Source organism: Pseudomonas sp. SJZ080 (assembly GCF_007828295.1).
GTDB classification, from domain to species: Bacteria; Pseudomonadota; Gammaproteobacteria; order Pseudomonadales; family Pseudomonadaceae; genus Aquipseudomonas; species Aquipseudomonas migulae_A.
The window spans coordinates 1-57,671 of the sequence record NZ_VIUK01000029.1; the positions used below are offsets into that span (position 1 = coordinate 1).

Here is a 57,671-nt window from a genome sequence, read left to right on the forward strand (position 1 = left end):
AACTGGATTAGACCGCACCAATTCAACAACGGACTGGCCCCAGCTCAGGCCGAGAAAAAACTTAACGTCGTGTCCGGGATTAGTTGACCACTACAGACGGATGTCCACAGAGCGCTTGTGAAGGCGAAGGTAAGCGGAAAACTTAGACATAGGCCGCAACTCGTAGTCAACGCGATGGCAGAAAATTACCGATCTGCTTCAGGTAAACCACATAGCGCCATGGCCTTAACTCTGTATCTGGCCGAGAATCTGAATGGCGGTAACGAAGTGAACTAGGTTTGTCTGAAGCCAACTCAAACGGGGAGGATGAATGCTTTGGCTAGAAGGAGTCGTGCCGCCGTTGAGCGAATAATCCTCCAAGCTCGGATATGGGGGTGGGATATGTCCTGGTCGTTCAGCATGGCCACGCCTACCGATACCAGGCCAATCGGTCACCATTATTCAGAGCATATTGCGCTCAAGCTTTACGGCTCCGTCCGATACCCTGAAGCATTCAAATACCTAACCTTAGAATGCTACCTACACGTTGACCCACTACTCCTAAGCGACAAGTCGGTTCCTCGCTGCATCGGCTCAATGCAGGCGACTGGCAAAAAACTCATCGCTTATGTCGCCGTTCACAACGACCGCTTTAACAGCTTAGTCATCGCTGCAAGTCGACTTGTTGCCCTGGAGATTAATGCGGAGCCCCTGAGGTACCGCAAGGCTAAGGTGATGGGTATCCACCTAAGCACCGAGCTGGAGTCTGACTGGTAATGGTTCTTTTGATCATAGGGCGCTAGTGTCCAGTGCTCGCTTACTAGACCTCCCCGGTGCCGAGCAACAAATGACGAGGCTCAAAACCCTAATTCCTCATCGAAGTAATCGCTGTCCAGTTTCGGTAGTTTTAGAAGCCGGGACGTTACCCCGACCTCGTGGTCCATCATCAGGTTGACTAGTCGGATGCCATCCACCAGCACCATGCCTTCCACTGAGCGGACAAAGTCGATGCCTTGGGCAGTGAAACCCGACGTAGTGATAAATACCCCTCGCTTGGCCTTTTGCCCAGCAAGTGCTCCATAGAACGCTTGCAACTCAGGACGGCCTACAGTGCTTTGCCAGCGTTTTGCTTGGACATAAACTTTTTCCAGTCCGAGCTTATCAAGCGAAATTACCCCATCAATTCCGCCATCTCCGCTTCCACCAACACGCTGCAAATCGTTTCGGCTAGCCCCGTAGCCAAGGCTGTGCAAGACGTCGAGCACAATGACTTCGAAGCGGTTGGGACTGACTTGTAGCAGGTTATCCAGCAGATCGGCAGCTGTTGCATCGCGTAGTTCACGCAGAGCCTGCTCCAACCGATCGTCTGGGCTCACAGTTGCTGATATAGGTGTAGCTGCGTCTTGCTCTCGCCCATCTAGCGGGACGGCATCTGTGGGGTTCCTAAGCTTCACGTCCATGAAGCCGATGGCGAGTTGCTCAACCTGACTCGCAGTTAGCGGTGACGGGTGCTCTGTGGAATAAGCAGTGCCAGCTTCGGTTAGCTTCCAGTAGCCTCGTTTGGCGCTGGAGGATAATCCTGCGCGCTTGAGACGGTCGTGAGCCCATCCAGAACGGTTCTTATAGGTCGCTTGCCCACTCGCAATCAGCTCTTGCCGCTGTGGTTCGGATAAATTCAAAGCCCGGGCCGCAGCTTCATGCGCGTCGCGTGCTGTCGCACCTTCCGGATTAGCGGCAAGGTAACGCAAGATCGGCTCAATGAATTTGTCGTATGTTGGAACGGACATTAGGATTCCTTTCGCAAGATTGCCAGCGTGGGCAAATGTTGTAAGCCGCATGTTATTCGGAGCAATCGGTTACCTCGAGGCCTAATGAGCTTGCTAGCTCTCGCGCTTCTGAATCGACCCGTAAGCGGCTGACCACTGCTTGCGCTCGCTCCTTCTCTTTGGCCAGATACTCCTCGGTAAAACACTCGACAATCTGCCCCTGACTCAAGCTTGGCGCCGATACCTGACGCTTGAGTCTGTTCAGAATTTTGCGGGCGCTGAGTTGGGCCGCCTCCCGCAGATATGCCCCCAATAGAAGATCGCGAAAAACCCATTCAGAGATCCATCCCTTCGCGAATGCCCAAAACAACAACCGATGGTAGGTATCCCAAGCCATGCGCGAATGGCCACTCAGATAACGGCGCAGGATTCGACCGTCGGCGTCCCTAAAACCATAAATCCCAAGCTCAGTAAGCAATCGCTCCAGCTTGACCTTGGACATGCCCGACTTCAGAGCAATACCAGAGAACAGGTACTCGACCATATCCACAGGCACGCGGACAACGAAATTTTTCCTACCAGTGCCCTCATGACGCTTGATCTCACGAAAGACGAACTGGAAAGCTTCTGTTGGGTCGATGTCCGGATGAGATAGCTGCATCTAGCTATTCTTTGGCTAATGGGTGCAGCTGTCAAAGGAGTACCCAACAGGTCAGCCAATACAAGTATCGGCATTGGAGACGCGAAGCCCGCGAAATTTGGAAGCTCACCAAAATGTTGTGTCGCACGTTTGATACTTTGAGCGCCGCCCAAAATGAGCCCGGTAAATCATTCGAGCACAGCATCCGAGGTGAATTGATGCACATCGCTCCACAACGATTCCGGTGCGGAAAAAACATAGTGGAATGAATCCAAAGGACAACTGCTGCCTACTACCGCCCATGCAGAGCCTGGGCAATAGCAGGCAGCCTGATCATTAACTGATTATGACCTCGAGCTACTCTATGAAACGTACGATCTCCGCGATGAAAACGGCGACCCGCATGCCCCTTTTCTCGCGAAAATCGTTCAACAAGTGAGGAGCTATTTGCCCCTCACGAACGCTGGCGGGGCAATGCGCTGTCGGCACTGGCTAGGATCGGCAGAGTCACGCAGAACGTCCTTGATGCGCTGAGCAGAAATCTCGAGTTCTTCGGGGGAGGCGTTCTGGATAGCACAAATCAACCGCTCACGATTGGAGCGCTTCAGATCCATAATCTCGGCGAAGCTACTTTCATCGTCACTGGATTGTTCCATAACAACCTCCAAGGCATCTTGAGAGCATCACCGGAGAACTACACGGCAGTGTCAAATAGCTCTCTCAGATTCGTCACTTTAGTCTTTGTGCTTCCGCATCACCACAACCGCCCAAAAATCGTCTCACGCCTATCAACGTCAAGTGTGCACGCGTGCTGCTTATCCCCCAGCTTTGTATCGGAATGCCACTCAAGGCTAGGGCAATTCGGTAAATCCTAGCTATCGCTCTACCGTCTTTCTCGCCGTCCAATCGTCGTATCCTCAAACGCTGATGGATGATGCATTTTTCGCTTATGTAAACGTATTGAATTCGTCTTTTTTTCGTACCCATGGCGTTCCCCTCAATGCCAACGCCTCTTACTTCCCGGATGTAACCAGGTAGTGCAAAACTCATCTAAATTCTGAGAGGAAAGACTAGGACAAGGTAGGGTTTGCTATACCGCCAGTACCTGGCGCATCACAACCGGCGCGCACCAGTCGTTCCACTCCCTCTGCTTTGCCTACCTTCCCTGCTCAGGGCAAGCCCCGAGACCCCAACACCTTGAAAAGGAAAGCTCATGAGCTGTAGCAACACAGGATGGCTACCGGCAATTCGTCAATTCGAGGAAGAAGAAGCACTGGTACGCGAGAAAGCCCACGACAGCGGAATGAACGTTGGTTAGTTCGTGCTGGCCGCCGCATTGAAGCGACTGACCAGAAGCAAAATTGACTCCTATGTAATCAATGAACTGCGGCGCCTAGGTGGCCTTCGGAAGCATCTTTTCACAGAGGGCAACGGCGAGCTTTCCAAGCAGTACGCAAATGTCTTGGTTGAGATAGCCGAGGCCATTAAGCGTATCGGGTGTTGAAAAAACGTTAACACCCTGCTGGTTTAAAGCTGCATGTCTACGTCATGTAACGCGAGTACTTCATGCTCTGCAAGGCCACGGCTACGCAGTTCCAACCCAACAGTTGAGCTCACCATCTGATGTTCGATGCCTTGCTGCTCCAACAGCCTTCCCAACAGAAGTATTTCGCCCTCCGCTTCCAGGCTACGAAGCCGCTCGGGACAGTTGAACGCCCAGCGGTCGAGTATCTGCCAGCCGCGGGCGTGATAAGACGGAGAGCGGAGAACAGATTCAATAGTCGCTCGCGTCAACACGTTGGCAGCGATCCATAGCGGCGGGTTGTCACTGAACATATCCGTCCCCCATCTGGCGAAGACGTGTAATCATTCTAGTGTTTTGCGCGATAGAGGAAGGCCGGAAGCCGCCTTTTTGCTTAAGCTCTCCGATGTGCTGATGGGAGAATCCGAGAGTAGAAAGGGTGGCAAAATCATCGCGGGCAAGGGCCAGATTAGCCCCGCGCATCATCGCATTCGCCTGTTCCAGTCGAATGATATCTGTAAGCGCAGGAATGCTTCTGATGGGATTGCTCATAGATTGCTCCTACTGAATGATGAGCTGACGCTCAAAAATGGTTGTACAACGCCGCCACTACTTACTAAGCAACGCAACGAGTCGAGCCTCAGTATTGAGTACCTCTGTCGACTTCAAAACGAGGCTGAACACGGGAACATCAAGATTGCTGGTCAATACCTCCAACCGATGATTGTGCTTCCCTACCGGGACGATCCGCCAAGCATTAATTTCATCGAACCTGAAAAAATGCTCAGCTCCTTTGACTGGGTACGCCAACAGCCTACGTGCAGATCCATCGATCCCCAGGTAGGCATCGTTAATCTTTGCGAATACTTCGAGCTGCGGTTGAAAACCTGCGTTCTGGAAACCTGCTACCAGTCGCTTCAGCTTCTCTGCGTAGCGTTGGTTAACAAGCCAAAACAACCAGCCCCCACCGACGAAGTAGAAAGCCAAAACCCAGAACAACCATCGAATGGCAGGATCAGCACCGCCAGCAAACCCCAAAAAGAACGGAAGGTTGAAGCCGCACAAAACCACCACAATCAGCAGCAACACTCCAACCGGCAGACTTCCAACAATCCATAGCACCCGGAATAGCTCCCAAATCTGCCTCATCACTTTTACTCACGCCAATGTTCAGCACAAAATATCTGATAATCAGATATCTTAAAAGCAGATATAGCTTGGTCAGCCGACCCTACAGATACGCGGCAATGACCAAAGCAATCTATCGACGTGAGCACGAGATTCTTCTTCAAGTGCTCAAACGCATGCGCGTCGAGTCCGGAATGACTCAAGCACAGTGCTCTGCTGCCCTATGTAGACCGCAGTCATTCATGAGTGATGTGGAGAGAGGAGTCAGAAGGCTCGATGTTGTTCAGCTTCGAGATCTTTGTCTGGTCCTCAAGACTGATCTCTCAAGCTTTTCCAAGACGTATGAGCAAGCCCTTATCGAGGGGTAATGCACGCATCCCAATCCTGCCTGCATCCGGCAGGGCATGACTGGCAGAGATCGGCCAAAAGCGGACGTCAGCTATGAACAAATCCGTCTACTTTTGCACGTCCCCGCGCAGCAACTACAGGTCCTTTTCCAGTTGACCCGTGGAGGCTCACAATAGTCATGTTTTACTATCAGGCATACGAAGACCGCAGAGCACCCTCAATGAGTGAGCAAAAAATCGAACAGGGCTTCATCGACAAGCTAGTTGAGCTGAAATACACCTACCGCTCCGACATCACTGACCGCACCTCGCTAGAGCAAAACTTTCGCGAGAAGTTCGAGGCCCTCAACCGCGTTCGCCTCACTGATGCCGAATTCGCCCGTCTTCTAGATGAGATCGTCACCCCTGATGTGTTTGCGGCGGCGCGCACCCTGCGCGAGCGCAATGCCTTCACCCGCGAAGACGGGACTCCGCTGAACTACACGCTGGTCAACATCAAAGACTGGTGTAAAAACAGCTTCGAGGTGGTTAACCAGCTGCGCATCAATACCGACAACAGTCACCATCGCTTCGATGTGCTCATCCTCATTAACGGTGTGCCGTGCGTCCAAATAGAGCTGAAAACGCTGGGCGTCAACCCTCGCCGCGCCATGGAGCAAATCGTCGAATACAAAAACGTCCCCGGTAACGGCTACACCAAAACCCTGCTGTGTTTCCTGCAGTTGTTCATCGTCAGCAATCGCGACAACACCTACTACTTTGCCAACAATAACGCCCGTCACTTCTCTTTCAACGCCGATGAGCGCTTCCTGCCCATCTATCAGTTTGCGGACGAGGCGAACAAAAAAATTACCTACCTGGACAGATTCGCCGAGACCTTCCTCGTCAAATGCACGCTTGGCCAAGCACTCAGCCGCTACATGGTGCTTATCGCTACTGAGCAGAAGATCATGATGATGCGCCCGTATCAGGTCTACGCCGTCAAAGCCATTGTCGACTGCATCGAACAAAACTGCGGCAACGGCTATATCTGGCACACCACTGGCAGCGGCAAAACACTTACGTCCTTCAAAACCTCCACCTTGCTCAAGGACAACCCAGAGATCGAAAAATGCCTCTTCGTGGTCGACCGCAAAGACCTCGACCGCCAGACCCGCGAAGAATTCAACAAGTTCCAGGAAGGGTGCGTCGAAGAAAACACCAACACCGCTGCGCTGGTGCGTCGTCTGCTGTCCGAGGACTACGCCGACAAAGTGATCGTCACCACCATCCAGAAGCTCGGCCTCGCCCTAGATGAAAGCAGCAAACGTAACAAGCAGCGCAAACGGAATGACCAGCTCACCTACAAAGAGCAGTTGGCCCCGCTGCGCGACAAACGCATTGTGTTCATCTTTGATGAATGCCACCGCTCCCAGTTTGGCGAGAACCACAAAGCCATCAAAGAGTTCTTCCCCAAAGCCCAGCTCTTTGGTTTTACCGGTACCCCCATCTTTGATGAGAACGCCTCACAGATAAAAGTGGAAGATCAGCAAGCTTCTAATCAAACCACAGATGAGCTATTTCAGAAGCAGTTACACGCTTACACCATTACCCACGCGATTGAAGACGCTAACGTGCTGCGGTTCCATATCGACTACTTCAAACCAGATGGCAAAAAAACACCCAAGCCTGGGGAGGGCTTGGCTAAACGAGCTGTGATCGAAGCCATCCTAGCCAAGCACGATACGGCCACCGCCCAGCGCCGTTTCAATGCCATTTTGGCGACGGCCAGCATTAACGACGCCATTGAATACCACAGCTTGTTTGCCGAGCTGCAACACGCCAAACAACTGTCAGACCCAGACTACCAGCCGCTGAATATCGCCTGCGTCTTCTCACCACCTGCTGAAAGCAATGCGGACGTAAAGCAGATTCAGGAAGACTTGCCGCAAGAAAAGCAGGACAACGAAGAAGACCCTGAAGGCAAAAAAGCGGCGCTCAAAGCCATCCTAGAGAAATACAACACACGCTACGGCAGCAACCACAGCATCAGCGAGTTCGACCTCTACTACCAGGACGTGCAAAAGCGCATTAAAGACCAACAGTGGCCCAATGCCGACCACCCACATACGCAGAAAATCGATATCACCATCGTGGTCGATATGCTGCTGACCGGCTTCGACTCTAAGTACCTGAACACCCTGTACGTGGATAAAAAACTTAAGTACCACGGTTTGATCCAGGCCTTCTCGCGCACCAACCGTATACTTAACAGCACCAAGCCCTACGGCAACATTCTTGACTTCCGCCAGCAGCAGGACGCGGTAGATATCGCCATTTCCCGCTTCTCCGGCGATCAGTCTGGCAAGCCGGCCCGCGAAATCTGGCTGGTGGACAAGGCCCCGGTGGTTATTGAAAAACTACAGGCTGCCGTACAAGAGCTGGATGACTTTATGCAATCTCAAGGCCTGGCCTGCGCACCGGAGGCCGTGAATAACCTGAAAGGCGACGATGCTCGGGTTACTTTTATCAGCCGCTTCAAGGAAGTGCAGCGCCTCAAAACCCAGCTTGACCAGTACACCGACCTCACTGAAGACAACGCCGCTGCCATCGAGCAAATCCTGCCCAAAGAAAACCTACTCGGTTTTCGCGGCGCTTACCTGGAAACGGCCCAGCGCCTCAAGGCCCAGCAAGATAAGAATGGTAAAGGTACAGATGGCAAAACCGAAGCAGTTGATCAGCTCGACTTCGAGTTCGTGCTCTTCGCCTCCGCCGTTATTGACTACGACTACATCGTGGGGCTGATGTCACGCTTCTCGCAGCAAGAGCCCAGCAAACAGAAGATGAGTCGCGATCAGCTTATTGGCCTCATCCAAGCCGATGCCAAGTTTATGAACGAGCGTGAGAACATTGCCGCCTACATATCCACCCTCAAAGCCGGCGAGGGGCTGAACGAAACGGCTATCCGCGAGGGCTATAGCCGCTTCAAACAACAAAAAGACGTCACAGAGCTGGCGGAGATTGCTAACAGACACCAGCTAGCCCCAGCAGCCTTACAAGACTTTGTGGATGGCATTCTGCAACGAATGATCTTCGACGGTGAACAGCTCAGCGACCTGATGGCCCCGCTTGACCTTGGCTGGAAAGCCCGTGCCCAAGCAGAGCTGGCGTTGATGAAAGAACTGCACGACCTACTTATAAAACGCGCCCAAGGCCGCGAAATATCAGGACTTAGCGCGTATGAACAGTAAGACCAACACGACCGGCGCGAAGGCAGACACCAAGCCCGCGCTGGTGCCGAAACTGCGGTTTCCCCAGTTTCGGGAGGCGGAGGGGTGGAGATCTACCCCTCTAAATCGTTTAGCGATTCGTGTTAAACAGAAAAACCGAGACGAAAAAATTGATCGTGTGCTGACCAACTCTGCTGAGTTTGGTGTAGTAAATCAGCGAGATTTTTTTGATAAGGACATCGCTACACAAGGAAAGCTTGAGGGCTATTTTATTGTTGAGCTGGGCAGCTACGTCTACAACCCACGCATATCGTCAACAGCCCCCGTAGGCCCCATATCAAAGAATAAAATTGGCACAGGAGTAATGTCTCCTCTGTATACAGTCTTTAAATTCAAAGACGACAGGAACGATTTTTACGAATATTTTTTCAAGACTACCGGCTGGCATACCTACATGCGGCAAGCATCTAGCACAGGTGCACGCCACGATAGGATGGCTATATCAAGCGACGACTTTATGGCGATGCCTTTGCCTGTGTCGTCACCAGATGAACAACAAAAAATCGCAGATTGCCTAATTTCATTAGACGAACTTATCGTCGCTCAAGGCTGCAAAGTGGATGCGCTCAAGACCCATAAAAAAGGACTGATGCAGCAGCTTTTCCCCCGCGAAGGCGAAACCCAACCCGATCTCCGCTTCCCCGAATTCCAAAACACAGGAGAGTGGGAGCGCGAAGAGTTATCTAACTGCCTTAAAAAAGTTATCGATTACAGAGGGAAAGCTCCGCCAAAATCTGAATCAGGTGTCCCGCTGATCACCGCGAAAAACGTGAGGTTCGGCTGGCTCGACATGACAAATGACGAATACATCGAAGAGAATAAATACGAAGAATGGATGACCAGAGGCATACCTCAGGCAGGAGATATTCTTTTTACTACCGAGGCACCACTAGGTAACGTGGCGTTGTTTCCTTGTGCTGGGAAATTTGCCTTGGGGCAGCGTCTTCTCACTCTCCGTTCCAAGTCTGAAAGATGTCTTCCTGAATTCCTCCTCCACTCCTTGCTTAGTCCAACGATGCAGGAAGATATCGATTTTCACAGCACCGGCTCAACGGCTAAGGGCATCAAGTCAGCGGTGTTTGTGAAACTCAACTTTTGCTATCCGAAGGACATAGACGAACAACAACGCATCGCCAACTGCCTCACCAGTCTCGACGATTTTATTGCCGCGCAAATCCATAAGCTCGAATCCCTCAAGGCTCACAAGAAAGCGCTAATGCAGCAGCTTTTCCCATTCCTAGAGGGGGCTGAGGTATGAACAACAAGCCAAAGATCAATAAATATGCCAACCTCAAAACACTCGCGAGGAAGCTGCGCGACGATCTAGGGGGGGCAGATCTCATTCTTCTCTATGCCTACAATCGCACCGGCAAGACGCGGCTCTCTATGGAGTTCAAGAACATTGGAAGGCGTAAGGCGAAAGAGAATCCGGATGGCATCGCAGATACCCTTTACTTCAACGCCTACACCGAAGATCTGTTTACTTGGGACAATGACATTGAAAACGACACTGCTCGCGGCCTGGAAATAAACCAGGCATCGCGATTCTTTGATGGATTCAAGAACGAGCCTCTGGAGCCGGCTATTGATGAATACTTAAAGCGCTATGCAGACTTTGACTTTGATTTCACGTTTCAAGAAGTGCAGCAGGGCATCGAATCCTTTTCCAGACCTGTGTTCGTTAGCTTCCGCAAAGGCGAAGAGTCGCACATCAAAATCTCCCGTGGTGAGCAGAACATATTCATCTGGTGCGTCTTCATGGCCATCTGTGAACAGCTTTTGAAATATCCCGACGCTTATCCGGCAGTGAAGCACGTATATATCGACGACCCTATTTCATCACTGGACGACAACAACGCCATCTCCGTCGCCTGCGACCTCGCCAAACTCCTGCGCCGGGCCGCCAGTCGGACAGGCCAGAACGGCACTCCCGCGCCTATCAAGGTGATTTTCTCCTCCCACCACGCCCTCTTTTTCAACGTAATGTGCAATGAGATTGGTAGGGCGAAGGAAGGGAAGCCGAAGGTGTCTCACAAACGCTACTTTCTGCAACGTCCGAATGGTGAGGGCGCCTTTGCCCTACGGGCCACCGATGACACGCCGTTTTTCCATCACGTAGCGGCCCTCGCCGAACTACAGACGGCCGCCGATCACAACAACGGCAAGCTCTACACCTTTCACTTCAACGCGCTGCGCAGCATCATGGAAAAAACGGCCTCGTTCTTTGGCCATGCCGACATTTCGTTCTGCCTTAAAGCGCTCGTGAATGAGGAGGACACAGCGCTTTACAACCGTGCCCTCCAGCTGCTGAGTCATGGCAAATACGCCATCCATGAGCCGACCGAAATGGGTGAGGACAATAAAGACCTGTTCCGCCGCATTCTGAAGGACTTCATCAGCACATTTAAATTTTCCGTGCCTGACTTATCGGGAGCTAAACCAGCCGCACCGGCTGCCGCACTCACTCCAGGCCCATAAGCGACCTACATACATGAATGACACCAATAGAAAAAAGCTTGGCCAAACCCTTTGGGCCATTGCCGATCAATTGCGCGGCGCTATGGATGCGGATGATTTCCGCGACTACATGCTGTCCTTTCTCTTCCTGCGCTACCTCTCAGATAACTATGAAACAGCGGCAAAGAAGGAACTTGGTAAAGACTATCCAGAGCTGCCCATTGACGTTTTGATAAAAACGGGGGCATCGACTCCTCTACAAGTCTGGTATGAGGAGAACAAAACGGACATTCCGGCCTTCGAGAGGCAGATGCGCCGCAAGGTGCATTACATCATTGAGCCAGTACACCTGTGGAACAGCATCGCCAATATGGCCCGCACCCAGGACGATGAACTGCTCACTACGCTACAAGCGGGCTTTAAATACATCGAAACCGAATCCTTTGAGAGCACCTTTCAAGGCCTTTTCTCGGAAATCGATCTGGGGTCCCCCAAGCTGGGCAGGAGCTATACGGAGCGCAATACTAAGCTCTGCACCATCATCCAGAAGATCGCCGAGGGTCTAGCAGACTTCTCCACAGATAGTGATGCACTGGGCGATGCCTACGAATACCTGATTGGCCAGTTTGCCGCTGGTTCAGGCAAGAAAGCGGGCGAGTTCTACACGCCCCAACAAATTTCCGACATCCTGTCCGCCATAGTTACCCTTGACAGCCAAGACCCCAAAACCGGCCCCAAAAAGCGCTTGGAAAGTGTGTTGGACTTCACCTGCGGGTCCGGATCGCTGCTGCTAAACGTGCGCAAGCGCATGGGGCCGCATGGCATTGGCAAGATTTATGGCCAGGAAAAGAACATCACCACCTACAACTTGGCCCGCATGAACATGCTGCTGCACGGGGTGAAGGACACCGAGTTCGAGATTTACCACGGTGACACTTTGAGCAACGACTGGGACATTCTGCGCGAGCTAAACCCTGCTAAAAAACCTACATTCGATGCCATAGTCGCTAATCCGCCCTTCAGCTACCGCTGGGACCCAACAGAAGCCATGGCCGATGACGTGCGCTTCAAAAACCACGGTTTGGCCCCTAAATCGGCTGCCGACCTTGCCTTTCTGTTGCACGGCTTTCACTTCCTGAAAGATGAGGGCGTGATGGCCATCATCCTGCCTCACGGCGTTCTGTTCCGTGGCGGCGCTGAGGAGCGCATCCGCACCAAACTGCTAAAAGATGGCCATATCGACACCGTGATCGGCTTGCCATCCAACCTGTTTTATTCCACGGGAATCCCGGTGTGCATTCTTGTGCTCAAGAAGTGCAAGCAGCCGGAAGACGTGCTGTTTATCAATGCGACTGAGCACTTTGCTAAAGGTAAACGCCAAAATCAGCTAACGGACGAGCATATCGCCCAGATCATCGATACCTACCAATTCCGCAAGGAAGAGCCCCGCTATGCCCGCCGGGTAGAAATGAAGGAGATCGAGAAGAACGGCTATAACCTGAATATTTCTCGCTACATCAGCACGGCAGGCGCAGAGGCAGAGATTGACTTACAAGCCGTGAATACCGAACTGGTCACACTGGAAAAAAACATTCAGGCGGCTAGGGACAAACACAATGCCTTCCTGAATGAGCTGGGACTGCCACCCTTAGTGTGAACCGCACAGCGATTTAATGAAGCCGTATAAAAAGGCACTGCACGGATAGCAATGCCTTGTTATGCGTCTATGCCGAGCGTAATTATGGCGATCTGTGAGGTTGTGAACCCCATGAAAAAGCCCCGCTATTCGCGAGGCTTTTTCGTTACGCCGCTGGATCTGGTTCAGGCGGCTCTACTATAGGTGGAAGTGGTGGCGGCGGCGGTGGCCGAGGCGCGGAAGGAACCGGCGGTGGTGGCTGAGGTCCGTTTGCCGATTGATGCCCTAAAGGGAAAGCATTAGATGGTCCGCTTGGCGTGGCTGGGGTCGGCCATGCTGGAGTTGCCAGAGGAATGCTTCCGGGATTTGATGGTGGCGGCGGTGTGAACGCACCTACCTTGCTCAGTAAGTCCTGAACAACTTTTCCTTCGATAGTCTGGTACGGGTCTAGATATTGAGTTCCAATATGTAGGGCATCCGTCTTGATAATGTCGACGGCCTGACCAGTCTTGTCTTTTTTATCGCCTCTAGACATAAAGAAAGCTGCGTATTTGCTAGGCGGTACGCCAGAAAACGTCTCGAATAATGTTTTATCTGGGGTCCAGGCATCGGTGGTGATGGCGTCTTCATGCAGGTCCAGTGCGAGACTTTTTTCATACGGCTCGATATAGACAACACGCTTGATGCCAGCGGCGATGATGTGCCGAGCGCAGTTATGGCAAGGGAATGTTGTCGTGTACAGGACACAAGAATCTGTCGAGTTCCCGTGAGATCGCGCCAGACCGAGAATTGCTTCCATCTCCGCATGGATGGCGCGGGAGAATTCGATGATTGACCCAGCTCTTGTCTCTTTCTGGATCAGCCGAGCAAGCTCGTCTTTGACCTCTTGCGTAACAGCCACTTTCTGACTGACGATATTCACAATATCTTCAATGAGATGAGATTTGTGTATGTCGTTGTAGCATTTGCCGCCGTGAAAAATGCACCGCTGATCATTCGTACTGTCCGATGTGTATAGTCCACCGCCAAATTTCGGCACATCGTTCCAGCCAAGAGAAATAACATTTCCTTCTTTGTTGACGATGGCTGCGCCGACCTGCCTGCTAAGGCATGCGGACTTCAATGAGGCGGAATAGGCAGCGTACATGCCCGATTCATCTGCGGTTGGTGTAATGCCATTTTTTCCATGGACCAGCGCAGCAAATCGTTGACAGGGAGCGGTAAGGTTCGATACCGAGTCCTGATTGTTGCGAATGAAGAAGTCAGCAAGCTGTAGCGTTTTTTCTAGTTTTTGCCCGTGGGTTGCATTCAATTCGTTTCGATCACGGTCAATCAGATACTGCGCTTCGTGCTTAGGAATTCTTTCCGAGCGAGTCAGATAGTTGAATCTGATTTTTTCAGGGCTCAGGACGCCTATTAAATAAAAAATGTCTCCATAGACAAGCTTGAAGAGTTCAACCTCTTCTGGGTGTTTGAGCTGGTCAATTATGTAAACAGTTTTAGGGGCCTTGCCATCTGCGCCTTTTGCGATGGTGCGCTTGACTGCGATTTCCTGCATAGCCAAGGCTGCCAGGATCGGCGGGTCATACTTTTTTCTAAGCTCGTTGCCTAGGTCTTGAAGCGTTGTGTACCGCTCCTTACCTGAGGAAACATCTAATGAGAGAGTCTTCAGCTCGGGCGGAAGCCCGTGAGTTTTAAAATAACCCCTGATGATATCGCTGACTTTCACATGTTCAGTGATATATCCGTATTCCTCGAACTGAAGACGGATGGAGCGAATGACGTCTGCCAAATTGCAGCCAACCGGGCCGCAGAAAGCGATGACGATTTCATCGGTACGTCGACCTTCGATTCGTTGACGCATGCTCATAGTGGAGGATTTAGCATCCGCACTTCTAGCAACTCGTTCCTTGGGAGCAGGCGCGGCCATGTTCAGATCCTTGAAACATTATTGAAATATTTCGGAATTACCAATCAGCCTTTTGAGCGTTGGCGACAACCACCTCAAGTGCCTTTCTGTACTCCTCAGTGGCCTGCCGTTCCTTGAACTGAGCGATTCCGATCACATTCGAGCGCCGATCCGTAGCGCCCTTAGCGAGCTTCTCGGAGTGTTGCACGTTTGACTCCTCAGTTTTTTTCATCTCGGCTTCATCCCCTAGGTGGTGACGGTCAAAAACAGGTCCGCATTCTACAGGCGCATATGCTCAAGTTAAACCTCCGATTGGGGATTAGCATAGCTCTATTTGCCTACACGACAAGCGGTATAAACGTCTGCTTTAGCGGGCGTGATGTCCGAATTTTAATTTAGTATATGGCTTGCTAAGCGCGGTGAAGGAAAGCAAGGACCGGGTGCGCAACGCCATCATCAACTCGGGTCTGCAATTCCCGATACGGCGGATCACGTTGAACGTCTCGCCCCGGCGGATTTGCCGAAGGACGGTGCGCGGTTCGACCTGGCGATTGCCTTGGGGATTCTGTCGGCCAGTGTCCAGGTACCAACGTTGACGCTGGACGACGTGGAATGCCTCGGGGAATTGGCGCTGTCAGGCGCAGTGTGGGCAGTCCATGGATTAGTCGGATCGTCAACAGGTGACATACGCTGGACGGGCCACAAACCGGACGTTTGACATAGATTGTCCCGTCGGCAACGGATCTATGCTTAGAAAGCCACGTTTTTGACTGATCCCGAGACGCTAAATGCGACAAATACTGGGGCATACGCCGTAACCCAGCGCTTGGCGCTGGGATGCATAGACACGCATAACCTACGTTGGTAGTGTCTATCGGAACAACTTCTCAGGCTGGATAGCTATGAATTGTTACCTCAACATTAGCGCAATCTTGCTGAACTACTCCAAAGCTGTCGTTCTTAATTTCTTCACCACTGTAGCCATATGATCATATTCGTGGCGGGGGTTTATGGCGTCGGGAAAACGACCATTTGCGAACTGTTGGCAAGGGAGCTCGACTACACCACTGCCAGCGCTAGCGCATTGATTCGCCAGCGTCGAGGCCAGACAACTTGGAATAAAACTAAGAAAACCCATGAAATAGTTCAGAATCAACAGCATTTAATAGAATCACTGAATGAGCTTAAAGCTCTTAACCGAAGCGTGATTTTAGATGGACATTTCGCGCTTCTAGATGGTGAGGGAAAGGTAGTCAAAATAGAGAAAACCGTTTTTTTTGATTTAAATATTGATGCCATTGTCCTAATCGAAGGTGATGCAAAAGATATTGCCTCACGCTTGAGTGCCCGAGATACAAGTCAGTGGAATTACTCGACAATAGTGACCCTTATGGCCGCCGAACGTGAAAATGCCTTAGAATTTCATGAGGGTAGTGGCGTTCCACTAAAGATCTTCGACAGTAGCGCAAAGCAAGACATACTAGATTACCTAGCAGCCTTTGAAAACGGCAAAAATAATGATCCAAGGATCAAGGAGAATTAATTGAACGGCTTGCAGTATAAGAAATTTTCTGACGTCGATGAAAATGATGTATTTTTCGACTCACTTAAAGAAGACTACAGCGAATTCACCACTTGGTTCGCAAAGAAATCTGCAGCTGCCGAAGAAGCATATGTATTTTACAACTCTCGCCGGAGAATGGATGGCTTCCTTTATCTAAAAGTGGAGGATACTGCAGATACCGCCATTGTTCCGCCGCTTCCAGAAGGGAAAGCACTCAAAGTAGGAACACTGAAAATCAACGCTCACGGTACTAAGCTCGGCGAGCGGTTTGTTAAGAAAATATTTGATCATGCGATGAACTCGGGCGCTGATTATATTTATGTCACTGTATTCGAGAAGCATGAAGGCTTGATTACTTTATTGGAGCGCTACGGCTTCGAAAAACGAGCAACGAAGGTTACCCCCAATGGCTCGGAACACGTTTTGGTCCGAAATCTGAATGTAGTAACGGGCAATGTGGTTAAGGATTTTCCGCATTTCGAAACTACTGACAAGAAATATTATCTGTTGGCAATTTACCCAGAATATCACTCTGCTTTTTTGCCAGACTCAATCCTCAATGGCGAAAGCCACGACATTCTCGAGGACGTTTCTCATACAAACAGCATACACAAAATTTATATCTCAGGCATCAACCGGACTAAGTGTTTGGTGCCAGGGGATATTGTAGCAATCTATCGAACGAATGATGGAAAAGGGAAAGCTTATTATCGCTCTGTAGTTTCGTCTCTTGGTGTCGTAGAAGAAGTACGTCAAATCAAGTCCTTTCAAAGTGAATCTCAGTTCATTAAATATGCAAAGCCTTATAGTATTTTTACGATTGAACAGCTTAAAGAGTATTTTACTAATAAACAAAAATCATATATAATAAAGTTTACATATAATGCCGCCTTAAAGAAAAGAATTATCCGCAAGCGGCTGATTGAAGAATGCCTAATTAGCACTCGTTCTCGATGGGACTTTACCCAGCTTACGGAGACCCAGCTAAAATGGATTGCAGATGAAGGTGAAATAAATGAAAGTCTTATTGTCCATCAAGCCTGAGTACGCGAATAAGATTCTAAGCGGCGAAAAGAAATTTGAGTTTCGAAAAGTATCATTTACCAATACCAAGGTTAACACCGTCGTAATTTATGCTACGAAACCAGTAGGAAAAGTAGTAGGTGAATTTGAGATACTGCATATTTATAGCGACTCCCCTTCAAATATTTGGGAGCGAACTAAAAAATTCGCAGGCATTGAAAAGAAATATTTTGACAGCTACTACGAAGGTAAGGACTTAGCTGTGGCGATTGCGGTTGGGGCAGTTCACGAATATGAAAAGCCCAAAAACCTGTCAGATATCGGAGCAGGAGTATCTGCACCCCAGTCCTTCTGCTATATTAAACCCACTGACAATGAGCTGCAGCGAGAACTGGAGCTTAAACTTGGATAAGAGGCATTTTCAGTGATGGCTAATCCAGCGCTAAAGCAAGGGCTAGGGGTTGAAATGGAATGGGATTCGGGCTCTTTAAAGGTCGTTGATCGGAAATTTCTTATCGCCAACCCTTGGGCGTACGACGAAGTGCTGCCTCTTATCCTTAATCATCTCTACGAACTGTCTGGATATTATCCGGGCTTTAGTGAGTGGTTAAATCAAAAAGTTGTCCCTGGATTAGTCACCGGTGAACGAGCGATTCTGCTAGAGCACAGTCGTGGAAAACTATCTGGCTTAGCCATTATTAAAGATGATGCGATCGAGAAAAAGTTGTGCTGCCTACGTGTCTTACCGCCCTTCCAAGGCACAGGCGTGGGGCTGAAGTTGTTTGAGCGCTCATTTGATGAATTGAAAAATGACGCCCCATTACTGTCCATTGCCGAGGAACAAAAACACGTATTTGAAAAACTTTTCAAATATTACGGTTTTGAACTGGCCAAAAAATACCACAGCTACTATAGGCCGAAAAAAGACGAGCTCAGCTTCAACGGATTAATTGAACCTGAACCATTATTTAAACGTAGCGTGGGTGGACCGAGGAATTTACTACTTTCCACCTAAACGTCTAAGGGCTCTCTTTTTTAAGTTTTCGTATAACGGTTTTGCTCCGATCAATAGGAGCCCTATACTAAGGTACGTGAGCAGCCAGCTGACCTTCGCCCCGCATCCAGTGATCGACTTCGGTATCACACAGGTGGTAGTGATATCCCACACAGCGCTGCCCGAAACACCAAAAATTACCACCAAGGAAATAAACCGCGCTATTGATACATAATCGGATCTGACCTTAGAAAATCTACCGAGGACAATAAGGTCTTTGACAGTTTCACCCTCACGGCTCGCAGTCCATTGATATCCAAGGTAGTTCCTAACACTACTTTCATCAGAAACCCCCACGCTGCTGTCCAGACGAATGTACTCGTTCCAGACCTCTTCATCCATAAGGGATCGGTAGCCCTTATAGTCCTCAGTGTCGGACACACACACTTCGTCGCGAATGGTCGTCAAGAAGCAATGTATGCGTTTGAACTTAGGAAATTTTAATCTTCCATTTCCACTTAAAAGTTCTTCAGGCACACCTCGCAAGACATTGATTCGGAAATCAATGATTCTAGTCTCAGTGTTTGAACTAATAAGTGCACGGTCCTTTTGTAGGAAATTCATACTATAAACAGTAGGAGGGATATTCCTAATTCTGAATCTAATATAAGCCGAATTACGCTTATCCTCTTCTTTGACCAAAGGGGGCCTGCCAGGCAGCGTGATAGTAAGCCGAGTGCATTGGCTTTCATCACTCAAAAATATCGGATCGACTTTGAAAAGCTGTGTGTTCAATCTTATTAGAGAAAATGGCTTCTCATCCCTACCATCTTTTCGAAAACTAATATTGGCAAAATTCCCTTCTGCAAATCCATCGTAGTGTACAACCTCGTTGAATATTGCTGCGACGCTCTTTTCGCCATTAAGCCTCGTGCCAAGATCGCTTACATCCTTGAGTTCGACCTTCCAAGGGAAGTCAACAACAACTGCGCAATATTCATCACGCTGTCCAATCATCACACCGACATCCATAAACGGAGAGATACGATCTCTACCCGTCTCCCAGAGGTTTACGTGGAGCTCATCCTCCAGCTCTCTTTCCCAAAGTTCACCAGTTTTTTTGCGAGCAGCTTCACTGCTTGACCTACGCCCGCGCATGGCGGCATGGCGTACATTGCGGAGCGTGGTGTCGGTGTCGGGGGCTGCGGCGGGCGCTACGGCTGCGGCCGCGGCTGCTGGACTAGCAGTCGAAGTCCCTAACTGCTCTGCAGGGGTAGGGGCCTTTTGAGTGCAGTCGCATTGTGCGGAGTGCTCGGCTTTGGATAGAAACCGGACGATTATCCCTGAAAAAGCGTGGGGCATGGAGAGCTATCCTTGAAATGCGGCTGAGATGCACAAATCATTTCAACCCCTTTTTTCGTGTATGTCAATATGACATCAAATTACTCAGATAAAGGGATTAATAATAAACTCTAATTAAGTCTCTGAAGTTACTCGCAGGAATCAAAGCTCGGGAATGCCAGCGAAATAGCCATACTTTTGCCTCATCTGCACAATCGATAACATATTTAATATTATACTTTCCAAGGCAAGTTAAAGCTTCCCCCCGTGTATTATCCTGGGGACCTGTGAACTATCCCCAGGTCTTCCGCTAGCAATACTGTAATAATCAACTTGAGTTTCGTTCAGAACTTCCGCCGAGCAGTAAGTTTCAGATTCGAGCGGAGCTCTAAATCTACATATTAATTCCATAATTTGCCATAAATACTCGTTACCTTCATTTCTTAATTTATCGATTAGCAACTCTTTATATTGCTCAAAGGTCATATCCTCCCCGGCGTTCAGCTTCGCTCTAATTTCCCGATCAAACTCTCGAGACGCGAGCTTATCTTCAATGTGAATCGCCCCTAGTTTCGTAGGCACCTCCAAGCCTTAAAATGAGGCCCATTAGGAGGTGCTTTATCTGCTGGAGTTGTGGTGCGGCTAGGTGAGCGGAAAGACTTACCTACTGATCGCAATGCCACAAATTTGCCACACTCGCCCCGCTAACCAAGGCGAAAACCCGCTAACCCCAGCTAACACAACCCGTTGATTTCCCAGCTAATCCCCGCTAACGTATTGATTCTAAACGTCGACTTTTAGGACTCCGAAGGCAGGGGTCGTGGGTTCGAATCCCGCCTGGTGCACCATATGTAGAAACGAGAAAGCCTCAGGCCGTAGGGTCTGGGGCTTTTTTGTGGGTGCAGTGGTCTAGGCTGTTTATCTAGTTTTCTATTGTTGCCTATGACAAAGAAAGCGATCGTCATGCTTGGGCCGCACATTATTTGCCGACGCCGAGTAAGGCGCTGTGATGACGTGGTGAAGTGCTGACGCGAGACCAACCTTTGCAGAAGGGCAAAGCCAAGGAATAGCGGCAACCCACCACTCAAATTGCGGATTATGATTCGAACGGATCTGCAATTTGAAAGAGCCGAGCTTACTGACGACCGCTCTCACTCGGTCGTCCAATCAAACTTGTCGTACTCATCACCCTCTTCGTCACCAAAAACGTCTTTCTCCAGCGCTCTTTCGCCTGCTTTGCCAGAAGAAACTCCTTACGACTCCCCGTCACTGCTCGCTGTTTTTGCTTGATCGATACCTAAATCAACCTTATCCACCAGTTTCCTACTTCGGCGGGTGGGCTTTAATGCTTGCCGCCAGAGGGAACCTTGAGTGACGAGCGAAATAAGTACGATCCGAATGATCCGGTGGTTCATGACTTACAAAGGGTAGCTGGAGTCAGAACGCGGCCGTCGAAGCAAATAGACCGCAAAGGATGACAGCCCGCGATACGTGAGCTGTAGGAATATTCTTGTTTTAAGCTACGGTATTGAATATCGCCATTCAGCAAGGCATTTTGAATGCCGAGTTGTTGAGTGGTTTGTGCTGATTGAACTTACATCGGTATCAACAATTAATGACCGAATTGAATACTGCGAGCCACCTGGGCTATCCGCGCTCTGGGTCGTAAATTCGTCGATATCGACTTAACTGGACATGAGAAATATTTGACCAGCTATGCTTTTTTGTGAATCATAGTTAGCGCCAAATATTCTATAAAACTGTTCTTTTTAACAGAGCCTAACTCGCCGAAACTGGCGCATTATACAACTGTCAACAGCTGTTCCACCTAATGGATCTTACCTAATAGCAGAGGTAGAAGATCTTGAAAGCAATCGACGCGACCCATTGAATATCTCGTCAAGTCACATCGACGAGGCTCTCCTTGATCGTGTTTATTCGGAAGTTTTTAATATTATCGCTGGATAAAAATAATGAAGCAGCGCTCATTTTTCGACCATGCATTTGATCTGACCACAAAGCACATTTTAAACAGGACGCGCAGTGCAAACGGTGAAACATCTCACCAAGAGAGTAAAGTTATTTTATTTTCCATTCCGTTCTTTTTGCTTTTACCGCTTTTTTTCCAGATATCGAATGGTGTATTCAAGGACACCTCATTTTATTTCAATAGTGGCGGGAAGTTGGTGTTGTTGCCCATCCCGCTATTAGCGATCGCGTGTTGTATGGGCATAGCATTTCTGGGCAACCTGACCAAAGCACGATTAACCATGGCCGTAATCCTCCTCACGAGCTTGGGTATGTTGGCGGCCACTGCATTACTTTCGATAGAACACGGGGGCGTAACAAAATCAAAACTCATACTGTTAGCGCAGTACATCCTGCCGATGTCCGCCCTCGTCCTTGGACAGCAGTATGGGGCCAGACCTGGCGCTATGAACCTTATGGCCAAGGCTTTCACTCTGGTTCTCGTGTTAGCCGTTCCCACTCAACTGGTTTCCACATTGACATCTGGTCTGAATATCCTTTCGCCATCCCTGTTTTTATTTAGTGCTTATCAACATCTGCAATACATCCCGGTAATCTTCGTCGGGGCATTTTTGGTGGCTATTTTTACGTTATGGGAATCTCATTCCTATCGGTTGCTGCTGACAATCCTGGCGGCTTTGATGGGCGCCTATGTTTCCTTTTCTCTGTCTATTCTTGCCATTGTTTTTTTGATTTCAGGAATGGTGTGTTTTTCCGGGCGTGCAATTTTACTGCGTAAAAAGGGTATTTATGCCTCCGTCGCAACGCTCCTGCTCATTTCCGTACTGGCATGCTCCCTCGCATCAAACGATTCAGAGGCTTTAAAAGAAAAGCTTGGTGACTATACGCCATCGAATATTTCACTGGAGATTGACGAAGTCAGAAGCATTATTACTCCACGAAACCTGACAGAGCGAGCGGTGTATTTAAAGTTTTACATGGAACAAATCGTTCAGAACTCGAGCTCCTTTCTTCTCGGACATTTTGAGCCGCCAGACAGAGGACGCTATCCGAGCGCGCATAATTATTATGTGGACTTTATTTATAATTTCGGGGCACTGGCTATTATTCCTTTATTGAGCCTCGCTGGCTTTACGGCCTATTCGGTAATTCGCAATTTCCCCAAAATATTTATATCACCAAAAACTTTAGGCATCGCAGGTGTTGTTTTGTTTTTACTGCTCGCAGACAACATGCTTAAAGTTGGCATGCGCCAGCCGTACTCAGGACTTATGACCTTCTACTTATGGGGGGTATTACTAGCACTTTTGATGAAATTGGAAAGACACAAATTGTAAATTTGTCCCTTGGCTCCTGACCAGGAGCCCAAGCGTCCAAAAAACCGCCGAAGCGGTTTTTTCATTCAGTCGTCCAATCAAACTCGTCGTAATCATCGTCCTCGTCGTCCTCAAACTCTTCCTCATCAAGGACGTCCTCCTCCAGCGCCTCTTCTGCCTGCTTCGCCAGTAGAAACTCCTTACGACTCTCGGTCACTGCTCGCCGCAGTTCCTCGCCCTTTTCCGGGCAGTTGAGCATTTGGGCGATGCGGTCGATTTTTTTTGCCACGGCATCCTCCAACGCATCGGCTATAGGCCGATAGTGCGCGCTTTCGGGTGTTGATGCCAAATCGCGGAGCATCGTTCTCCTCAGTTTTTCTTCAATTCCTTGAGTCGGGCGTCGAGGTTTTCCTTGGGAAAGCGTTTGTGCAAAGTCGCCATCAAATCATCCGCCGCACGTGTCTGACCGGCGTTCTGCAGGCTAATCACTTCAAGCAATTGCTCATCCAGGGTTTTCGCTGGGGCGGCTGTTCGCTTGCTAACTTTTGCTTCATCGGCCATTTCGGCATTTATCGACTCGCTCTGCGCAGGTGCCGCAAAATCTGCCATCGGTGCGGCCGGGACTGGGGCTGCCAGGGAGCGCGTAACTGAAGACGGCACTTGTGCGGCCTCTTTTTTGGCCGCCGGTGCGGATGCTTTGGGCGCGAAGTCGTAACTCGCGGGCTGTTCTGGAGTTCGCTGCACCAGCGCCAGCATAAATGCGACGCCGACAAGGCTGGCAAAAGCCACTTGCCAACGAGGCTTCTGGCAAGCCTGAACCCAGCGCTGCCACACGTTCGGTTTCGGCGCAGGCGCTTCACGCTGTGCAGTGGCGAGAATGAAGGCATCAAGATGGGCCGGTGGTTCGCCGGTCGAATGCTTGCGGAAATGCTGAAGCACTTCGTCTTCCGGAGTTTTTCGGGCGTCAGTCATGTCAGTACCTCCTCGGCCAGCAGCCGACGCAGTTTTTGCTGGGCATAGCGCAAGCGGCTTTTGACGGTTTCCAGCGGTGTTTCGGTGAGGGTGGCGATCTGCGGCAGGTCGAGATCTCCGTGGGCGCGCAGCAGGAACACTTCGCGCTGGTCGGTGGGCAAGGTTTGCAGGGCGGCCTCGAGACGTTGAGTATCGCGGCTCAGGCTCAGCAGCTGCTCAGGATCGGCGGTGTCATCGGCCAGGGCGTGGGTCTGTTCGTCATAGCTATCGTGCAAGGGGCTGCGAATTCCATGTTTGCGCCAGTGATCGATCAGGCGATTGCGGGCGATCTGGTAGAGCCAGGTACGAAAATTCGCCCGGCCTTGTGGCTGACTGGTGCTGCGGATCAGGCTCAGCCAGGTTTCCTGGTAAACCTCTTCGGCCAGTTCGGGCTTGCCGCTGAGGCCGACGAGGAACCGATAAAGACCTTGCCGGTGACGGGCGTACAGAATCTCGAACGCCGGCCCGTCGCCTGAGCGATAGCGGGCCAGCAGTGATTCGTCGCTCGATTCGGGAGCAGACATGTCAGTTGTAGCCTCCTTTGCTCGACTCACGGGTGGATGCTGTGGTGGTTCGCAGGCTCTGCGCCAGTTCCACCAGCTGAACGAACTCTGCGCGCAGACCGAATCGATCTTCGCCTCGCGCACCACGAGCCAAGGCTTCGGTGTCCTTCAGGCTGAAATCACCGGTGTAACGGCCGTCCTTGAGCTGCTGGGAAAACGCCGCCACGGCCGCCGCAAAACGCAGGTCGTCACTGGCCTTGCCTTCTGCCCCTCCTGCAATTGGACGCTCGATCAAGCGACTTTTCCCACCTTCGGGCGGTTGATAACGCACACGCAGCATTGCCAATTCTCCGTTAATCCCGGAAACAACCGAATCGGACCTGCCATACCGCAACGGCTCCAACCAACCCTTCTCCCCCTTCGGAACAATTTCGTACAGCGCCGTGACCGTATGCCCTGCGCCGATTTCACCGGCATCAACCTTGTCGTTGCTGAAATCTTCACGCTTCAACACGCGATTCTCATACCCCAACAACCGGTACTCGCTGACCTGCGCCGGGTTGAACTCCACTTGCAGCTTCACGTTTTTCGCCACCACGGCGAGGGTCGAGCCGAGCTGATCCACCAGCACCTTGCGCGCCTCACGCAGGTTGTCGATGTAGGCGTAGTTGCCGTCGCCAGCGTCGGCCAGTTGTTCCATCAGGTGTTCATTGTAGTTATCCACACCAAAACCCAGGGTGGTCAGGGAAACGCCGGTCTTGCGTTTATCCACAGCCATTTGCTTGAGGCTGTCGAAGTCGCTGATGCCGACGTTGAAGTCGCCGTCGGTGGCCAGCAGGATGCGGTTGATGCCTTTGGGGATAAAGGCTTGCTGCGCCATTTGATAGGCCAGCTCGATGCCCGACGCCCCGGCGGTGGAGCCGCCCGCAGTCAATTGATCAATGGCTGTGCGAATTTTCGCTTTTTCCCGTCCGGAAGTTGGCTCGAGCACCACACGCGAATCGCCAGCGTAGACCACCAGCGACACCCGATCCTGCTCGCGCAATTGATCGACCAGCAATTTAAGGGTGCTTTTGACCAACGGTAACCCCTCGCGCCGGTCCATCGAGCCAGACACGTCCACCAGAAACACCAGGTTCGCCGGGGCTAATTCAGCCACTGCGCGGTCCGACGCCTTGATGCCGATGCGCAGCAAGCGCGTATGCGGGTTCCACGGTGATGGCGCCAGTTCCGTGGTCACGCCAAACGGCGAACCATCGGTGGGCAGGGCGTAATCGTAGGGGAAGTAATTGACCATTTCCTCCAGTCGCACCGCACCCTCGGGCGGCAGGCGACCTTGATTGAGCAAGCGGCGAACGTTGGCGTAGGCGCCCGTGTCGACATCGGCGCTGAAGGTGGAGACTGGCGCTTCGGCCACGCTGTGAATTGGGTTATCTGCCAGCGCCTGATACTGCTCACGCTGTTCATCCTGATAGCCGGGAGGTGAAGATTCAGGCGCAAAACCCGCGATGGGTGCCGGACTTACACTGCGTTTGGCCATGGTCGCATCGACCATGACCGCCTCGCTGCGCACCAACGTACCTTGCGCGGGAGGCGAAACCACAATCGGAACGGCAGCGGCATCAGGTTTGGACGAAACACCGCAACCGGCAACGGCCAGCAGCAACCCGGCGGCGAAACCCTGGGCGGCCGGGCGGAAAACATGCAGAGGGAGGGACATGGGGGCTGACCTCAGGAGGAAATTGATCCATTCATCCTCTGAGACGGGCAGCCCGGTCGATTCGGGTTAAGCCGAAGTAAAAAAACTTCAGCGGTGATAACGCCGCACCACGCTGCTGTTTTTCAGCACATGACCTTTGATTTTTTCCAGCAGCTGCGCGCGGGTCAGGCCAGCGGGCAAGGCGTCCGGAGCAAGGTCGAGCGCGTAGAGCTGGATGATGTAGTGGTGAGAGCTGTCGCCGACCGGCGGGCAAGGCCCGATGTAGCCGATGGTGCCTTTGCTGTTGCTGCCACCCACGCCTTCGAGGGCGGATTTGGCGCCGACACCGGGCGGAATCTGGCGGGTTGCGGGCTTGATGCCGTAGTGAATCCAGTGATCGACACCCAGGCCTTTCTGACCATCCGGATCGTGCATGACGATCGCGTAGCTCAACGTGCCCGGCGGGGGCGCGGTCCAGCTCAGGGCCGGGGACTGGTTCTTGCCGCCGCAACCGGCCGCATCGCTGGCCGCCGCCGAGGTGAACAGGCGGTTGTCCGAAACGCCGGGGATGCTGACGGTGAAACGTTCCTGGGCCTGCGCCGGAAACTGCACGCAAAGGGCGACGGCAACGGCCGCCAGCCAAGGGTTCAGTGAGGTCAATCGGGTCATACCGGAGCACCTTGTGCGGGTGGGGCCGTGGTCGGCGTGCAAACTATAGCCAAACCGTTCGTGCGGTGGCAGTGGGAATTGGCTGAACCTCGGGATAAGCGCCAAACTCTTAAGTGAAACGCCTGCCTGGAGAACGATCATGGCACTGCACCGCGTTGCCCGTTTTGCCGATGTTCCCGATGACCGAGGCCTGGAAGTCCGGATTGGGGACACCAGAGTCGTCTTGCTGCGGGTCGGCGATCAACTGCGCGCCTATCAGGGTGAATGCCCGCACGCCGGGGCGCCGCTGGCCGAAGGGGCGCTGTGTCACGGGCGCCTGATTTGCCCGTGGCACAAGGCGGCGTACCGGATCGAGGACGGCGCGTTGTGTGAACCGCCGTCGCTGGACAGTCTCAAGCGTTACCCCCTGGAGCTGCGCGACGACGAAGTCTGGCTCGACGATCAGCCGCTGGACGATGCTCACACCCCACCGGCCGATGACGAACGTACGTTTGTGATCATCGGCGCCGGCGCCGCTGGTACGGCGGGTGCGGCGGCGCTGCGCGAAAAAGGTTTTGGCGGCCGCGTGCTGTTGATCGACCGCGAACCTGACGCAGGCTACGACCGCACCGTGTTGAGCAAATTCGTGATCGCCGGGGAGATGCCGCCAGGGGAAGTCCCACCGCTGCGTGATGACAACTTTTATCGCGAGCAGCGCATCGATCGCATAAACGGTGAAGTGACGAGCCTGGATGCCAAGGCCCGGACCGTGCAGCTCAAGGATGGCCAGACATTGACCTATGACGCCGCGCTGATCGCCACGGGCGGCACACCCAGATCTCTCGATTTACCTGGCGCCGACCTGCCGCAAGTGTTCTTGCTGCGCTCGAAAGACCAGGCACAAAAAATCCTGGCCGCGACCCAGCCAGGCCAACGGGCAGTGATTATCGGTGACAGCTTTATCGCGCTGGAATCCGCATCGGCGCTACGCAAATACGGCCTGGACGTCACCGTGCTGGCCCGCCACGAGGTGCCCTTCGCCAAACAGTTTGGCGAAACGGTCGGCAAAGCGATTCTTGCCCGCCATGTAGCCCACGGCGTGGTGTTTCACACCAACAGCGAAGCCGCGCAGATTGAGGGCACAGACAGGGTCGAAGCGGTGAAACTGAAGAACGGTCAGCGTTTGCCGGCGGACTTGGTATTGGTCGGCATTGGCGTCAGCCCGGCAACCGGCCCGTTTAAAGATTTACCCATGGATAAAGATCATTCCCTGAAGGTCGACGGCGGTATGCGCGTAACCGAAGGACTGTGGGCGGCCGGTGATATCGCGACCTTCCCGCTCAACGGCCAGCCGCAACGGATCGAGCATTGGCGCCTGGCACAACAGCACGCACGGATTGCGGCAGCGAATATGCTGGGCGGCGACGAGCATTACCTGGATGTGCCGTACTTCTGGACCTGGCACTTCGGTAAAAACTACGACTATCTCGGTCACGCCGAAACGTGGGACGAGGTCGAGTTCAAGGGCGATCCGTACCATCCACCCTTTATCGGCCTGTTCGGCAAGAACGGCGTGGTGACCGCCGCCGTCGCCTGCGATGAAGAGCGGGCGATGGCGATGCTGGCCGAGCGAATGAAACAGCCGCTGCCTGTCGACGAGGCGTGGCGGCTGATTCGCGATTGCTCTGAACATGGGTAGAAGCTGCCGCAGGTTGCGATCTTTTGCCTTTGGAGATCAAAAGATCGCAGCCTTCGGCAGGGCTTACTGGGCGACTTCGACACCACCGAGCTTGCTCATGACGAAGCCGACAAACTCTTCGACGGTCATTTTCTGGCCGTTGAATTCCACCTGTTTGTTGGCGTAGTGCAGTTTGGTGACGATGTTATTGCCGTCCAGTTTGGCGAACTGCGTGCCGACCGCCATGGCACCGAACATGTCAGCGGTGGCCGTGGCCTGATCGGCGATGACCTTGGCGTCGGTCTGACCGTCGATTTGCCCTTGGACGCTGAGCAAATCAACCAGCATCGGTTTGGACACCTGGACATTGAGGTCCAGCAAGGCGATCAGCTGTTGGGTCAGTTGATCTGGCGGCAGGTCCATGGATTGTGGCTTGGTCAGGTCGAGCACCAGGTTGGCGCGGCTTTCACCGTTGGCGGTGGTGAACGAAAGGTTCTCCAGAGCGACCTGCGGACCGGCTGCCAGCAGTTTCTCCAGACCGGTTTTCACCTGGGCCTCTTCGGCTGGGGTCAAGACCAGCTCGGGTGCCGGCTCGCCAGCGGCAGCCGCTTCGGCGGCGGCTTTTTCGTAGGGTTGCAGTTTGGTCTGATAGACCTGCATCAACGACATTGTCGCCGGGATGTCGAGGTTCTTCAGGCTCATGGCCATCTGCGCGGAACCGACCGTCTTGCCGTTCAGGGACACTTCGCCGATCTTGTAATCGGCACGCCCGGAAGCGCTGGTGCCCGACTCCTCGGTCTGGTTTTTCATTTCGAATTTCTTGATGCCCAACACCGACTGTTGCGCGCCGAACGTGGTTTTGCTGTCGGTCAGCTCGACGGTGTTCTCGCCGGTGTAGTAGCCGTAGGTACTTTTGACGAGATTGCTGGCCAGGGTCAGGCCGCTCAACTCGACTTTTACCGGTGTCTGGTCTTCAGCCACGGTGGTCAGTGTGAAGCTGTCCATGTAGCCGTTGGCTTTGACTTTCTGTGCCTGGGCGTTGGCCGAGACATCGAGGTTCAGGCCGGAAAATTTCAGGTGGGACTTGTCATCCAGCGCGACATCCAGCGGCAGCAATGCGAGGGTGCCGTTGGTGGCATTGTCGTAGCCGATGTTGACCACGCCAGTGAGCGGCGATTTGTCCTTGGCGGCGGCGAACCACTTCTCGGTGACCGGCGTCTTTTCCAGCTCGTAGTGACTGGTGGCCAGGACCGGCAGCCACTTCAGCGACACCAGACGCGAGAACGGCAGCGGGCCGTGTTCGATGTGATCGACGAAGAGCAATTCGACCGGTGCCTCGCCGAACATCTCGCCTTGGCCTTTGAGGCGGTAGTGCGCGGTGCTGCTGAACACGTGGCGCTCAAGCGACACCAGCTCCAGCGACGCGGTGCCATTGGAACCGACCAGCGCGGCTTGCAGTTCCTTGTTGGCGTCGGCGATCGAGGTGTTAAGCACCCCTTCGAGTTTGGTGCCGGTGAACCAGGCACCGCCAGCGCTGATTGCACCGATGGCCACGACAATTCCAAGAAGCACGCCTGCTGATTTATTCATGAATGACCCGTTCAATGTCCGTTGTCTGAGGTGTGGTCGTCTTCCCTGAACCCTTGATGGGCTACGGTCACGACTGCGTTTTAAAGTGCGATGGAGATTAGCATCAGGCGCACCGGGGGGCCCAATGTTTAAAGGTTAAAGAGTGTCTATGGACCTTATGCATTGGTCGAGAGTTTCGGCGGACATGAAATCGCCATCGCCAGCAAGCCGGCTCCTACAGGGTTAGCGTCGTGCGCGATATTCGTGAACGACACAAGCTCTGTAGGAGCCGGCTTGCTGGCGATGGCGTCAGCCCAGGCAACATCAATTCAGGAATACTGAACCTCAATCTCATCCAGCTGATGATCAAAACTTTTCAGCCGCGCGGTCCACGTATAAACCAGCACCTCAAAATCCCGATTGATCACCGCGCCGCCCGTCACGTCCGCGCGCGGGTCGCAGAAGTCCAACTGATAGCGTTCGCGGGCCATCGCGGAGGCGACATCGGAGAGTTCACGGGCGTTGTTCAACCAGTGCCAGCCGTCGTCGGACACTTGCTTGTCCAGCGCCAGGCATTGCTTCTTCAAGGTCTCGAGGCTTTTTTCCAGCGGTGTGCCGGTGAGTTCGCCCATGACTTCCTGGAACGTGCGCCCCGGTTGCCAGTAACTGCCCCAGAAATACCGGTCGAACACCGTTTCGACCCGGCGCAAAGCGACCTTGGTGTCCCAGATCAGTACCAGCGTCTTGCCTTGTTCCATTTGTCTTTTTTTGATGCGCTGGCCCTGGAGCGAAGCCCAGGCCACCACCACGATGGCCATTACGGCGATCAGCGCGGCGGCGCTGTCGAGGAACACCAGCGCCTTGTCGATCTGGTGGGCCAGCATGATGCCGTAGAAATAGGTGGCCGACAGCAACACCAATGCCGCAATAGCGCACCAGAAGCCGGGAGCATAAGGGTTTTTCATTATTAGAGTCCCCATGACCAACGCGAGCCTTGATTAATGAGTTCGACGCGCGACCTCATCAAGTCAAAGCATAGCAACGGCCTCAGGGTTTGCTGGTGTTCGTCGCTTGCGTTCGTCCGCTTTCCCAGCCACCGCCCAGCGCCAGGAACAAATCGATCTGACTCATGGCGACTTGCGTGTTGGCGGAAGCCAGTTGCGCCCGCACATCGGTGTAGGTGCGAGTCGCTTGCAGGTCTGCCAGGAACGATTCACGACCGGCCTGGAAGAAGCGGTGCGTCTGGTCGGCCGCCAGTTTTGCTGATTGTTCGGCATCCGCCAGGGCATCGCGACGTTGCAGCAACGCGGAGTACTGCGCCAGACCGGTCTGCGTCTCGCGAATGGCGTTGAGCACCACACCATCGAAGTGCGCCAGCGCGCCTTGGGTCGCCGCTTCGGCCTCGCGGATTCGCGCACGAGAGCCATTGGACGGCACGGTCCAGGTCAGCAACGGGCCGAAGCCCCAGCGGTTGGTCGCCGGTTTGCCAAGATTTTCCAGAATACCGACCGTGCCGACGGTCGCGCCGATGCTGATGTCCGGGTACAACTCGCCGGTGGCAATGCCGATACCCGCGGTGGCGGCGGCCAGGCGGCGTTCGGCCTGACGCACATCGGGGCGGCGCTTGAGCAACGTGGCGCCGTCACCGACCGGCAACAATTGCGCAATTTTCGGCAACTCGGCGCAGTCGCTGGTGCCGGCCGGCAATTGGTCGACCGGTTTGGCCAGCAACATCGACAAACGGAACAAGCCCGCCTGACGCGCCGCTTCATAACGCGGCATGTCGGCGCGCAGGGATTTGAATTGGGTTTGCGAGCGGGTGACCTGGGTTTCATCGCCACGCCCCGCATCGCGCAAACGCTGGATCAGCGTGGTGCCCTGGGCTTGCAGGTCGAGGGAATGCTGGGCGATTTCCCGTTCTTCGTTGGCCGCGCACACTTGGGTGTACGCCCGGACGACATCGGCCACCAAGGTGATTCGCGCCGTATCCGCCGCCGCTTGCGTCGCATCGGCATTGGCCTTGGCCGCCTCGATCCCGCGCTGCAAGGTGCCGAACAGGTCGAATTGATACGAGGTGGTGATGCCGATGTCACCGACGTTGGCCACGGGCACTTTTTCCGGAAGCAAGAAGGCTTCGCCGGATTCCTGCAAACGCTGGGCGCCGAGTTTCACGCCGCCACTCCAGCCACCTGCGGCCTGGGCTTCATCGACCTGAGCGCGGGCACGGGACAGGTTCGCGGCGGCCACGCGCAAGTCGGTATTGGAGGCCATGGCCTGCTGCACCAACTGGTCCAGACGCGGGTCGTGATACAGGCGCCACCAGTCGCTGGGCACCGGCGCCGAGACAACATTTTTGCCGTTTGCCGCCAGGTCGCCCTGAAAATCCTCACGGTGTACGGCGGCTTCGTCCGGCAGGTGATAATCCGGCCCGACCACCTGACACGCCGACAGCAGCAGACCTAACCCGGCAACCGCCAAACCCGAGGCCCTGCTCATTTTGCCGGCTCCTGCTGCTGGTCATCGATGATCGACACCGTCGCGGTGCGCCCGGCAATCATGCGGAAGTCAGCCGGCACGTCATCGAAGGCAATCCGCACCGGAATCCGCTGGGCCAGCCGCACCCAACTGAACGCCGGGTTGACGTTGGGCAACAGGTTGCTGCCACTGCTGCGGTCGCGGTCCTCGATGCCGGCGACGATGCTTTCCACGTGGCCGCGCAGGCGAGCGCGGTCGCCGATCACCCGAATGTCGACGCTCTGGCCAACATGAATGCCGTCGAGCTTGGTTTCCTCGAAATAGCCGTCGATGTGAAACGAATGGCTGTCCACCACCGACAACACCGGACGCCCGGCGGTGACGAATTCCTGCGCACGCGGTGCACGGTCGTTGACGTAGCCATCGACCGGGCTGCGGATGGTCGAGCGATCGAGGTTGAGCTGAGCGCTGTCCACCGCCACCTGCGCTTCCATCAACGCCACTTCGGCGCGGGCCACCCGCGATTGGCTCTCTTCCAGTTGCTCGCCCGGCACCAGGTTGCCGAGGCCGCGGTTACGCTTGGCTTCGCGTTGCGCCTGCGCCAGGGTTTCCTGACGGTCGGCGACCGCCGCTTTGGCCTGGCGCAGCGCGAGTTTGAAACGGTCCTGATCGATGCTGAACAGCACCTGGCCGCGTTTCACCAGCTGGTTGTCGTGCACCTCGACCTGCTGGATCAAGCCGGACACGTCCGGGGCGATCTGCACGATGTCGGCGCGGATATGCCCGTCGCGGGTCCACGGGGCGAACATGTAATACATCACCATGCGCCAGACCACGACGACGGCGAAGGTCACGATCAACAGGGTCAGGACCACACGGCCGAGGGTCAGAAAAGGTTTTTTCATGTCATCAGGTATCGACTGAGTGAGTCCACGGCGCCGAGCAGCAAAGCGTAGAGAGCCACGTTGAACAATGCCCGGTGCCAGACCAGACGGTAAAAGTGCAGGCGCGTCAGCAACCCGTGCACCAGCAGGTAAATCACATAGGTAATGCCCATCAGCACCAGCAGCGTGGGCAGGAACACCCCGCTGATATCCAGATCACCGATCATAAAGGCGCTCCATCGATGCCATGGGGAAGCGGTTCTTCGAGCTCGCCGGCGCCGACGAATTCAACGCCGGGAAGTAATGCCAGACGCAAACCGCTCAAGGCGTGCAGCAGGTTCAGGCGGGCACCGTCATCGCATTCGCGGTTGAGGGCGCGGCGCGTGCGGTCCATGGTCATCAACAACGCACTGGGCGCCGGCAACCGTTCGCCAGCCTTGAGGCAGGCTTTGAAATACTCGCCGACTTCGGCCACCACCTGATGCAGCAACACCTGCGGTACGCCGAGCACACGCGGTGTGTAGGCGAGCAGGTCGAGCAGGTTCAGCGCCACGCGCACTTCTCGCAGCGCGATGCCGGTGTCCTGGCCGGTCATGGCCAGACGCGGCAAATGCTGCATCAATCGGTCGAGGACCTGCACGCCCAACTGCCGGTGTTCGGCCAGCGAAGCCGGTTCGGTGAGGCTGACGATGTCGCGCCAGCTGAAACGGGTCAGGCGCTTGGCCGCCAGTTCCGCGCCGAAGGGCCGGGCGATCAGGGTCCAGACAAAGGCGAACAACAAACCGACCGGGCCGGCCAGGTTGGAGTTGGCGAAGCTGAGGAAATCCGCGTCGTAAGCGCCCTGGATACTGATGAAGGATGAAGTGTTGACCAGCGTCAGCAGCATGCCCAGGTAAAATTGCGGCTTGACCGTCAGGGTGCCGATGCAGATGAACGGCACGGCGAACGCCAGTACCAGCATCGGGAAATCGTGCAGGTTGGGCAGGACCAGAAACAGATAAAGACTGGCGAACAGCACCGACATTGCCGTCCAGAAAAAGAACCGGTAGATCTGCGGTGCCGGGTCGTCCATCGAGGCGAAAAAGCTGCACGCCACCGCCGCCAGAATCACCGCACTGCCACCGTCGGTCCAGCCGAGCAAAATCCACAGCACCGAGGCGACGATGATCGCGGTGACCGTGGACGCCGCTGAGTAAAGCATCAGCCCGTGGTCGAGAAACGGCGACAGGCGACCGAGGCGCCAGTGCCGATACACCGCGCGCCAACTGTCCTGGCTTTCGCACTGAATGGCGTATTGCAGGCTGCGGCAGTCTTGCCACAGATCGATCCATTCGCCGAGACGGTACAGGGCGTTGGAAAACAACAGTTGCTTGCGATCATCCAGCGCTTGGGCATCGGGTTGCAGCGCTACGAGTTGATCTTTCAGCGTTTGCCAGCGGTCGAGGTCGGCGTCTTTGTAGTCCAGCCATTCAGTGGTCGCCACCAACAACGGTGCGAACTTGTCCACAAGCTCCGGCGTGCGACGTTCGAGGGCATAAAGCGCATCGTCGAGGGCGTCGATCACCGGCAACAAATGAATCATTCGCCCGCGCAGTTCCTTGGTGTTGCGCACGGTTTGCGGGCGCGCGCCCTCGTGGGGCAACTGGCCGATCATCAATTCCAGGGTGTTGAAGGTTGCGACCATTGATGCACGCAGCGCGCTGACTTCGTCTGGCTGCACGTTGCGGTTGAGAAAACGCAAGCTGTAGGTCGAGGCATCGGCGAACCATTTGTTCACCGAATCGTTGAACACCGGCGCCAGCCGCCGGGGCCAGAACATCGCGCCGACCACTGCCGCGACGGCGATGCCGAGGAAGATCTCTTCAGTCCGCGCCTCGGCCACGTCCCACACTGCCAACGGGTTATCCACCACCGGCAAGGCGATCAGCGGCAAGGTGTATCCGGCAAGCATCAAGGCGTAACTGTTGGCGGTGCGCAGGTGCAGCGACAGGAACAGCAGAATCCCGGTCCACAACGCGATGACCACCACCAGCACATAGGGACTCTGAACAAACATCGGCACGAAAAAAACCGCCGCCGCCGCGCCGAGAAACGTACCGACTGCGCGGTACAACGCCTTGGAACTGGTCGGCCCGACGAAGGGGCTGGAAACGATATAGACCGTGGCCATCGCCCAATACGGACGCGGCATTTGCATGAGCATGGCGATGTACAACGCGATCATTGACGCCGCGAACGTCCGCACACCGTAGAACCAGTCTCGCGCCGGAGGAACGCCGGTAAAAAATCCGCTCAAGGGTTCACCACCGACGGTGCGTTGGCCGCCTCAAACGCTTTCAATACCCGCAACGCCGCTTCCAGATCACTCGGGGCGATACCTTCCAGCACTTCATTGCGCAAGCGCACCAGCTCGACTTCAACCGCCTGGACCAGCTCACGGCCAGTGTCAGTCAGGCTCAGGCACTTGGCGCGGCGGTCCTGCGCATCTTCGGTTCGACGAACGTAGCCGGCATGACACAGCTGATCGAGCAGACGCACCAGAGACGGACTCTCCATCCCGGCCGCCTGCGCCACCGTCACCTGCCGCACCCCCTCGCCCAGCCGACCGATCATCAACAGCGGGACGGCGCAGGCTTCGGAGATTCCATAGTTGACCAGCGTGGTCTGGCAGATCTTCCGCCAATGCCGGGCGGCCACCACCATGGAGCTGCTGATGTTCATCTGGAGAACGTCGAGGTTTTTTGACACGGAAGAAAAGACACACTGTTAGTTTGCTAACTATCAATATTGCATTTGAGAGGAAAGTTGGTCAAGTTTTGAAACAATTCTCCTTCTAACAGACCTCCGTTTGAAATCTTCCAAAAAACCTGTGACGAGGTTTTGCGCTCTTTACACCCCGCGCCCCTTCCTCAGCAGCACATCCAACTGATCCACCACCTCCGCCCAATCCGCGTCTTCCAGAATGTCGTCGCGCAAAAACTCTGCCTGGCTCTCGGTCCAGAAAAAGGCGTCGGCCAGGTGCAGTTCCGGTTTGAGCGGTGAGTGGGTGGCGATGAATTTATCGATGCTTTCGGCGTCATCTGGCAGGCCGAGTTGTTTGAACAGAGCGGGGAGGCTGTGGGTTGGGGATTCCATGTCGGCTTCCTTTTAGTGGCAAATGATGAGTGACTGCAGCGCAGTCAATCGCGGGCAAGCCTTGCTCCTACAGGATCACGCATTCCTATGCAGGAGCAAGGCTTCCCGCGAAAGCGGTGTACCTGACGACAGGTTACTCAATTACTCAACTCCCGCACCTCCGCATGCGGCACCAGTTTCAAGTACTCCGGCACGGTCATGTGCAGCAGATTGTTGTGGTTGCCGGCCTCCAGGTAGATGTCGTTCTGTCGGGTCAGCAAGGGGTCGATGACCATGTCCAGCCCATAGGCCTCGCCCAGGGCCGGCACCGCGCCACGTTCGCAATCATCGAACAGATGCGCCAGGGTGCTTTCCCGGGTGACTTGCCATTCGCCACTGCTGCGCACTTTGCTCAGATCCAGGTGACGACTCGCCGGCAGCACGGCCATCAGGTAATGACCATGGTTGTCGTCGAGGATCACCGACTTGGCCATCCGTTCGGCAGGAATGCCCGCAACCCGCGCGGTTTCAAGGCTGCTGGCCGAGTGTGGGTGGCTAACGATGTCAAATTCGCAGTGCGCCTTGTCCAGGCTGCTCTGCACGGTTTTTGCCATACGCATGATGCACCTCGGTGTCCGCAAACAGTGTGTGACGGACGATGGGTTAACACGTTTCTCTGTACTGAAAGTCTAGGCCTGCCGACGCATTCCGGCGGGAAATCTGCCCACTGGAACACGGTCGACAACTGAGCAAAATTCGCACAACTGATGGCTCGACTAGACTGTATTAAGCGATGGGCGTTAACGGTAATGCGGACAACATGAATGAACACGGTGCTCTCAGGCTCATCGTCGAACGCCGCCCGGAAGAAGCTCGCTCCTACAGGGAGGGTCACGTGAACACTCGTTGCTGTGCAGTGGCGTTGCTGTTGGCCTTGAGCGGATCGGCGTTCGCGGCAGACACCATCGTGCTGATTCCCAACCCCATCGGGATCTGGCTGATCACGTTCGGCATTGCGTTTCTGATCGCTGAGGCGGCCTTGCCCAATTACGGCGTGATCGGGTTGGGTGGGATTGTGATGTTCGTCATCGGTGCGGTGATCTTGAGCAATACCGAGTTGCCGGTCCCATTGATGATCGGCCTGGGCCTGATCAGTGCATTGTTGCTGATATTCCTGGTGATCCACGCCCTGAAAACCCGACCGCGTGAAACTGTCAGTGGCGATGCCGGGCTCGTGGGAAGCGAGGCTCCAGTAATGTCGCTGCAGCCCGGCAATGCCTGCAACGGCTGGGTGCACCTGCAAGGAGAACAGTGGCAAGTCCTCAGCGCCACGCCACTGAAAACCGGGCAACGGGTTCGGGTGGTGGCGCGCAAGGGATTACTGCTGCAAGTGGCCGCGGCTGACGCGGCGCCGGGTGGAGAATAACCATGGGTCTGCAACTGGGTTTTGCCGCGCTGCTGCTGTTGGTCATTGCGCTGGCGGGGTCGACTTTTCGCATCCTGCGTGAATACGAGCGCGGGGTGGTGTTCCAGCTCGGCCGTTTCTGGCAAGTCAAAGGCCCCGGCCTGATCCTGCTGATTCCCGTGGTGCAGCAAATGGTTCGCGTCGATTTGCGTACCGTGGTGCTCGACGTGCCGCCGCAAGACGTGATCACCCGTGACAACGTCTCGGTCAAGGTCAACGCGGTGCTGTACTTCCGCGTCCTCGACCCACAGAAGGCAATTATCCAGGTCGAAGATTTCCTCATGGCCACCAGTCAACTGGCCCAGACCACCTTGCGCGCAGTGCTCGGTAAACACGAACTCGATGAGCTACTGGCCGAGCGCGAACGGCTGAACATCGATATCCAGCAAGTGTTGGATGCCCAGACCGACGCCTGGGGCATCAAGGTCGCCAACGTCGAGATCAAACACGTGGACCTCAACGAATCGATGGTCCGCGCCATCGCCAAACAGGCTGAAGCCGAGCGGGAACGCCGAGCCAAAGTCATCCACGCCGAAGGTGAATTACAGGCCTCGGAAAAGCTCATGCAAGCCGCCGAAATGCTCGGCCGCCAGCCGGGCGCCATGCAGCTGCGCTACATGCAGACCCTGAGTTCGATTGCCGGGGACAAGAGTTCGACCATCGTCTTCCCGTTGCCGATCGAATTGCTCAAGGGCATGGCAGATCTGTCGCAGAAATCTTGAAGCTTTGATGACCTGTGGCGAGGGGGCTTGGCTTGGGTAAGACTGCGCACTCGCCGAGCCAGGTCAGCAAACGGTCGAGACAGGCCTCGACCGACTGCACGCCGGTGTCGAGTATCAGCGCAGCGGCTGGCGGCGGTTCATAAGGCGCACAAACCCCGGTAAATCCTGGCAGATCACCGCGATGGGCGCGGGCGTAATGACCTTTGGGGTCGCGCTGCTCACACACCGACAGGGAAGCGTTGCACCAGACCTCGCGGTAATCCTCGCCCAAACGCTTGGCGAACAGTTCACGCAACTCCAGCAACGGCGCGATCATCGCCAGAATCACCACCTGCCCGTTCTCCACCAGCAACGCCGCCAGTTCGCTGGCCCGGCGGATGTTTTCCTGGCGATCGCTGTCAGTAAAACCCAGGTCACGATTCAGCCCGATCCGCAGCCCATCACCGTCGAGCACGACACTCTGCACGCCGCGCTCGAACAATTGTGCGTGCAGTGCCTGGGCCAGGGTCGACTTGCCCGCCGCCGGCAAACCGGTCAACAGAATCGCCGTACCACGATGGCCGTTACGGGCTTCTCGCTGTGCGCGGCTGATGCTCGCCGTTGGCGCATGAAGGTTATTGAGTCTGGACATTAGCCACCGGCACTGTGATGTTGCCCGCCGCCCACGCCGCTTCGCGATTGGCCAATGCGGTGGCGATGGACTGGACTTCGGTGGACTGCACCTGATCCGGCAGCGGATCGAGCCCGGCACTGGCAAAGATCTGCCCGTAGGCATTGCGCAGGTCGGCGTACGACAGGTCGCGACGCAAATCGGCCTGCAAGGTGTTCAACTCGCCCTGAATCAAGTCCAGCTCGCCCAGCCCCGCCGCCTGATAGCGATTGCGCAACTGGCCGACAATCTGCCCGTCAATGTCCGACAGTTGCTGATTGGTCTTGAACTGCCGCAGCGCCTCGCGGTAGTTGGCGTTGGCCACATAGAGCTGCGCCAGCACCGCAATCGACATCGCCTGACGCCGCGCCGTGGCCACCTCTTCACCGGCCTTGGCGACGTTGATCGCTGCCGGTGCCGAGATCACGTTGAACAGGTTCCAGGTGACCTTCACGCCGTAGTCGGCCCAGCCCTGCTCCACCAGGAACGAGTTGCTGTCGTAATGCCCGCCGGCGGAAAATTCCAGCCCCGGCAGCAGGCGCAACATGGCTTTGCGGGTTTCGGCGGCGCTGATGCGAGCCTGGTAATCCTGCTCGCGCAGTTCCGGGCGGCTGGTCAGGGCTTCCTGCTCCAGGTGGGCGAGATCGACTTTCAGTTCGGGGATGACGTAGTCGTCCTGGGTAGCCAGCGTCAACTCGGTGCCCAGCGGCAGGTTGATCAGGGTCGCCAGTTCGGTTTTTGCCAGCGACAGTGCGCGGCGTTGTTCTTCCAACTGGCGTGTGGCTTCGATCAGCGAGCGTTGATAACCCAATGCCTGGATCGGATCGCCGATGCGCTGCTCGCTCATGCTCTGGCTGTTGCCGCGAGCGGTCTCGACCCGCGCCATGAGGCTGTCGATCTGTTTGAGCAAACGTTCGGCGGCCATGGCCCGCCAATACGCCGAGCGCACGTCCTGAACAATGGTGTTGATGACTTTGCGCCGACGCTCCTGAACGATCAGTCGCTGGTCGCCCTGTTGCTTGGCGCTGATGTAGCTGACGCCAAAATCCAGCACGTTCCAGACCATGGTCAGGTCGGCGACTTCACGGTCGCGGTCCTGTGAGGTCGATGGTTCCAGCGACTGGGTGCCGGTCCGCACGCTCTGGCTGCTGGAGGCGCTGACGTTGTTGCGGCCGACGTAGCCGGCGTCCAGCGCCATGCGCGGCAACATGTCGAAACTGGCCAGGTCGAGCTGACGCTTGGCCAGGGCCTCTTCCATGATCTTGAGCCGGCCTTCAAGGTTGTATTTCACCGCGCGGGCCATGGCCTGATGCAGGGTCAGCGGACCGCTGAGGGGTTCCTGGCCCTTGTACATGCCTTGCAGGTCGCTCTTGGCGCGCTGCTCGCTGACGCTGCGTTCGATCGGTTCACTTTTGACTGCACATCCACTTATAGCCAGCGCGAGCAAGCTCGCGACGAACAACTTCTGACTTCTCTTCATCCTTGACTGCCCCTGGGTGTCGCACCGTTTTAATTGTCGTGTCAGGCCTGCATTTCGCTGATGCCGGCCTGTTTCAAAGCAGCGGCCAGGTCGTTGACCTGCCGTTGCTCGGTGTCTTTGAGCTGCTGTAATTGTTGAACGAGACTGGGCGCGCCAAACACGCCGCGCAGGCCTTGGGAAACATCACTGGCCTTGATCGAATGACTGCCGAATGAGTTCAGCGAATCACGCTCGTTGCCGACGTCCTGATTGAACAGACTCGACAACGTGCTGGTGCTGAATACCCCGCCATCACCGCCGCCGAAACCGAGGAAGCCGTGGCCTGCACCATCACCGCCGCTGTCACTGCTACTGAACACTTGCGCGATAAAGCTCTGCGCCAGCGCGCCGTTGTTCATGAAAATGTCGCCCAGCGGCCGAATGCCGTTGCCGATGACCCGGTCTTCGAACAACGGCGCAAAGGTCAGCGGTGAACCGAGATCTCCGGTGGGAGGAATGAAGACGATCGGTTGCAGCGGCACGTTGGGTTGATCGGTCACGGTCACCGGGTCGCTGCTGAGGAATTGCGGGTCCGGAGTCACCGACACGATGCCTATCGCGTAATTGTTGGAGACCGACACGCTGTCACCCGCGTTACCGGCCAGGTCGGTGACGTTGCTGGTGTCGAGGGCGATGAAGTTGCTCGGGTCGCTGACATTGGCAGTGGGCGTGAAGGTGGCGGTCCAGGTCTTGCCGCCGTCGCTGCTGCTCAGGCCCGTCAAATCCCCGTTGGTCACGCTCAAATCCGACAGGTCGAAATTGCTCACCGCTTCGCTGAAGGTGAACGTGACCACGGTGCTCTGTCCGGCGCTCATGTTCGGGTTGGCGACCACAATGCTCACCGTAGGCCGGGTCGCGTCCAGTGCGTAGTTGTTGGAAATGGCGATGCTCGCGCCGACGTTGCCGGCGGCGTCCTGCACGGTACCGGTGTCGAGCACGATCAGGTTGGTCGTGTCGTTCATGCCGGCGGTCGGTGTCAGGGTCGCGGTCCAGGTGACGCCGCCATCGCTGCTGTTCAGGTTCGACAGCACACCGTTGGCCACGCTGATGTCCGACAGGTCGAAGCCGCTCACTGCTTCGCTGAAGGTGATCGTCACCGTGGTGGTGTCACCGATGCCCAGGCGATTGTCGGCAACCACGATGGTGGCGCTCGGCAGCGCGGTGTCGATGGCGAAGTTGTTGGAGTTGGTGGTGCCGGTGCCGGCGTTGCCCGAGGCATTTTGCACACCGCTGTTGTCCAGTGTGATCAGGTTACTGGTGTCGGTGATGCTCGCCGTCGGAGTGAACGTCGCCGTCCAGGTGATGCCGCCATCGCTCGACGAGACGCTGCTCAGCGTGCCATTTGCAATCGTCAGGTCGGCGTTGGAGAAGCCGCTCACCGCTTCGCTGAAGGTGATCGTGACCAGTGACGTTTCACCCGCTTTCAGCGCCGTGTCGGCGACCACGATGGTGGCTGTCGGCAGCACGGTGTCGATCGTAAAGTTCGCCGAGTTGGTGGTTCCACTGCCCGTGTTTCCGGCAATGTCGGCCACCCCGGTGTTGTTCAGGGTGATGAGGTTGCTGGTGTCCTTGATGCCGGACGTCGGTGTGAAGGTGGCGGTCCAGGTGATGCCGCCATCGCTGCTGCTCACCGCACTCAACGTGCCGTTGGGGACACTCAGGTCACTGTTGTCGAAACCGGTCACCGCCTCGCTGAAGGTGATGGTCACCAGCGAGGTTTCACCCGCGCTGAGGGTGCTGTCGGCGACCACGATCGTAGCGGTTGGGCGTTGGCTGTCGATCGCGTAATTGTTGGAATCGGTGGTGCCGCTGCCGGTATTGCCGGCCCCATCGACCACACCGGTGTTGTCCAGGGTAATCAGGTTGGTCGAGTCAGTGATGCTCGCCGTCGGCGTCAGGGTTGCGGTGTAGGTGATGTTATCGCTGGTGCTGAGATTGCTCAGCGTGCCGTTGCTCACCGTCAGGTCGGCGATGGTGAATCCTGTCACCGCCTCGCTGAAAGTGATGGTCACCACCGATGTCTGGCCCACCGCGAGCGCCGAATCCGCGACCACGATGGTTGCCGTTGGCCGCACGGTGTCGATGGCGTAGTTGTTGGAGTTGGTGGTGCCGGTGCCGGCGTTGCCCGAGGCGTTTTGTACTCCGCTGTTGTCCAGGGTGATCAGGTTGGTCGCATCAGTGGTGCTGGCGGACGGCGTGAACGTGGCGGTCCAGGTGATGCCGCCATCGCTGCTGCTCACCGCGCTCAGTGTGCCGTTGGCAATCGTCAGGTCGGCGTTGCTGAAACCGGTCACTGCCTCGGAGAAGGTGATGGTGACCAAGGACGTTTCGCCGATGTTCAGCGCGTTGTCGGCGACGACAATGGTGGCCGTCGGCGCCACGGTATCAATCGTGTAGTTGCCGGAGTTGGTGGTGCCGCTGCCGGTATTGCCGGTCACATCGGTCACACCGGTGTTGTTGAGGGTGATGACGTTGCTCGCGTCGTTCACCCCCGCCGTGGGCGTGAAGGTCGCGGTCCAGGTGATGCCGCCGTCGCTGCTGCTCACCGCCGTCAGCGTACCGTTGGCGATGCTCAGGTCGGCGTTGGTGAAACCGCTGACCGCTTCACTGAATGTAATCGTCACCAGTGAGGTTTCGCCGGCACTCAGGGTCGGGTCGGCCAGGACGATGGTCGCGGTAGGCCGGACCGTGTCGATGGCGTAGTTGTTCGAATCGGTGGTGCCGCTGCCCGTGTTGCCCGACAGGTCGCTGACACCCGTATTGTTCAGGGTGATCAGGTTGGTCGTGTCGTTGATGCTGGCGCTCGGGGTAAACGTTGCCGTCCAGGTGATGCCGCCATCGCTGCTGCTCACCGCCGTCAGCGTGCCGTTGGCAATCGTCAGGTCCGCGTTGGTGAAACCGCTGACCGCTTCGCTGAAGGTGATCGTCACCAGCGAGGTTTCGCCGATTCTCAGCGCAGTGTCCGCGACAACGACGGTTGCCGTCGGGCGCACGGTATCGATGGCGTAGTTGTTCGAATTGCTGGTGCCGCTGCCCACGTTGCCGCTGTTGGCCGATTGCACGCCGCTGTTATCCAGGATGATCAGGTTGGTCGCATCGGTGGTGCTCGCGGACGGCGTGAACGTGGCGGTCCAGGTAATGCCGCCGTCGCTGCTGCTCACCGCGCTCAGTGTGCCGTTGGCAATCGTCAGGTCGGCGTTGCTGAAACCGGTCACTGCCTCGGAGAAGGTGATGGTGACCAAGGACGTTTCGCCGATGTTCAGCGCGTTGTCGGCGACGACAATGGTGGCCGTCGGCGCCACGGTATCAATCGTGTAGTTGCCGGAGTTGGTGGTGCCGCTGCCCGTGTTGCCGGAGAGGTCGGCCACGCCAGTATTGTTGAGGGTGATGACGTTGCTCGCGTCATTCACCCCCGTCGTGGGCGTGAAGGTCGCGGTCCAGGTGATACCGCCGTCGCTGCTGCTCACCGCCGTCAGCGTACCGTTGGCGATGGTCAGGTCGGCGTTGGTGAAACCGCTCACTGCCTCGGAGAAGGTGATCGTCACCAGCGACGTTTCACCTGCTGTCAGTGAAGTATCGGCCAGCATAATCGTGGCAGTCGGGCGCACGGTGTCGATGGCGTAGTTGTTCGAATCGGTGGTGCCGCTGCCCGTGTTGCCCGACAGGTCGCTGACACCCGTATTGTTCAGGGTGATCAGGTTGGTCGTGTCGTTGATGCTGGCGCTCGGGGTAAACGTTGCCGTCCAGGTGATGCCGCCATCGCTGCTGCTCACCGCCGTCAGCGTGCCGTTGGCAATCGTCAGGTCCGCATTGGTGAAACCGCTGACCGCTTCGCTGAAGGTGATGGTCACCAGCGAGGTTTCGCCGATTCTCAGCGCAGTGTCCGCGACAACGACGGTTGCCGTTGGGCGCACGGTATCAATGGCGTAGTTGTTCGAATCGGTGGTGCCGCTGCCGGCGTTGCCCTGCAGGTCACTGACACCCGTATTGTCCAGAGTGATCAGGTTGGTCGTGTCAGTAATGCTGCCGGTTGGCGTAAAGGTCGCCGTCCACGTGATGCCGCCGTCGCTGCTGCTCACGGCGGTCAGCGTACCGTTGGCGAGGGTCAGGTCCGCATTGCTGAAACCGGTCACGGCCTCGGCGAAGGTGATGGTTACCAGCGAGGTTTCACCGATTTTCAGCGCGTTGTCGGCCACCACGATGGTCGCGGTCGGACGGAGCGTATCGATCCCATAGTTGTTGGAATCGGTGGTGCCGCTGCCCGTGTTGCCGGAAAGGTCGCTCACTCCGGTGTTGTTCAGGGTGATCAGGTTGGTCGTGTCGTTGACGCTCGTGTTCGGGGTGAATGTGGCGGTCCAGGTGATGCCGCCGTCGCTGCTGCTCACCGCCGTCAGCGTGCCGTTGGCGAGGGTCAGGTCGGCGTTGGTGAAACCGCTGACCGCTTCACTGAAAGTGATGGTCACCAGCGAGGTATCGCCAATTTTCAGCGCCGTGTCCGTTACCACGATGGTTGCGGTTGGCCGCACGGTATCGATGGCGTAGTTGTTGGAATCGGTGGTGCCGCTACCGGCGTTGCCTGCCAGGTCGCTGACCCCGGTGTTGTCCAGGGTGATCAGGTTGGTCGCGTCAGTAATGCTGGCAGTCGGGGTGAAGGTCCCCGTCCAGGTGATGCCGCCATCGCTGCTGCTCACCGCACTCAGCGTGCCGTTGGCAATCGTCAGGTCGGCGTTGGTGAGACCGGTGACCGCTTCGTTGAAGGTGATGGTCACCAACGACGTTTCGCCGACCTTGAGGGCCGTGTCGGTGAATACGATGCTGGCGGTTGGCCGCGCCGTGTCGACGACGTAGTTGTTGGAGTTGGTGGTCCCGACGCCTGCAGTGCCCAGACCGTTGATTACCCCGGTGTTGTCGAGGGTGATGACGTTGGTCGTGTCCGAAATACTGGCGGTCGGCGTGAACGTTGCCGTCCAGGTGATACCGCCGTCGCTGCTGCTGACGGCACTCAAGGTGCCGTTGGCGAGGGTCAGGTCGGCATTGGTGAAACCGGTCACCGCTTCGGAGAAGGTGATCGTCACCAGGCTCGTTTCACCGATGCTCAACGTGGTATCGGCGACCACAATGGTTGCGGTCGGCGGCGGCGCATACGCGGTGTTGAGTATGCCGCCATCGTTGTAGATGGTCGCCACGGAGGTCGGCGAGGTGCCTGCTGCCCCACCGCCCTGCGCAGTGCCACCGGCACCACTGCCGGCGGCATTACCGGCCAGGGCCGCGAAGTTGGCGGCGGTGATCAGCAAAGTGCCCTTGTTCCAGATCGCGCCGACGCCTCGGCCGCCGATGCCGCCATTACTGGCATTGCTGCCTTGACCACCGCCACCGCCACCGCCCCCACCGGCGCCGATGTTGTTGCTGATGGTCGACGTACCGACGATGGTGATGGCGCCGCTGCTGGCGTTATAGATCCCGCCCACCGCGTTACCGCCCGCGCCACCGACCTTGTCCCAACCGGCGCCGCCACCACCGCCGCCAATGGAAATCGTGCCATTGGTGGCCGTCGCGCCGCTACCGCCGTTGCTGTAATAGGAAACGCCCACCCCGCCAGCCCCGCCCGTGCTGGTACCGCCGCGGCCGCCCATGTGGGTCGCGTCATAACCGCCGCCGTAACCGCCAGCGCCACCACTGCCCGCCTGGCCACCCAATGTGCCGGTGCCTGGCCCGGCCGTACCGCCATGCCCGCCGCCCTGGCCACCCAGACCGCCACCACCGCCACCGCCACCGCCGTAAAACGCACCCGTCACCCCGCCGCCACCGCCGCCACCGGAAGCGGCGTTGGAGGTAACGGTCACGTTTTTCAGGGTCAGGATCCCTGCGTTGAAAATCCCCCCGGCCATCGCGCCCGTGGCACCGTAGCCACCATTGCCACCGTTGCCCGACACCAGGCCACGGGTGATCACCAGGCCATCGAGCGTCACGGTGCTGCCAGACGCCACTTCGATGACTCGGGTCCGGTACTGACCGTCGAGAATCACATCCGCCGCACCGTCGTTGTTCAAGTCGCCATCAACGGTGATGCTCTTGTTGATCAGCAGTTCGGAGGTCAGTTGCACCGTCATGCCGGAGCTGAAGGTGACAATATCGCCGTTCTGCGCCGAAGCGATGGCGGCACGCAACGAGCCGATGCCAGTGTTGGCGTTGTTGGTCGCCGTCCAGGTTGCCAGGCCCCACTGATAGTCGCTCATGGCCATTTTCGACAGGACGTTGGCGCTTTCGATAGAGCCGGTGGCGATTTCCAGATCCCAGTCGCCACCCACACCAGTGCGATTGCTGGACGCGGCCACATCCCGGCCGGTCAGTTGCGCCAGGGAATCGACGAAACTCAAGCCCCGTTCGCCCTCGGCGGTGTAGCAGCCGTAGATCATGATGTCGCCGCCGACATTCATGTCCTTGCCGATTTCCGCCAGCACCGCACTGCGGGCCGCGACGTTGTCGGCCGACAGGTAACTGTTCCCCAGCCACAGATCGCCCGCGTTGCCATGGGCGATGATCTGCACCGAGCTGATGCCCTGATGGGTGTCCAGATAGTCGGCAATCTGCTGCAAGCCGTCCTTGGTGGCGTCGAGTTGAACCACCTGAGTGCCGGGCGCCACACCGTTGAGCAGGCTGCTGGCATCCTTGACCCTGGAATCGACGAACACCACGCTCTGCCCCGGCACGGCAACAGGCGCCACCGCGGGCGAGGCATCGGCCTGGCCGTGGGTGTCCTGGCTGGCAACCGGTTTCTCCGCCACGGGAGGCTTGGCCGCATCAGCCGTGGTGTGGCTGTCAGCCTGGGCGGTATCGGCAACAGTGGCCGCCACCGCGCCGTCGAACAGCATGCGCGGCTCCAGGGACATGATCATTGGCGAGGCCAGCGCTCGTGCGCCGTTGGTAACCCGCGACTTGCCGTTGCTCCACCACATGTTGCTCACCCGGACTCGAACGTTCTTTCTGCGTAAACGAAAACGCCGCGATCAACTGATCGCGGCATCGGCTTTCATACGAATGACATTGGCGGCGCTGGCTGAACCATCGAGCCAAAAGGACAATTCTGCGTACTGCCTGAACAAATCCGGCGGCAGAATCGTGCGCCGTGATTGCAACTCGACTTTGGGCTTGACCTTGTGCAGGCCCGATACACCCAAGGCTTGATCGAACTCCGGCGCGTCGTAGGCCAGGTTGTCGAAATCGTGCTCGAACCAGGGTTCGCCAATGAAGTCGTAGACCAGCCGCATCACCCGGTCAGGCGCCTGGGTCAGCAGGTCGTAATCGACGATCAGCAGCGAGTCGGCGTGCTCGCCGTAATAGGCTTCCTTGAGCGCAGCCCAGGCAAAGCCGACCAGGCGATTGCGCTGGGCCAGGGTTTCGCAGCGGCTGTAGACCGTATTGCGTTCGACCGCATCGCCAAACAGCTTGGTGTTTTCAAATGGGTTGGCGCGATAAAGACGCTCGATGCTGTCCATGACCCAAGCGACATTGCGCACACAGGCAATGACCTTGGCTTGCGGGAACAGATCGCTGATCGCCGGCAGGCGCGAACTCCACAAGCGGTTGGTGTCGAACACCACCGGTTTGTCGGCCTTGTCGGCGTAATAGGAATCGAACAGACCGCGAAGCAAACGACGGCGCATATCGGTGTCGATCACCGCGCCGAACTCGCTGCCGGCGCTGCACTGTTCCAGGACACCGGAAAAGAGCGCACCAACGGGGCTGGTCATGCCGGCATGGAAACGCGGGTTCTGCAAAAGGATTGCAGAAAGCAGGGTCGAGCCCGAGCGCGGCAAACCGGAAATAAAATGAAAGTGTTGCATCCCTTCACCCTGGCCATAAGTCCTTTATGTACGCCAGAGCGTAGACCATGAATGGCCTTACGAATAGTGGTGTTTTGATATCAAATCGAAGCTAAGCCAGCGAGGAAATGCCATTTTCGTTACAGCCTCAAGGCCGCACGAACAGACGCGCATAGGCGCCGCCGGCCCGGGTTTCGCCAACCCGCTGCCAGCCGGCGGGCAACGGCGCGAATTCGTCCGGTGCATCGACGGTACCGATCAGCCAGATTCGACCACGGCCTTTGGGCAAGCTGTCGAGGCTGTCGAGGTAAGTGTCCTGGGTTACCAACGTGCCGAAACCATAGGCATTCGGTCGGCTCGACACACCATTGGCCAACGTCGGCGTGTAAAGCAACGGCTGAGTGTCGGTGCGGTTGTAATAGACGTAACTGAGGTACCAGAGCATGTCGCTGGTGACGATCCGGTCACCGGTCACGAAGTGCTGGTTGACGTAATCGACCATGACGTTGATCTGATCCTGGGTGTCCACCGTGGCGTTGTTCTTCAGGCCCACCAGCTCAACGCCGACAAACAGTATCAACACCGTCACGGCCAGCACCCGAAAGCCTGAATACAGGCGATCCACCGCCAGCGCCACCATCATCGGCAGCCCCAACGCATAGGCCGTCAGGTAGCGCTCGATAAACACCGGCGTGATAAACGACACACCGAACACCAGCAGCAACGGCAACGCCGTGTAGATCACCAGCAGAACGCTGCCGCGAAAGACACTGCGATCCCGCGCCACCCCTACGCCAGCAATGACCGGCAACGCCAGCGGCAGTGCGATGAAAAGCAGCGTCGGCAGGTTGTCGCCATCGTCCTGGATCAGGAACGACCACAGCATCGAAGGCAGCGAGCCGAACGTGACCGGCGTTTCCCAACCCACGTCGCCATTGGCCTTGAGCTGATCCATGTGCTGGAGCAGATCGATCAGGTTCGGCACCCACGGCAAGTACAACAACACGATCGCCGCGTTCGCCAGCCACCAGCCGGGGCGTTGAATATGCCGCAAGCGATAACCCGGTTGTACGCGGATCAACCCCAGGTACAACCAGTGGCAGAGCACGCACAGGGCAGTGAAGTAATGGGTGTAGAACGCAGCCGTCATCAGCAGCGCATACACCACCAGATATCGCCTGCGATGGGGGCTTCTGATCCAGTAGACCAAGGCAATCGTGGCGCCGATCAACCACATCCCCAGCAGTGAATACATGCGTACTTCCTGGCTGTAACGCACCGCCGTGGGCAACAGTGCCAGCAGGAAACCGGCCAGCAACGCCGCACGGCGAGTGGCGAGCAAGTCCATCAGCCACACGCCGAGCCACACCGTGGCGATACCGGGTAAAGCGCTGAGGCTGCGGATCGAAAAAATGCCATCTCCAAACAACTCGATCCAGCCGTGCAGCAACAGGAAATACAGCGGCGGATGCACGTCGTGCGCCGCGTGTACCCAGATGTCGGTCAGTGAAAAACGGCTCAGCAGCAAGCTCGACCCTTCGTCACCCCAGATGGCCGCCGCCGTCAGGTCGTAGAAACGCACCAGCGCCGCCAACGCCAGGATCGGCAACAGCCAATGCTCCCGCGCCCATCGCAACCAGCGCTGGACAATCGCCCAGACGCCGGGCGCTGCGTGCGGTTCCTGGGTGCCGCCAAGCGGTGTTTCTCTGCGCGCCTCCATTGCTCCCCCCCTGAAACGAGCCGACCACAACACCTGTTGATCACTGTAGGACGGCGCACGATCGTCGTCGATGCTGTCTTTGCGACCAACGACATTCGGCCGTGATACGCATCAACTACGCTCTGGCTTGGCGTGACTCAGCCAGGGAAATGAATGGAGTCGGCTGATCGCAACGATTGGCCTGGATGTCCGGGCCACCCTTGCGGCGCGCCAGACAACTAACCTGAGGGATGAGGAACTATGGAAGTATTCATCGGCACAATTCAGCCTTTCGCCTTTAACTACGCGCCCAGCGGCTGGGCCTTGTGTAATGGCCAGACGCTCTCTGTCCAGCAATACAACGCACTGTTCGCGCTGCTGGGGGTCAACTTCGGCGGCAATGGCTCGACCAATTTCATGCTGCCCAACCTGCAAGGCCGAATGCCTGTTTGCATGGGTAACGGGCTGAACCTGACCCCACGGGTCATCGGCGAATTCTCCGGGACCGAGAACGTCACCGCGACCATTACCAACCTGCCCAATCACACCCACGCCCTCTCCGGGCTGACGGCCACCACCACCCTGCAACTGGCCAGCCCGGCGAGCAACCCGGTCACCAATCCCACTGCGACCAACTCGTATGTCGGCGCCTCGGGCGGCGGACCGGGCTCGGCGAGTATCTTCTCCGATCAACAGGGTGCTGCGGCCGTGCCGCTCAAGGGTGTGGCCACGACGGTCACCGGGGAGATTTCCTCCGCCGGCAACGGCCTGCCCATGGAAACCATGAACCCGTTCCTGGTGCTCAACTTCAGCATTGCCCTTGAAGGGCTGTTCCCTTCGCGCGGTTGAGGTTCGGCCGGGGGGATTCCCCCCGGTCACTTTCATTTTTGGGAGTGACGCCATGCTGCAACAGGTTCAACACCACCATTTTCAGACGCTGCAGGGCAAGACTGGCACGCTGCGATTGCCGGATGGCAGTGACCTGCCGATTCATATCGACAGCCTTGAAGAAACACCCCGGGCGCGGATGCCAAACAGCGAGCGCATGCCGTTCAGTGTCGAGCTCACCAGCCTGAAGCCCACGGCGTTCGTCGATGGATTGTGTGCGCTGGAGTTACCGAAACTGGGCCAAGTGAAGGATATTTTTGTCTCACGGGTGCCGGCGATGGGACGTGATCCGGGTGTGGGATATTTCTACATCGCATTCAACTGAACGCACGAGATCCCAATGTGGGAGCGGGCTTGCTCGCGAAGGCGGTGTGTCAGTCAACATCACTTTGGCTGACACACCGCCTTCGCGAGCAAGCCCACTCCCACATTGGCTCGGTGGTGGGTTCAAATTTTTGGATACCACACCAACCGCTCCGCCGCCGGATTACGCTCTTCAACCTGAAACCCCTGCGCCAGGTAATGCTGGCGCGCGTGGGCATTGTTGGCCCAGACCACCGTGGCCACCGGGCAGCGAATCTGCTGCGCGGCTTTTTGCACACCTTGCAGCACCGCCCGACCGTAACCCTGCCCGCGAGCCGGCGGAATGAACGCCAGGTACAACACCCGAATTTCATTGGGGCCAAAATCAGTGGTCAACGCACCGATGGCCGTGCCGAGCTTCTCGATCACGTAGTGCAATGCGTTGGGGAAGTGCTCCCCCAATCCTTGCTCCTGTACCTGAAATTGCTGGGCCACCACGTGTTCGACGACGTCTCGCTCGCCGTCGATCCATTGCAGATCCGGTCGCGCCGACTGATAGAGGCTGTGCAGAAAAGGTCCATCGTTAGCGCGCGACGGCCGCACCACCAAACCGTCGGCCGACACAGAATCCGAACTCGTCATCGCTGCTCTCCCTAGAAACCGCTTTCCCTGACGCCCAGCGCCGCCATGCGCCGCCACGCAACACCCAGCACCGACTCGCCGCGCCCCTGCAACACCACCACGCCGCGCAGCGGTTGCACAGGCGTCGGCGCCTCATCGAGGCTGCTCAACCGCGCCCCGTATTGCCCTTGCACCGGCTCGGCCCGTTGCTGCGGATCCCGGCGCACGGCAATCGGCCCGTGGTGATCGGACGTCAGCGCTTCCTGATCGACATAGGCTGCACCGTTGGTGTCGACCTCAGTCAGTTGCACAGCGATCGCCGGGTGCATCGGGTCATCGGCAATGAACCGCCCGCGAGCCCCCGGTGCCACACGCCACAACTCGGCTTCAGCCAAATAACCACGCAACCGCACACCGTCCTCCACCACCCGCGCCAACGGCTCCTTGGTCGCCAGCCAACGGCCGACGGCCAATTGCGGCAACAGATCGCGCACGTTGCCGGCATGGGGTGCGCGCAGCAGCAATCGCTCGCGCTGGGCCGCCAAACCGCGGTATTCGGCCACCGCTTCAGCCAGACGCTGCTCGACGATACCCGCATCCGCCGCGGTCTCGCTGCGACTCGCCTGCCGACGCATCTGCAATTGCTGGATCTGGATTTCCCGGCGCACGATGGCCTGGCGCGAGTCCAGGTCCGGCGATTCCAGTTCGATCAGCACATCACCCTGAGCGACCTTTTGCCCATCGCGCACATTCACCACTTTGACCCGCGAAGCCACCGGCGCATGCAACGCACTGACCCGTCCCGCCTCGAGCATTGACGGCAGCTCCACCGCACTGCGCCAGGGCAGCGCCAGAAACAGCACGAAGGCGAGCAACCCCAACGCACTCAACAACACCCGCGGCGCATGGGCCTGATCGCGGCGGCTCCACCACTCCCGCCATTCGCGCGCGATCGGCAGAAAGATGAACCACACCAGCTCAACCAGCATCAGGAAGATACCCAGCAGCTTGAAGAACAAGTGATACACCGCCAGCGCAATCCCGAAAAACAGCACCGCGCGCCACAGCCACGAGCCGTAGCCCCATACCAACAGACGTCGCTGCATCCTCGGCGACAAAGGTTCCGGAGCCGGTTCGCCATAGCCGAACAGGGTTTCGCGCAGATGCCAGCGACACAGGGCAAAGGCGCGCCCCTGCAGGTTGTCCACCTCCCAGAAATCACTGAGCAAAAAGTAGCCATCGAAACGCATGAACGGGTTGAGGTTGATCACCAGCGTGGTCATCCAGGTCGCACTGGCAAGCATGAACGCCGCCGTGCGCGCCGGCCCGTCGGGCAGCAGCGACCAGGCCAGCAGCGCGATACTCGCCAGCAGCAGTTCGGCCAGCACGCCACCGGCACCGATCAGCAATCGGGCACGCCGATCGTTGACCCGCCAGGCATCGCTGACGTCGGTGTAGAACATCGGCAACATCACCATAAATGCCACGCCCATGCTCTGCACCCGACACCCCGCGCGCTTGGCCATGAACGCGTGGCCGAATTCGTGGCAGAGCTTGGCAAAAAACAACGCCACGCCAAAGGCCAGCGCACCACCGAGGCTGAACAGATGAGGGAAGGTCGCGATAAATCGTTGCCAGTCCCGGGACACGAGAAACACCCCGAGGCCCAGCGTTGCCGGCAATCCGAAGCGCAGCAGTCGCGGGCCGAAGCGCGCCAGCCAGGGCCAGGCTCGATTGAGAAACGCATCCGGGCGCCAGAGCGGGATTCGGAAAAACAGGTACTGATGCAGCAGAATCTGCCACAGCGACTGACGCTGGGCGGCGGCCTTCAGGCTGTAACTGTCACGCTGCTGCGGGTCTAGGGCACTGATCAGATCGTGGCTGCGCAGAAAGCCCAGCAGTTGCTCCAGATCGCTGCCGGCCAAAGGCAAACCCGGTTCGCGATTCGCGGCGTGCAGGACCTGCTCGGGATCACCCAGGGACCAATGTCGCAGCAAGCGCATCGCCGCCACGCCGAGTTTGAAATAGCGGCCGCGCACCGGGTCAGCCAGTGTCCAGCGCGGCGAGCCGTCCAGCGCCGGTGAAGCGGGGGTCAGCTGCAAGTCCGCGCGCAGGCTGGGCAGGCTCATCTACAGCCCCACACTCTGGCGCAAACCGGCCAGGGGTTTGCGCAGCAGATAGAGCGCCAGCGGTGCACGATCACCGAAGACTTTCGCCGTGCCGCGCAGGCCGATACGCGGTGGCGCCTGATCGAAACTGGCATCGAGTCGATAGGCCAACTGCCCGCCGGCCGTGGGCTGCGCTTCGTAAGCCGCGCGTTCGAGCCGGGCCAGATGTCGCTGCAACGGATCGCTGTCGAGGAACAGCGCGACTTGCGCGCCGGGTTCCAGAGAGATCGCGTCACCAACGGCCAGTTCGATGCGCAGTTCGGCTTGGGTCGGGTCAGCGATTTCCATCAACCGTTCGCCGGTCTGCACCGGTTTTCCGGTCCAGCGCTCGGCGTCGGCGAACACGGCGATGCCGTCGCGCTCGGCGCGCACTTCGCTGCGTTTGAGCAGCTCACGGGCGTAGTCCCGTTCGGCGCGTTTTTGCTCGACGCGCGCGGCCAGCAGATCAATTTTCGAACTGGATTCGGCATCGGCAAACGAGCGTTGGGAGTTGGCCTTCAATTCAGCTTCGGCCACGCCCAGGGCGCGTTCGGCCACGTCGGCCTGAGCCTTGAGCGTGGTGCTTTCAAAGCGCAGCAGCAGGTCGCCGGTTTTCACCGTCTGGTTGGGTTTGACCAGGAACTCGGCGATCACCCCGTCCAGCGGTGCCGCGACGACCCGACCACCCAATGGCACCACTTCCGCCGGCGCCAGCACCGATTGGCGCACCGGGATCAACAGCCCGAGCACCAGCACAGCCACCAGCGCCAGCTGACGTTTTCGGGTCCAGCGCAGTCGCCACGGTTTGCGCGGCTGCAGCGCCAGCCAGGCATGGCTGTAAGTGTCACCGAGTTGCGACAGCAACACTTGCTCCGGCGGGTTCCACGGCAGATCCCGGGCCAGCCACAGGCCGCCGAACACTTCACCTTGATGATCAATCAGCGGCAGCCAGAACACCTGAGCGGGAGACAGGCTTTGCCAGTCCGCCTGGATCGATTCGCTGAGAAGATCGGGCGAAATCACCCGCGCCTTTTTCAGCACATCGCCCTTGAACAACTGCGCTACCGCCTGCTCGACGAACGCCACGAACGGGGCATTCGGGTCCACGGCACTGACGCCCGTCACCGCCTGCACCTTGCCGGCAATCAATAACGCGGCATGGCGAAAACCGAACAGCGCCTGAGCGTCATTGACCAGGCTGTAGGCCAGTTGCGACGGATTGCGCGCGGCGCGGGTCTGGCGTTCAAGATCCAGGAAACGGGCGAAGACCTGCTCCGCGCCGCCGCTTACCGGAGCGTTCACTTGAGCTCCGCGAAACGCGCCGTGCCGCTCATGCCGGCCAACAAACCTGAGGCGCTGGGCAGCGTCGCGACCAACAGCAAGGTCTGGCTGCCTTCGTCAATTCGCGCGCCCAGCCGTTTGACCGTGGCATCCAGCGGCCGACCGGTTTCATCGGGGACAAAACTGAACGTCTGGCCGGGCTTGAGCTTGCCCATCCAGCGCGACGGCACCAGCAAATGGATTTCCAGCGTGCGGTTGTCGACCACATCCAGCAACGGCGCACCGGCGGCAACGCTTTCATAACGCTGAACCTTGCGCTCGACCACCTGACCATCAAACGGCGCCACCACGCTGCAGCGTTTGACCTGAACCTGATACACCTGGGACTGCGCCTGCGTCTCGCTGAGCCTGGCCTCGGCCCGCGCCACTTCGAAACGCCCGACCGAATTCAATGCCGCCAGTTGCCTGTTGTGAGCCAGCTCTTCACTGGCCCCACGGCTGGCCGCCTGCGCCGCATTGAGCTGCGCCTGATAGGCCGAACAATCGAACCGCGCCAGCGTATCGCCCTTCTTGAACGACTCGCCCTCACTGAACGGCAACTCGACAATCCGCCCGGACAACTCGCTGGCGAGCATCGCCTGATCCCGAGCCCGCAACACACCACGGGCCTCCGTGCTGGCTGCCGAACTGCTGCTGCCGACGCTGCTGTCCAACAGCGGATCGTCTGGCACGGGCGTTTGCGCCTGAGCGGTACACGTTACAAAGGTCAATCCGATAACCCACACACGAACTCGTCGCATAACCGTAACTCCCTGACGGATGAGCGGAGTCTATGACAGCGTGGGTGAGCGTCAAGGTGATAGGGACTATTGGATGGCAATGTCTGGTATCAAAAAGATTACTTTCAGCGTGTAGGGTTAGCTGCCGACTCGGCAGGTCGGTGGTTGACGCAAATGGCGAACGCCATTTAGGATCTCCGCACTACTCAACCCCGTACGCAGAGATTCAGTTCTCTGGCCGTTGGGGTGAAAAAACCGGCTCCGGCCGGTTTTTTCGTTTCTACGCAACGGATCATCGTTGCGCCATCTCCCCCACCGGATACACCGACTCCCATCCCCCACCCAACGCTTTGTACAACCCGACCATCGCCAACGACACCCCGGTCGAACTCTCGACCCATTGCTGCTGGGTCGCCAGCAACTCGCCTTGCACGGTGAGGACGTTAACGAAATCCACCACCCCTTCCACGTATTGTTGTTGCGCGGTGCGCAGGGCGATCTGGTTTTGGCGTACGGCTTCGGCGAGGCTGTCGCGGCGCAGTTGGCTGGCGTTGTAGGCAGTCAGTTGGTCGTCGATTTCATGCCAGGCCCGCAGCACGGTTTGCTGGTAGGCGATGGCGGCTTCCTGTTGCTGGGCTTCTCGCAAGTTCAGCACGCCGCGCAGGCGGCCGCCATCGAACAGCGGCAGGCTGAATTGCGGGCCGACGCCGAACGTACGCGAGCCCCAGGAGCCGAAATCGCTCAGTTGCATCGCTTGTGAGCCGACGTTGCCCGACAGGGTGATGCGCGGATAGAAATCCCCCTTGGCCACCCCAATGTTCGCCGTGGCGGCATGCAGGCGAGCTTCGGCCCGGCGGATGTCCGGGCGGCGTTCGGCCAATTGCGACGGCAGGCCGATGGCGACCTGGCGCGGGGTTTGTGGCACCGGCGCGTCGGTGGATAACTCGGCATGCAGCGCCTGGGGCGGTTCGCCCATCAACAGGCTCAAGGCATTGATCAGTTGCGACTGACGCTGCTCCAGCGCCGGCAGGCGCGATTCGATGGCGGCAACTTGCGCGGCGGCTTCGGCGACATCGAGGTCGGTGGCGACACCGTCGGCCAGGCGCAGCTGCGACAGTTTCATGCTATGGCGGGCGACGTCGAGGTTCTCTTCAGTGACGGCATGCGTACTTTGCACGCCGCGTAGCTGAATGTAGTCCTGGGCGACTTCGGCAAGGACAGACAACAGCACGCTGCGCCGGTCGTTTTCCGCGACTTCCAGCGTGGCATCCGCTGCTTCGGTTTCACGGCGGACCCGCCCCCAGAAATCCAGTT

Annotated in this window: 48 protein-coding genes and 2 pseudogenes (1 of these 50 running past the window's edge); 18 read left to right on the forward strand and 32 right to left on the reverse strand. The window is 56.9% G+C overall.

From position 1 onward, the window contains the following. The first annotated feature begins 381 nt into the window (after positions 1-381). The gene (locus FBY04_RS27605) at positions 382-756 is read left to right on the forward strand and encodes a hypothetical protein (RefSeq protein WP_256667196.1); all 375 of its coding nucleotides are present in this window, start codon (positions 382-384) and stop codon (positions 754-756) included. An 80-nt stretch (positions 757-836) separates the two neighbouring features. Here the strand turns inward: FBY04_RS27605 and FBY04_RS27610 are convergent, their stop codons facing one another. The 6 genes from FBY04_RS27610 to FBY04_RS27640 form a co-directional block, all read right to left on the reverse strand. Beyond that, positions 837-1,766, reverse strand: coding sequence for a restriction endonuclease (locus tag FBY04_RS27610; protein WP_145318409.1), 930 nt, complete (start codon positions 1,764-1,766; stop codon positions 837-839). 52 nt (positions 1,767-1,818) lie between these two features. After that, the gene (locus tag FBY04_RS27615) at positions 1,819-2,406 is read right to left on the reverse strand and encodes a hypothetical protein (RefSeq protein ID WP_145318412.1); all 588 of its coding nucleotides are present in this window, start codon (positions 2,404-2,406) and stop codon (positions 1,819-1,821) included. Positions 2,407-2,828: 422 nt separating this feature from the next. Next, a complete protein-coding gene (locus FBY04_RS27620; protein ID WP_145318415.1) occupies positions 2,829-3,041 on the reverse strand; it encodes a hypothetical protein in 213 nt (70 codons plus the stop codon). An 871-nt stretch (positions 3,042-3,912) separates the two neighbouring features. Continuing rightward, positions 3,913-4,221 (reverse strand): hypothetical protein, encoded by a 309-nt coding sequence (locus tag FBY04_RS27630; RefSeq protein WP_145318419.1) that lies wholly within the window; start codon positions 4,219-4,221, stop codon positions 3,913-3,915. Beyond that, positions 4,211-4,459, reverse strand: a complete 249-nt coding sequence (locus FBY04_RS27635; RefSeq protein WP_145318422.1) for a hypothetical protein — start codon at positions 4,457-4,459, stop codon at positions 4,211-4,213. Before FBY04_RS27635 ends, FBY04_RS27630 begins: the two co-directional genes overlap by 11 nt. 57 nt (positions 4,460-4,516) lie before the next feature. Beyond that, the gene (locus FBY04_RS27640; RefSeq protein WP_145318425.1) at positions 4,517-5,056 is read right to left on the reverse strand and encodes a hypothetical protein; all 540 of its coding nucleotides are present in this window, start codon (positions 5,054-5,056) and stop codon (positions 4,517-4,519) included. A gap of 98 nt (positions 5,057-5,154) precedes the next feature. Between FBY04_RS27640 and FBY04_RS27645 the strand changes: the two genes are divergently transcribed. The 5 genes from FBY04_RS27645 (at position 5,155) to FBY04_RS27665 (ending at position 12,765) form a co-directional block, all read left to right on the forward strand. Then, positions 5,155-5,403 carry a helix-turn-helix domain-containing protein gene (locus FBY04_RS27645; protein ID WP_145318428.1) on the forward strand — a complete coding sequence of 83 codons (249 nt, stop codon included), beginning with the start codon at positions 5,155-5,157 and terminating at the stop codon, positions 5,401-5,403. Between the two features lie 200 nt (positions 5,404-5,603). Continuing rightward, the gene (locus tag FBY04_RS27650) at positions 5,604-8,612 is read left to right on the forward strand and encodes a type I restriction endonuclease subunit R (protein WP_145318431.1); all 3,009 of its coding nucleotides are present in this window, start codon (positions 5,604-5,606) and stop codon (positions 8,610-8,612) included. Beyond that, positions 8,602-9,909: a restriction endonuclease subunit S gene (locus FBY04_RS27655; protein WP_145318434.1), complete on the forward strand. Its 1,308-nt coding sequence runs from the start codon at positions 8,602-8,604 to the stop codon at positions 9,907-9,909. Before FBY04_RS27650 ends, FBY04_RS27655 begins: the two co-directional genes overlap by 11 nt. Further along, positions 9,906-11,129 carry an AAA family ATPase gene (locus FBY04_RS27660; protein WP_145318437.1) on the forward strand — a complete coding sequence of 408 codons (1,224 nt, stop codon included), beginning with the start codon at positions 9,906-9,908 and terminating at the stop codon, positions 11,127-11,129. The genes FBY04_RS27655 and FBY04_RS27660 overlap by 4 nt, the downstream gene beginning before the upstream one ends. 13 nt (positions 11,130-11,142) lie before the next feature. Continuing rightward, positions 11,143-12,765: a type I restriction-modification system subunit M gene (locus tag FBY04_RS27665; protein WP_145318440.1), complete on the forward strand. Its 1,623-nt coding sequence runs from the start codon at positions 11,143-11,145 to the stop codon at positions 12,763-12,765. 145 nt (positions 12,766-12,910) lie between these two features. Here FBY04_RS27665 and FBY04_RS27670 read toward each other — a convergent pair whose 3' ends face one another. After that, positions 12,911-14,674, reverse strand: coding sequence for an anti-phage dCTP deaminase (locus FBY04_RS27670; RefSeq protein WP_256667197.1), 1,764 nt, complete (start codon positions 14,672-14,674; stop codon positions 12,911-12,913). 392 nt (positions 14,675-15,066) lie between these two features. Here FBY04_RS27670 and FBY04_RS27675 point away from each other — a divergent pair. The 5 genes and pseudogenes from FBY04_RS27675 to FBY04_RS27695 form a co-directional block, all read left to right on the forward strand. Next, positions 15,067-15,320 (forward strand): annotated as a pseudogene (locus FBY04_RS27675) (magnesium chelatase domain-containing protein); the annotation flags it as partial. 318 nt (positions 15,321-15,638) lie between these two features. Beyond that, positions 15,639-16,196, forward strand: coding sequence for an ATP-binding protein (locus tag FBY04_RS27680; RefSeq protein WP_145318443.1), 558 nt, complete (start codon positions 15,639-15,641; stop codon positions 16,194-16,196). After that, positions 16,197-17,261, forward strand: a complete 1,065-nt coding sequence (locus FBY04_RS27685; protein WP_145318445.1) for an N-acetyltransferase — start codon at positions 16,197-16,199, stop codon at positions 17,259-17,261. It abuts the gene before it with no gap. Then, on the forward strand, positions 17,233-17,652 hold the full coding sequence (locus FBY04_RS27690; protein ID WP_145318448.1) for an ASCH domain-containing protein: 420 nt from the start codon (positions 17,233-17,235) through the stop codon (positions 17,650-17,652). The genes FBY04_RS27685 and FBY04_RS27690 overlap by 29 nt, the downstream gene beginning before the upstream one ends. Before the next feature lie 15 nt (positions 17,653-17,667). Continuing rightward, positions 17,668-18,255: a GNAT family N-acetyltransferase gene (locus tag FBY04_RS27695; RefSeq protein WP_218571665.1), complete on the forward strand. Its 588-nt coding sequence runs from the start codon at positions 17,668-17,670 to the stop codon at positions 18,253-18,255. Here the strand turns inward: FBY04_RS27695 and FBY04_RS27700 are convergent. Beyond that, positions 18,241-19,596: a hypothetical protein gene (locus FBY04_RS27700; protein ID WP_145318451.1), complete on the reverse strand. Its 1,356-nt coding sequence runs from the start codon at positions 19,594-19,596 to the stop codon at positions 18,241-18,243. The two genes, FBY04_RS27695 and FBY04_RS27700, sit on opposite strands and share 15 nt — an antisense overlap. Before the next feature lie 911 nt (positions 19,597-20,507). Between FBY04_RS27700 and FBY04_RS27705 the strand changes: the two genes are divergently transcribed. Together FBY04_RS27705 and FBY04_RS27710 are read left to right on the forward strand one after the other, a co-directional pair. Continuing rightward, the gene (locus tag FBY04_RS27705; protein ID WP_145318567.1) at positions 20,508-20,585 is read left to right on the forward strand and encodes a DUF3077 domain-containing protein; all 78 of its coding nucleotides are present in this window, start codon (positions 20,508-20,510) and stop codon (positions 20,583-20,585) included. A gap of 963 nt (positions 20,586-21,548) precedes the next feature. Continuing rightward, the gene (locus FBY04_RS27710) at positions 21,549-22,901 is read left to right on the forward strand and encodes a hypothetical protein (RefSeq protein WP_145318454.1); all 1,353 of its coding nucleotides are present in this window, start codon (positions 21,549-21,551) and stop codon (positions 22,899-22,901) included. A gap of 61 nt (positions 22,902-22,962) precedes the next feature. Here the strand turns inward: FBY04_RS27710 and FBY04_RS27715 are convergent, their stop codons facing one another. From FBY04_RS27715 to FBY04_RS27735, 5 genes are all read right to left on the reverse strand, one after another. Next, a complete protein-coding gene (locus tag FBY04_RS27715) occupies positions 22,963-23,229 on the reverse strand; it encodes a hypothetical protein (RefSeq protein ID WP_256667199.1) in 267 nt (88 codons plus the stop codon). 20 nt (positions 23,230-23,249) lie between these two features. Further along, positions 23,250-23,852 (reverse strand): hypothetical protein, encoded by a 603-nt coding sequence (locus FBY04_RS27720; RefSeq protein WP_145318457.1) that lies wholly within the window; start codon positions 23,850-23,852, stop codon positions 23,250-23,252. After that, positions 23,849-24,415: an RNA polymerase sigma factor gene (locus tag FBY04_RS27725; RefSeq protein ID WP_145318461.1), complete on the reverse strand. Its 567-nt coding sequence runs from the start codon at positions 24,413-24,415 to the stop codon at positions 23,849-23,851. The genes FBY04_RS27720 and FBY04_RS27725 overlap by 4 nt, the downstream gene beginning before the upstream one ends. Before the next feature lies 1 nt (position 24,416). Continuing rightward, positions 24,417-26,114, reverse strand: a complete 1,698-nt coding sequence (locus FBY04_RS27730) for a VWA domain-containing protein (RefSeq protein ID WP_145318464.1) — start codon at positions 26,112-26,114, stop codon at positions 24,417-24,419. Between the two features lie 87 nt (positions 26,115-26,201). Next, on the reverse strand, positions 26,202-26,762 hold the full coding sequence (locus tag FBY04_RS27735) for a YbhB/YbcL family Raf kinase inhibitor-like protein (protein ID WP_084318351.1): 561 nt from the start codon (positions 26,760-26,762) through the stop codon (positions 26,202-26,204). Positions 26,763-26,901: 139 nt separating this feature from the next. Here FBY04_RS27735 and FBY04_RS27740 point away from each other — a divergent pair, with 139 nt between their 5' ends. Then, complete coding sequence (locus tag FBY04_RS27740) at positions 26,902-28,440, forward strand: apoptosis inducing factor family protein (RefSeq protein WP_145318468.1); 1,539 nt, start codon at positions 26,902-26,904, stop codon at positions 28,438-28,440. Between the two features lie 63 nt (positions 28,441-28,503). Here FBY04_RS27740 and FBY04_RS27745 read toward each other — a convergent pair whose 3' ends face one another. The 9 genes from FBY04_RS27745 to FBY04_RS27785 all read right to left on the reverse strand — a co-directional run bounded on the left by FBY04_RS27745 (position 28,504) and on the right by FBY04_RS27785 (position 37,081). Next, the gene (locus FBY04_RS27745) at positions 28,504-30,009 is read right to left on the reverse strand and encodes a YdgA family protein (RefSeq protein WP_084318353.1); all 1,506 of its coding nucleotides are present in this window, start codon (positions 30,007-30,009) and stop codon (positions 28,504-28,506) included. 308 nt (positions 30,010-30,317) lie between these two features. After that, a complete protein-coding gene (locus FBY04_RS27750) occupies positions 30,318-30,953 on the reverse strand; it encodes an NADH:ubiquinone oxidoreductase subunit N (RefSeq protein ID WP_084318354.1) in 636 nt (211 codons plus the stop codon). Between the two features lie 82 nt (positions 30,954-31,035). Continuing rightward, positions 31,036-32,484 (reverse strand): efflux transporter outer membrane subunit, encoded by a 1,449-nt coding sequence (locus FBY04_RS27755; RefSeq protein WP_145318470.1) that lies wholly within the window; start codon positions 32,482-32,484, stop codon positions 31,036-31,038. Continuing rightward, positions 32,481-33,368: an HlyD family secretion protein gene (locus FBY04_RS27760; RefSeq protein WP_145318474.1), complete on the reverse strand. Its 888-nt coding sequence runs from the start codon at positions 33,366-33,368 to the stop codon at positions 32,481-32,483. Before FBY04_RS27760 ends, FBY04_RS27755 begins: the two co-directional genes overlap by 4 nt. After that, entirely contained in the window at positions 33,365-33,574 is a 210-nt protein-coding gene (locus FBY04_RS27765) for a DUF1656 domain-containing protein (RefSeq protein ID WP_008034684.1), read from the reverse strand. The genes FBY04_RS27760 and FBY04_RS27765 overlap by 4 nt, the downstream gene beginning before the upstream one ends. Further along, positions 33,571-35,643: an FUSC family protein gene (locus FBY04_RS27770; protein WP_145318478.1), complete on the reverse strand. Its 2,073-nt coding sequence runs from the start codon at positions 35,641-35,643 to the stop codon at positions 33,571-33,573. Before FBY04_RS27770 ends, FBY04_RS27765 begins: the two co-directional genes overlap by 4 nt. Next, positions 35,640-36,068 (reverse strand): MarR family winged helix-turn-helix transcriptional regulator, encoded by a 429-nt coding sequence (locus FBY04_RS27775; protein WP_084318358.1) that lies wholly within the window; start codon positions 36,066-36,068, stop codon positions 35,640-35,642. Before FBY04_RS27775 ends, FBY04_RS27770 begins: the two co-directional genes overlap by 4 nt. 168 nt (positions 36,069-36,236) lie before the next feature. Further along, entirely contained in the window at positions 36,237-36,482 is a 246-nt protein-coding gene (locus FBY04_RS27780; protein ID WP_145318481.1) for a DUF2789 domain-containing protein, read from the reverse strand. A gap of 137 nt (positions 36,483-36,619) precedes the next feature. Further along, positions 36,620-37,081, reverse strand: a complete 462-nt coding sequence (locus FBY04_RS27785) for an aminoacyl-tRNA deacylase (RefSeq protein WP_084318360.1) — start codon at positions 37,079-37,081, stop codon at positions 36,620-36,622. Between the two features lie 275 nt (positions 37,082-37,356). Here FBY04_RS27785 and FBY04_RS27790 point away from each other — a divergent pair, with 275 nt between their 5' ends. Together FBY04_RS27790 and FBY04_RS27795 are read left to right on the forward strand one after the other, a co-directional pair. Continuing rightward, positions 37,357-37,887, forward strand: a complete 531-nt coding sequence (locus tag FBY04_RS27790) for an NfeD family protein (protein WP_145318484.1) — start codon at positions 37,357-37,359, stop codon at positions 37,885-37,887. Positions 37,888-37,889: 2 nt separating this feature from the next. Further along, complete coding sequence (locus tag FBY04_RS27795) at positions 37,890-38,648, forward strand: slipin family protein (protein ID WP_084318361.1); 759 nt, start codon at positions 37,890-37,892, stop codon at positions 38,646-38,648. A gap of 31 nt (positions 38,649-38,679) precedes the next feature. Here FBY04_RS27795 and cysC read toward each other — a convergent pair. The 5 genes and pseudogenes from cysC to FBY04_RS27820 form a co-directional block, all read right to left on the reverse strand. Next, positions 38,680-39,279: pseudogene (gene cysC, locus FBY04_RS27800) on the reverse strand (adenylyl-sulfate kinase); the annotation flags it as partial. Beyond that, entirely contained in the window at positions 39,263-40,777 is a 1,515-nt protein-coding gene (locus tag FBY04_RS27805; RefSeq protein ID WP_084318362.1) for a TolC family protein, read from the reverse strand. The pseudogene cysC and the gene FBY04_RS27805, both read right to left, overlap by 17 nt. Before the next feature lie 41 nt (positions 40,778-40,818). Next, positions 40,819-47,772: an Ig-like domain-containing protein gene (locus tag FBY04_RS27810; protein ID WP_145318487.1), complete on the reverse strand. Its 6,954-nt coding sequence runs from the start codon at positions 47,770-47,772 to the stop codon at positions 40,819-40,821. Between the two features lie 51 nt (positions 47,773-47,823). Continuing rightward, on the reverse strand, positions 47,824-48,660 hold the full coding sequence (locus FBY04_RS27815) for a sulfotransferase (protein ID WP_145318490.1): 837 nt from the start codon (positions 48,658-48,660) through the stop codon (positions 47,824-47,826). Between the two features lie 127 nt (positions 48,661-48,787). After that, complete coding sequence (locus tag FBY04_RS27820; protein ID WP_145318493.1) at positions 48,788-50,359, reverse strand: glycosyltransferase family 39 protein; 1,572 nt, start codon at positions 50,357-50,359, stop codon at positions 48,788-48,790. Between the two features lie 240 nt (positions 50,360-50,599). Here FBY04_RS27820 and FBY04_RS27825 point away from each other — a divergent pair, with 240 nt between their 5' ends. Both FBY04_RS27825 and FBY04_RS27830 read left to right on the forward strand, forming a co-directional pair. Then, positions 50,600-51,187 carry a phage tail protein gene (locus FBY04_RS27825; RefSeq protein WP_084323367.1) on the forward strand — a complete coding sequence of 196 codons (588 nt, stop codon included), beginning with the start codon at positions 50,600-50,602 and terminating at the stop codon, positions 51,185-51,187. Positions 51,188-51,239: 52 nt separating this feature from the next. Beyond that, positions 51,240-51,551 (forward strand): hypothetical protein, encoded by a 312-nt coding sequence (locus FBY04_RS27830; protein WP_145318497.1) that lies wholly within the window; start codon positions 51,240-51,242, stop codon positions 51,549-51,551. A 122-nt stretch (positions 51,552-51,673) separates the two neighbouring features. Here the strand turns inward: FBY04_RS27830 and FBY04_RS27835 are convergent, their stop codons facing one another. The 5 genes from FBY04_RS27835 to FBY04_RS27855 all read right to left on the reverse strand — a co-directional run. Then, the gene (locus FBY04_RS27835; RefSeq protein ID WP_145318500.1) at positions 51,674-52,171 is read right to left on the reverse strand and encodes a GNAT family N-acetyltransferase; all 498 of its coding nucleotides are present in this window, start codon (positions 52,169-52,171) and stop codon (positions 51,674-51,676) included. Between the two features lie 11 nt (positions 52,172-52,182). Beyond that, the gene (locus FBY04_RS27840; protein WP_145318503.1) at positions 52,183-54,279 is read right to left on the reverse strand and encodes an efflux RND transporter periplasmic adaptor subunit; all 2,097 of its coding nucleotides are present in this window, start codon (positions 54,277-54,279) and stop codon (positions 52,183-52,185) included. Beyond that, on the reverse strand, positions 54,280-55,599 hold the full coding sequence (locus FBY04_RS27845) for an efflux RND transporter periplasmic adaptor subunit (RefSeq protein ID WP_084323363.1): 1,320 nt from the start codon (positions 55,597-55,599) through the stop codon (positions 54,280-54,282). After that, positions 55,596-56,378 carry an efflux RND transporter periplasmic adaptor subunit gene (locus FBY04_RS27850; RefSeq protein ID WP_084323362.1) on the reverse strand — a complete coding sequence of 261 codons (783 nt, stop codon included), beginning with the start codon at positions 56,376-56,378 and terminating at the stop codon, positions 55,596-55,598. The genes FBY04_RS27845 and FBY04_RS27850 overlap by 4 nt, the downstream gene beginning before the upstream one ends. Before the next feature lie 271 nt (positions 56,379-56,649). Further along, positions 56,650-57,671: the 3' portion of an efflux transporter outer membrane subunit gene (locus FBY04_RS27855; protein ID WP_145318506.1), read on the reverse strand. 541 nt of this gene lie beyond the right edge of the window; the window shows 1,022 of its 1,563 coding nt (coding positions 542-1,563); its start codon lies beyond the right edge, outside the window; the stop codon is at positions 56,650-56,652.

What these genes read in the sequence shown, in the direction of transcription:
- FBY04_RS27605 (WP_256667196.1), top strand. Translation starts at nt 382, where the DNA reads ATGTCCTGGTCGTTCAGCATGGCCACGCCTACCGATACCAGGCCAATC.
- FBY04_RS27610 (WP_145318409.1), bottom strand. Translation starts at nt 1,766, where the DNA reads ATGTCCGTTCCAACATACGACAAATTCATTGAGCCGATCTTGCGTTAC.
- FBY04_RS27615 (WP_145318412.1), bottom strand. Translation starts at nt 2,406, where the DNA reads ATGCAGCTATCTCATCCGGACATCGACCCAACAGAAGCTTTCCAGTTC.
- FBY04_RS27620 (WP_145318415.1), bottom strand. Translation starts at nt 3,041, where the DNA reads ATGGAACAATCCAGTGACGATGAAAGTAGCTTCGCCGAGATTATGGAT.
- FBY04_RS27630 (WP_145318419.1), bottom strand. Translation starts at nt 4,221, where the DNA reads ATGTTCAGTGACAACCCGCCGCTATGGATCGCTGCCAACGTGTTGACG.
- FBY04_RS27635 (WP_145318422.1), bottom strand. Translation starts at nt 4,459, where the DNA reads ATGAGCAATCCCATCAGAAGCATTCCTGCGCTTACAGATATCATTCGA.
- FBY04_RS27640 (WP_145318425.1), bottom strand. Translation starts at nt 5,056, where the DNA reads ATGAGGCAGATTTGGGAGCTATTCCGGGTGCTATGGATTGTTGGAAGT.
- FBY04_RS27645 (WP_145318428.1), top strand. Translation starts at nt 5,155, where the DNA reads ATGACCAAAGCAATCTATCGACGTGAGCACGAGATTCTTCTTCAAGTG.
- FBY04_RS27650 (WP_145318431.1), top strand. Translation starts at nt 5,604, where the DNA reads ATGAGTGAGCAAAAAATCGAACAGGGCTTCATCGACAAGCTAGTTGAG.
- FBY04_RS27655 (WP_145318434.1), top strand. Translation starts at nt 8,602, where the DNA reads ATGAACAGTAAGACCAACACGACCGGCGCGAAGGCAGACACCAAGCCC.
- FBY04_RS27660 (WP_145318437.1), top strand. Translation starts at nt 9,906, where the DNA reads ATGAACAACAAGCCAAAGATCAATAAATATGCCAACCTCAAAACACTC.
- FBY04_RS27665 (WP_145318440.1), top strand. Translation starts at nt 11,143, where the DNA reads ATGAATGACACCAATAGAAAAAAGCTTGGCCAAACCCTTTGGGCCATT.
- FBY04_RS27670 (WP_256667197.1), bottom strand. Translation starts at nt 14,674, where the DNA reads ATGGCCGCGCCTGCTCCCAAGGAACGAGTTGCTAGAAGTGCGGATGCT.
- FBY04_RS27680 (WP_145318443.1), top strand. Translation starts at nt 15,639, where the DNA reads ATGATCATATTCGTGGCGGGGGTTTATGGCGTCGGGAAAACGACCATT.
- FBY04_RS27690 (WP_145318448.1), top strand. Translation starts at nt 17,233, where the DNA reads ATGAAAGTCTTATTGTCCATCAAGCCTGAGTACGCGAATAAGATTCTA.
- FBY04_RS27695 (WP_218571665.1), top strand. Translation starts at nt 17,668, where the DNA reads ATGGCTAATCCAGCGCTAAAGCAAGGGCTAGGGGTTGAAATGGAATGG.
- FBY04_RS27700 (WP_145318451.1), bottom strand. Translation starts at nt 19,596, where the DNA reads ATGCCCCACGCTTTTTCAGGGATAATCGTCCGGTTTCTATCCAAAGCC.
- FBY04_RS27710 (WP_145318454.1), top strand. Translation starts at nt 21,549, where the DNA reads ATGAAGCAGCGCTCATTTTTCGACCATGCATTTGATCTGACCACAAAG.
- FBY04_RS27720 (WP_145318457.1), bottom strand. Translation starts at nt 23,852, where the DNA reads ATGACTGACGCCCGAAAAACTCCGGAAGACGAAGTGCTTCAGCATTTC.
- FBY04_RS27725 (WP_145318461.1), bottom strand. Translation starts at nt 24,415, where the DNA reads ATGTCTGCTCCCGAATCGAGCGACGAATCACTGCTGGCCCGCTATCGC.
- FBY04_RS27730 (WP_145318464.1), bottom strand. Translation starts at nt 26,114, where the DNA reads ATGTCCCTCCCTCTGCATGTTTTCCGCCCGGCCGCCCAGGGTTTCGCC.
- FBY04_RS27735 (WP_084318351.1), bottom strand. Translation starts at nt 26,762, where the DNA reads ATGACCCGATTGACCTCACTGAACCCTTGGCTGGCGGCCGTTGCCGTC.
- FBY04_RS27740 (WP_145318468.1), top strand. Translation starts at nt 26,902, where the DNA reads ATGGCACTGCACCGCGTTGCCCGTTTTGCCGATGTTCCCGATGACCGA.
- FBY04_RS27745 (WP_084318353.1), bottom strand. Translation starts at nt 30,009, where the DNA reads ATGAATAAATCAGCAGGCGTGCTTCTTGGAATTGTCGTGGCCATCGGT.
- FBY04_RS27750 (WP_084318354.1), bottom strand. Translation starts at nt 30,953, where the DNA reads ATGAAAAACCCTTATGCTCCCGGCTTCTGGTGCGCTATTGCGGCATTG.
- FBY04_RS27755 (WP_145318470.1), bottom strand. Translation starts at nt 32,484, where the DNA reads ATGAGCAGGGCCTCGGGTTTGGCGGTTGCCGGGTTAGGTCTGCTGCTG.
- FBY04_RS27760 (WP_145318474.1), bottom strand. Translation starts at nt 33,368, where the DNA reads ATGAAAAAACCTTTTCTGACCCTCGGCCGTGTGGTCCTGACCCTGTTG.
- FBY04_RS27765 (WP_008034684.1), bottom strand. Translation starts at nt 33,574, where the DNA reads ATGATCGGTGATCTGGATATCAGCGGGGTGTTCCTGCCCACGCTGCTG.
- FBY04_RS27775 (WP_084318358.1), bottom strand. Translation starts at nt 36,068, where the DNA reads ATGAACATCAGCAGCTCCATGGTGGTGGCCGCCCGGCATTGGCGGAAG.
- FBY04_RS27780 (WP_145318481.1), bottom strand. Translation starts at nt 36,482, where the DNA reads ATGGAATCCCCAACCCACAGCCTCCCCGCTCTGTTCAAACAACTCGGC.
- FBY04_RS27785 (WP_084318360.1), bottom strand. Translation starts at nt 37,081, where the DNA reads ATGCGTATGGCAAAAACCGTGCAGAGCAGCCTGGACAAGGCGCACTGC.
- FBY04_RS27795 (WP_084318361.1), top strand. Translation starts at nt 37,890, where the DNA reads ATGGGTCTGCAACTGGGTTTTGCCGCGCTGCTGCTGTTGGTCATTGCG.
- FBY04_RS27805 (WP_084318362.1), bottom strand. Translation starts at nt 40,777, where the DNA reads ATGAAGAGAAGTCAGAAGTTGTTCGTCGCGAGCTTGCTCGCGCTGGCT.
- FBY04_RS27810 (WP_145318487.1), bottom strand. Translation starts at nt 47,772, where the DNA reads ATGTGGTGGAGCAACGGCAAGTCGCGGGTTACCAACGGCGCACGAGCG.
- FBY04_RS27815 (WP_145318490.1), bottom strand. Translation starts at nt 48,660, where the DNA reads ATGCAACACTTTCATTTTATTTCCGGTTTGCCGCGCTCGGGCTCGACC.
- FBY04_RS27820 (WP_145318493.1), bottom strand. Translation starts at nt 50,359, where the DNA reads ATGGAGGCGCGCAGAGAAACACCGCTTGGCGGCACCCAGGAACCGCAC.
- FBY04_RS27825 (WP_084323367.1), top strand. Translation starts at nt 50,600, where the DNA reads ATGGAAGTATTCATCGGCACAATTCAGCCTTTCGCCTTTAACTACGCG.
- FBY04_RS27830 (WP_145318497.1), top strand. Translation starts at nt 51,240, where the DNA reads ATGCTGCAACAGGTTCAACACCACCATTTTCAGACGCTGCAGGGCAAG.
- FBY04_RS27835 (WP_145318500.1), bottom strand. Translation starts at nt 52,171, where the DNA reads ATGACGAGTTCGGATTCTGTGTCGGCCGACGGTTTGGTGGTGCGGCCG.
- FBY04_RS27840 (WP_145318503.1), bottom strand. Translation starts at nt 54,279, where the DNA reads ATGAGCCTGCCCAGCCTGCGCGCGGACTTGCAGCTGACCCCCGCTTCA.
- FBY04_RS27850 (WP_084323362.1), bottom strand. Translation starts at nt 56,378, where the DNA reads ATGCGACGAGTTCGTGTGTGGGTTATCGGATTGACCTTTGTAACGTGT.